Below are 56,201 nucleotides of genomic sequence, written 5' to 3' on the forward strand. Positions count from 1 at the left end.
CTATCGAGCCATTGGCCCATAAAAACCACTCCATCAAATGTTCAATTGCTTCCAGGGGATAAGTGCAACTTTGAATACGCCACTGCCCCCTGTGGGAGCGGGCTTGCCCGCGAATAGGCCCATTCAGTCGATATTGACGTCGCCTGACACTCCGCCTTCGCGGGCAAGCCCGCTCCCACGGGGATTTCTGTTTGCATCAAGTCTGAGTCAATTTCAGGACAGCACAAAATAATCGCGACCTTCGACTTGCCCCCGACGCAGCGGGTTCCGCGTGCAGTAAGGCGCGTAGGCTCCATCGACGAAGCGGTACATCAAGTGTTCATCGCGCCCGTGGGGGATGCCCAGGCGCGTGGTCTGGATGATGTGGGCGGGCGTCTGGCCGACATGCTCCACTAGCAGCACTTCATGGTCGAAGCGTTTGGCGTCCCACACCGGCACTTTCAGGCCTAGTGCCTTGCAGAGCAGGGTTTGCCCGGCGCAGAGCTTTTGCGACGGGCGAGGGTGACCCTGGGCATCGGGATTGTTCAACAGCATCTGTGCCAGGCTGGCCGGCCCGCTCAGTTCATCGACCCACGGATAGGCGGACTTGATCAGCACGGCGTTGCCGGGCCCCTGGGCGCTGAAATTGAGTGAATCGCCGCCCCGGGCGTAATACATATAGATGTGGCCGCCATCCAGAAACAAAGCCTTACGCTTTTCTGTGTAGCCGAGGGATGCGTGGCTGCCTTTTTCCGCGCAGTAATAGGCTTCGGTCTCGATGATCCGGGCGCTGAGCCACAGGTCGCCCACTCGATGGCGAATGACTTTGCCCAGTAGGTCCCGGGCCAGAATTTGCGCGTCACGGTCAAAAAACGCATCCGGGAGGCCCGCGGGCAGGCTCATGGCGGACGCTCGAACAGTCAGGTTGGACATGATGGCCGGCGTTTGTCAGGGCTGAATGAGTCGTGATGATAACAATTTGCAGCTTAATCCCGGCTGAACGTCGGCAAATACCCCTCCATTTCGACCATCCGCCCGTCACCGCTGTTAGTCCCGGGACGCGACAGCTATAATCTGCCGCTTTACTCTTTACCAAGACCTTATCAAAGACCACGCCAGACCATGACTGAGTCCGTTCTTGATTACATGACCCGCCTGGGTTGCGCTGCCCGCGAAGCTTCCCGCGTGATCGGCCGTGCCAGCACCGCGCAGAAAAACCGCGCCCTGCAGGCTGCCGCCAATGCGCTGGACGCTGCCCGTACCGAGCTGACGGCGGCCAATGAGCTGGATTTGGCCGCCGGTCGCGCCAATGGTCTGGAGCCGGCCCTCCTTGAGCGTCTGGCGCTGACCCCGGCGCGTATCGACGGCATGATCGTCGGTCTGCGCCAGGTGGCGGCCCTGCCGGACCCGGTCGGCGCGATCCGCGACATGAGTTTCCGTCCGTCCGGTATTCAGGTCGGCAAGATGCGCGTACCACTGGGCGTGATCGGAATCATCTACGAGTCGCGGCCAAACGTGACCATCGATGCCGCCAGCCTGTGCCTGAAGTCCGGCAACGCGACCATCCTGCGTGGCGGTTCCGAGGCCATTCATTCCAATCGAGCCATTGCCGCCTGCATCCAGCGCGGCCTGGCCGAGGCCGATCTGCCGGCCGCTGTGGTGCAAGTGGTCGAAACCACGGACCGCGCTGCCGTCGGCGCGTTGATCACCATGCCTGAATACGTCGATGTCATCGTGCCCCGTGGCGGTCGAGGCCTGATCGAGCGCGTCAGCCGTGATGCCCGCGTACCGGTGATCAAGCACCTGGACGGCATCTGCCACGTTTACGTGAGTGAACACGCCGACCTGGCCAAGGCCCAGCGCATCGCGTTCAACGCCAAGACTTACCGTTATGGCATCTGCGGTGCCATGGAAACGCTGCTGGTGGATCAATCCGTCGCCAAGGATTTCCTGCCGGCGATGGCCGCCCAGTTCCGCGAAAAAGGCGTCGAGCTGCGCGGTTGCGAGCGTACCCGGGCGATCATCGATGCCGTACCGGCCACCGAGGAAGACTGGAGCACCGAGTACCTGGCGCCGATTCTGTCGATCCGCGTGGTCGACGGCCTGGAGCAGGCCATCGAGCACATCAACCGTTACGGCTCTCACCATACCGATTCGATTGTCAGCGAACACCAGGGCGAAACCCGGCGTTTCGTGGCTGAAGTCGACTCGTCGTCGGTGATGATCAACACCCCGACATGCTTCGCCGATGGCTTCGAATACGGATTGGGTGCCGAGATCGGCATTTCTACTGATAAGCTGCACGCCCGTGGCCCGGTGGGCCTCGAAGGACTGACCTGCGAGAAGTACATCGTGGTCGGCGACGGGCAACTGCGCGGACAGGAGCCGGTCTGACTTGGGCGACTTCGACCCGTCAGCCCCGGTCACCGTCAGCGAGCCAGCGCCTCGCCGCATTGGCGTGCTGGGCGGAACGTTCGACCCGGTGCACATCGGCCATTTGCGCGGTGCACTGGAAGTCGCCGAAACCCTGGCACTCGATGAGCTGCGCCTGACACCCAGTGCCAGGCCGCCCCATCGTGACAAGCCGCAGGTGTCGGCAAAAGACCGTCTGGCGATGGTCGAGTGCGCGGTGGCCGGTGTGGCGCCGTTGGTGGTGGACGCCCGCGAATTGCAGCGGGACAAACCGTCCTACACCATTGATACCCTGGAACTGATGCGCGCCGAACTGGCCGTATCCGACCAGGTTTTTCTGCTTTTGGGCTGGGACGCTTTTTGCGGCCTGCCCACTTGGCACCGCTGGGAAGAGTTGCTCCAGCATTGCCATATCCTGGTGTTGCAACGCCCGGATGCCGACAGCGAACCGCCGGATGCCTTGCGCAACCTGCTGGCAGCGCGCTCGGTGAGCGACCCGCTGGCCCTCAAAGGGCCGAGCGGACAGATTGCATTCGTCTGGCAGACACCGCTCGCGGTATCCGCCACCCAGATCCGTCAACTGCTGGCCAGCGGTAAGTCGGTACGTTTCCTGGTGCCCGACGCGGTCCTGGCCTACATCGATGCGCACGGGCTCTACCGTGCGTCGAACTGAATAGGAGTGCCTCAAGGCACGTGGCAACAACGTGTATTGAAGCGCCCGAACAAACGAGCAAAACGAGTTTTATATGACGAGCAACAACGAAAGCAAAGTAAAACGCAAAGGCACATTCAAGAGCGCCCCGCTGCCGGAAAAGGTCCTCGCCGCCGAGCCGCCTAAAGGTGACGAGCTGGTCAAGATCGCCGTAGCCGCCCTGGAAGACGTCAAGGCCCAGGACGTGCTGGTGATTGATGTTCGCGACAAGCAGAGCATCACTGACTACATGATCATTGCCACCGGTACCTCCAACCGCCAGATCGGCGCGATGCTGGACAAGGTCCGCGAGGCCGTCAAAGCCCTGGGCATCAAGCCGCTGGGTGAAGAAGGCAAGGGCGACAGCGACTGGGTGCTGTTGGACATGGACGACGTGATCGTTCACATGATGACCTCCAACGCCCGTCAGTTCTACGACCTCGAGCGTCTGTGGAAAGGTGCCGAGCAGAGCCGTGCGGCCGATGGCAAGCACCACAGCCCTGAAGTTGGTCACGAGCACTTCAACAAGCTCAATAAAGACCAGGAATAAGGGACCGCTGTGCGACTGCGACTGATCGCCGTCGGTTCACGCATGCCCAAGTGGGTGGAAGAAGGCTGGCATGAATATGCCAAGCGTCTTCCGTCCGAGCTGGCGCTGGAACTGGTGGAAATACCGCTCAATACCCGTGGCAAGAACGCCGACGTGGCCCGTTTCATCCGTCAGGAAGGCGAAGCCATGCTGGCCAAGGTCGGGCCGAACGAGCGCGTTGTCACCCTCGAAGTCCATGGCAAACCCTGGAGCACCGAGCAGCTGGCGGTCGAACTCGATCGTTGGCGGCTGGATTCGCGTACCGTCAACTTCATGGTTGGCGGCCCCGAAGGGCTGGCGCCGGAAGTCTGTGCCCGGGCCGACCAGCGCTGGTCGTTGTCGCCGCTGACCTTGCCGCACCCGCTGGTGCGGATTCTGATCGGCGAACAGTTGTACCGTGCCTGGACCGTGCTGTCCGGTCACCCTTACCACAAGTAGTTCTGCGCTCCCATGACCCAGCCGATCCGCATCAAGGACCACGAAAAAGACGCCCGTCTGGTGCGTGGCCGCGTCGTGTTCGGGGCCATTGCAGTGGTGGCGCTGATTGGCGTGCTGATTGCGCGCCTGTATTTCCTGCAGGTGATCCAGTACGAGTACCACTCGACCCTGTCGGAAAACAACCGCGTCCATGTGCAGCCGATTCCGCCGACCCGTGGCTTGATTTTCGACCGCAATGGCGTGGTGATCGCCGATAACCGGCCCAGCTTCAGCCTGAGCATGACCCGCGAGCGGTCCGGCGACTGGCAGCAGGTGCTCGACGTGATCGTCGAAGTGCTGGAACTGACACCCGAGGACCGGGTGGTCTTCGAGAAACGCATGCGCCAGGGACGTCGGCCGTTCGAGCCGGTGCCGATCCTGTTCGAGCTGACTGAAGAGCAGATCGCGCGGATCGCCGTGAACCAGTTCCGCCTGCCCGGGGTAGAAGTGGTCGCACAATTGGTTCGCCACTATCCCCAGGGCGCGCACTTTGCGCACTCCGTGGGTTACATGGGGCGGATCAACGAGAAAGAGCTCAAGACGCTGGACCCGGTCAGCTACAGCGGCACCCATCAGATCGGTAAAACCGGCATCGAGCGTTTCTACGAGCCGGAGCTGCACGGCCAGGTGGGTTACGAGGAAGTCGAGACCAACGCTCGGGGCCGCGTATTGCGGGTGCTCAAGCGTACCGAACCGGTTTCCGGCAAGGACATCGTCCTGAGCCTGGACATCAAATTGCAGGAAGCCGCCGAAGCCGCGCTCGGCGGTCGTCGTGGTGCGGTGGTGGCCCTGAACCCGAAAACCGGCGAGGTGCTGGCAATGGTCAGCCAGCCGAGCTTCGATCCGAACCTGTTCGTCACCGGCATCAGCTCCAAGGCCTATTCAGAGCTGCGCGATTCCATCGACCGGCCGCTGTTCAACCGCGTACTGCGCGGTCTGTACCCGCCGGGCTCGACCATCAAGCCTGCGGTGGCGATTGCCGGCCTGGACTCTGGCGTGGTGACGGCGTCGACCCGTGTGTTCGACCCCGGTTACTACATGCTGCCCAACTACGACCACAAGTACCGCAACTGGAACCGTACCGGCGACGGCTTTGTCGATCTCGACACGGCGATCATGCGTTCCAACGACACCTACTTCTACGACCTGGCCCACAAGCTGGGAATCGATCGGTTGTCGTCGTACCTGAGCAAGTTCGGCATCGGCCAGAAGGTTTCCCTGGACATGTTCGAGGAATCGCCGGGTCTGATGCCGACCCGCGAATGGAAGCGAGCGACCCGCCGTCAAGCGTGGTTCCCGGGGGAAACGCTGATCCTCGGGATCGGCCAGGGCTACATGCAGTCGACCCCGCTGCAACTGGCCCAGGCCACGGCGCTGGTCGCCAACAAAGGCATCTGGAACCGTCCGCACCTGGCCAAGACCATCGAAGGCGAGAAGCCGGTGGATGAGAACCCGATGCCGGACATCATCCTGCGCGATCCGTCCGACTGGACCAAGGTCAACCACGGCATGCAGCAGGTCATGCACGGTGCCCGCGGTACGGCGCGCAAGGCTTCGATCGGCGCGCAATACCGGATCGCCGGCAAGAGTGGTACGGCCCAGGTGGTCGCGATCAAGCAGGGCGAAAAATACGACCGTTCCAAGGTTCAGGAGCGCCATCGAGACCACGCCCTGTTCGTTGGCTTCGCGCCGGCGGACGACCCGCAAATCGTGGTGTCGGTGATGGTCGAGAACGGTGAGTCTGGCTCCGGCGTCGCAGCTCCCGTGGTGCGTCAGGTGATGGACGCCTGGCTGCTGGACCAGGACGGCCGTCTCAAAGCCGAATACGCCAGCCCTACTAGCGCGGAGGCCACGGCCCGTGATGAATAATTTTGATCGCATGCTCTCCAGTGAGGATGTGATGCGTCGTCGCGCGACGCTGCTGCAACGTATGCACATCGATGGCGTGTTGCTGATTTTGCTGCTGACCCTGGCCGCCGGCAGTCTGTTCGTGCTGTATTCGGCCAGCGGCAAGAGCTGGGACCTGCTGGCCAAACAGGCCACTTCGTTCGGCATCGGCCTGGTGTCGATGATCGTCATCGCTCAGTTCGAGCCGCGCTTCATGGCCCGCTGGGTGCCGGTCGGCTATGTGATCGGCGTGCTCTTGCTGGTCGTGGTGGATGTCATGGGGCACAACGCCATGGGCGCCACGCGCTGGATCAATATTCCCGGCGTGATTCGCTTCCAGCCTTCGGAATTCATGAAGATCCTGATGCCGGCAACCATCGCCTGGTACTTGTCCAAGCGCACTTTGCCGCCGCAGCTCAAGCATGTCGGCATCAGTCTGATGCTGATCGGCATCCCGTTCATTCTCATCGTGCGGCAACCGGACCTCGGCACTTCGCTACTGATCCTGGCCGGCGGCGCTTTCGTGCTGTTCATGGGGGGCTTGCGCTGGCGCTGGATCCTCAGCGTGCTGGCCGCCGCCGTGCCCGTGGCGGTTGCCATGTGGTTCTTCATCATGCACGACTACCAGAAGCAGCGAATCCTGACATTCCTCGACCCGGAGAGCGATCCGCTCGGTACGGGCTGGAACATCATCCAGTCCAAAGCCGCCATCGGCTCAGGTGGTGTGTTCGGCAAGGGCTGGTTGCTGGGCACTCAGTCGCACCTGGACTTCCTGCCGGAAAGCCATACCGACTTCATCATTGCCGTACTGGGTGAAGAGTTCGGCCTGGTAGGGATCTGCGCGCTGCTGCTGATCTACCTGCTGTTGATCGGGCGTGGCCTGGTGATTACCGCCCAGGCGCAGACATTGTTCGGCAAGTTGCTCGCGGGCAGCCTGACCATGACGTTTTTTGTTTATGTTTTCGTCAACATCGGTATGGTCAGTGGCCTGTTGCCGGTGGTGGGGGTGCCGTTGCCGTTCATTAGCTACGGAGGAACTTCGCTGGTGACGCTGCTGTCAGCGTTTGGGGTTTTGATGTCGATCCATACCCATCGCAAGTGGATCGCGCAGGTTTGAATAAGGTGAAATTTTCAATGCAAGTAATGCGTGGCTGGGCGACTCGATTTGCGCCATGGGTCGGCCTGGTAAGCATCCTTGGCAGCGTGCAGGAAGCGTTGGCCGGCGACTACGAAGGCTCACCCCAGGTGGCCGAATTCGTCGGTGAAATGACCCGTGACTACGGTTTCGCCGGCGAACAATTGATGGGCGTGTTCCGCGAAGCCGAGCGCAAGCAGTCGATTCTGGACGCCATCTCGAAACCCGCCGAACGGGTCAAGCAGTGGAGCGAGTATCGCCCGATGTTCATCACCGACGCGCGCATAGCCCGTGGGGTGGACTTCTGGCGTCAGCACGAAGCGGTGCTGGCCCGTGCCGAGCAGGAATACGGCGTGCCGGCCCAGGTGATCGTCTCGATCATCGGCGTTGAAACCTTTTTCGGCCGAAATACCGGAAATTTCCGGGTGATCGATGCCTTGTCGACGCTGGGTTTCGACTATCCTCCCCGTGCCGAGTTTTTCCGCAAGGAATTGCGTGAGTTCCTGCTGCTGGCCCGTGAAGAGCAGGTCGATCCGTTGACGCTCAAAGGCTCCTACGCTGGCGCAATGGGCTTGCCGCAATTCATGCCGAGCAGTTTCCGTGCCTACGCGGTGGATTTCGACGGTGATGGCCATATCAACATCTGGACCAACCCGGACGATGCCATTGGCAGTGTCGCCAGTTACTTCAAGCGTCATGGCTGGGTCGCCGGCGAACCAGTGGTCAGCCGCGCCGATGTCCGTGGCGATCAGGTTGACGAAGGTTTGACCGCAGGCATCGAACCGACGAAAACCGTCGGGGAGTTGCGAGCCCTGGGGTGGTCAAGTCATGATGCGCTGCGCGATGATATGCCGGTTACTGCTTTCCGCCTGGAAGGCGACAATGGCCCCGAGTACTGGATGGGCCTGAAGAATTTTTACGCGATCACGCGTTATAACCGCAGCGTGATGTACGCCATGGCCGTACATCAACTGTCTGAACAGCTGGTCCAAGCACGGGGCGTCAAGTAATGCGGGCATTGCCTATCAATAAACCCCTGAAGCTGATGGCATTCGCCGCGTTGGCAGTGCTGGTCGCCAGTTGTTCGACCAGCCGCGCGCCGGCCCAGAAGTCCAGCACCGCCGTACGCGCGACGCCGGGGCTGGACATCAACCGTGCCCACAAGGATGGCGCGCCATGGTGGGACGTCGATGTGTCGCGCATCCCGGACGCCACGCCGACCCTGCACACCGGCCCGTACAAGGCCAATCCGTACACCGTGCTGGGCAAGACTTACTTCCCGTTGCAGGAATCCAAGACCTACGTGCAGTCGGGTACGGCGTCCTGGTATGGCACCAAGTTCCACGGTCAGAACACTGCCAACGGCGAAGTGTATGACCTGTACGGCATGAGTGCCGCGCACAAGACATTGCCACTGCCGAGTTACGTCCGGGTGACCAACCTCGACAACAACAAGAGCGTGATCCTGCGAGTCAACGACCGCGGGCCGTTCTACTCGGACCGGATCATCGACTTGTCCTACGCTGCCGCGAAGAAACTCGGTTACGCCGAAACCGGCACGGCGCGGGTCAAGGTCGAAGGCATCGATCCACAGGCGTATTGGGCGGCCAAAGGCCGTCCGGCACCATTAATGCTCAACGAACCGAAAGTCGCGCAGAATAGCGCGCCGGTGATCACGGCTTCGGCCGGCACCGTCGAGCAATGGACACCACCGCCGCAGCAACACGCCGCTGCGGTAGTGCCCGTTCAGCTCGATGCAAAAAAAAACGCTTCTGTACCAGCCTCTGGCCAGTATCTGCAGGTGGGCGCGTTCGCCAACCCGGACGCTGCAGAACTCCTGAGATCCAAGCTCAGCGGGATGGTGAGCGCTCCGGTGTTCATCAGCTCGATCGTGCGCAATCAGCAGACCCTGCACCGGGTTCGCCTGGGCCCGATCGGATCGCCGGGTGAAATACAGCAGGTGCAGAACAGCGTGCGCCTGGCCAACCTTGGTTCGCCAAGTGTGGTCACGGAATAAGCAATACGTAGAACTTGATTGACGATTCACCAGCGATTGGGGGGTGAATCAGGTTGTTGGCTCGTTGAAGAACAAAAGCCCGGCAAGGGTTACAGAGTGAGCAACTGAACACGCGATGACTCGTTAGAAAGTCATCTGATTAGTTTTGCCCTAGGGCAGTTTCCATTAGCGATTTCGAGAGACGGATGAACATCACCACCTTTGCCAAACGCCTGTTCCTGTTAGTCCCGCTGCTCCTCTCACCTGCCGCTTTCGCGGCCGAGATGATGCCGTCGCCACCACAATTGGCCGCCAAGGCCTACGTGCTCATGGATGCCAGCAGCGGCAACGTGCTGGTCGAGAACAACGGTGATCAGCGTCTGCCACCGGCCAGCCTGACCAAGCTGATGACCGCGTACATTGCGACCCTGGAAATCCGTCGTGGCCAGATCGGTGAAAACGACCCGGTGACCGTCAGCGAGAACGCCTGGCGCACCGGTGGTTCGCGGATGTTCATCAAAGTGGGCTCGCAAGTCACCGTCAGCGACCTGCTGCACGGCATCATCATCCAGTCGGGCAACGACGCCAGTGTCGCGCTCTCCGAGCACATCGCCGGTAGCGAAGACGCCTTCGCCGACCTGATGAACAAGACCGTCGCCGATCTGGGCATGACCAATACCCACTTCATGAACCCGACCGGCCTGCCGAACCCTGAGCACTATTCGTCGGCTCACGACATGGCTGTGCTGGCCCGTGCGATCATCCACGAAGACCCGGCTCACTACGCGATCTACTCGCAGAAAGAGTTCTTCTGGAATGGCATCAAGCAACCCAACCGTAACCTGCTGCTGTGGCGCGACAAGACTGTCGACGGCCTGAAGACCGGCCACACCGACGAAGCCGGCTACTGCATGGTGTCTTCGGCCGTACGTGATGGCATGCGCCTGATCGCCGTGGTGTTCGGCACCAACAGCGAAGTGGCCCGTGCCGCCGAAACCCAGAAGCTGCTGACCTACGGTTTCCGTTTCTTTGAAACCCAGACTTTCTACCAGAAGGGTACCGAGCTGGCTCAGGCTCCGGTCTGGAAAGGCGCCACCAACCAGGTCAAGGCCGGTCTGGCTGAAGACCTGACCATGACCCTGCCAAAAGGCCAGCTGAAAAAGCTCGCCGCCAGCATGACCATGAACCCGCAACTGGTTGCACCAATCGCCAAGGGTGACGTGATCGGTAAAGTCGAAGTCAAACTGGAAGACAAGGTGGTGCACAGCGCCGACCTGATCGCTCTGGATGGCGTCGAAGAGGGTGGTATCTTCCGTCGCATGTGGGATAGCATCCGTCTATTCTTCTACGGCTTGTTCAACTGATAGTGTGCTCCTGCAGGGCCCCGTGCTGATCCGGCGCGGGGCTTTGCCGTCGCCACGGCTTACGCTTACGAGGCCGTTACGCCATGACCGATACCGAAGTAAAGGCGCCAAAGATCGAATTCCCTGCCAATGATTATCCAGTCAAGGTGATCAGCGACACGGGTGTGGGCAATAAGGACAGAATCATCGACATCGTCAGCAAGCACGCCAAGATCAACGACGAGCGTATTGACGAGCGCCAGAGCAGCAACGGCAAATACACCACCATTCAGTTGCACATCGTCGCGACCGACCAGGACCAGCTGTACAACATCAACAGCGAACTGCGGGCCACCGGTTTCGTGCACATGGTGTTGTGATGTCCGGCACGCTGGGCTTTCGCGAGCTCGGCCAGATGGCTTACGAGCCGGTCTGGCATGCCATGCAACGCTTTACCAACGAACGCGGCACCGATGTTGCCGACGAGGTCTGGCTGGTGGAGCACCCGGCAGTGTTCACCCAGGGCCAGGCCGGCAAGGCCGAACACCTGCTGCTTCCCGGTGACATTCCGGTGGTGCAGGTCGATCGTGGGGGGCAGGTGACCTACCACGGCCCCGGCCAGTTGGTGGCTTATCTGTTGCTGGACGTACGCAGGCTCGGGTTTGGCGTGCGCGATCTGGTTAGCCGGATGGAGCAATGCCTGATCGAGCTGCTGGCCAGTTACGGTGTCACCGCCGCGGCCAAGCCCGATGCACCGGGTGTCTACGTCGACGGGGCGAAAATCGCCTCCCTGGGTCTGCGGATCCGCCACGGCTGTTCCTTTCATGGCCTGGCCTTGAACGTGGACATGAACCTGGAACCGTTTCGACGGATTAATCCCTGCGGCTACGCCGGGCTGGCGATGACCCAGCTGAGCGATCACGCAGGATCGATTGAATTTGCCGAGGTAAGTGCCCGGCTGCGCGCGCAGCTCGTCAAACACCTCGACTATGCTGAGCAGACGACCCTCACGGGCGGAATCGACTGATATGACTACTGATGCAGTGCAAACCATGATCCCGACGCTCGATGTCACCGAGCGCCCGGCCCCGCGTCCCAAGGTTGAAGCCGGCGTCAAGCTGCGCGGCGCCGAAAAGGTTGCACGCATCCCGGTGAAGATCATTCCGACCACCGAACTGCCGAAGAAGCCGGACTGGATTCGTGTGCGCATCCCAGTTTCGCCGGAAGTCGACCGCATCAAGGCCCTGCTGCGCAAGCACAAGCTGCACAGCGTGTGCGAAGAAGCGTCCTGCCCGAACTTGGGCGAGTGCTTCTCGGGCGGCACCGCGACCTTCATGATCATGGGTGACATCTGCACCCGTCGTTGCCCGTTCTGCGACGTCGGCCACGGCCGTCCGAAGCCACTGGACGTCAACGAACCGGAAAGCCTGGCCATCGCCATCGCCGACCTGCGCCTGAAGTACGTGGTGATCACCTCGGTGGACCGCGACGACCTGCGCGACGGTGGCGCCCAGCACTTTGCCGATTGCATCCGCGAAATCCGCAAGCTGTCGCCGAACGTGCAGCTCGAAACCCTGGTTCCGGACTACCGTGGCCGCATGGACATCGCCCTGGAAATCACTGCCGCCGAGCCGCCGGATGTGTTCAACCACAACCTGGAAACCGTGCCGCGCCTGTACAAGGCTGCGCGTCCGGGCTCTGACTACCAGTGGTCGCTGACCCTGCTGCAACGCTTCAAGCAGATGATGCCGCACATTCCGACCAAATCCGGGCTGATGCTGGGCCTGGGCGAGACCGACGAAGAAGTCATCGAAGTCATGAAGCGCATGCGCGAGCACGACATCGACATGCTGACCCTGGGCCAGTACCTGCAACCGTCCCGCAGCCACCTGCCGGTGCAACGCTTCGTGCACCCGGACACCTTCGCCTGGTTCGCCGAGGAAGGCTACAAGATGGGCTTCAAGAACGTTGCCTCGGGTCCGTTGGTACGCTCCTCGTATCACGCCGACGAGCAGGCCAAGCTGGTCAAGGCCGAGCTGATGTCGTCCTGATCTGCGCACGGAAATGAAAAACGCCCGCACGGTGTTCAGCCTTGCGGGCGTTTTTTTGCCCGGCCTACGGCACTGGCCGCTTTTTCCTGCAACCTGCGGGGCAACTGACCCTCTTCAGTTTGTCCCCGTTCCTGACTACTGTGTGCTGACGTGTTAACGCAGGGAGATTCACGAATGACCGCTCGACCGACCCACACCCTTTGCCCCCATGCTCCCGTCCCGGCACTGCCGTCGGAAGGCATGATCGGCGTTATCGCACCCGCCGGTCCCGCGACGCTGGACACCGACAAGGCGGTGCAATGGATGTGTGCCCGAGGTTACTCACTGAAAGTGTTTTCCGGGGTCTACGAGAAAGACGGCTACCTGGCCGGCAGCGACGATGTGCGGCTCAATGACCTGCACGCTGCATTCGCGGATCGTGAGGTCGATGCCATCATCTGCCTGCGCGGAGGTTACGGCACGCCCCGGCTGCTTGATCGCATCGATTTCCAATTGCTACGCGACAACGCCAAGCCGTTCATCGGCTACAGCGACATCACTGCCCTGCATTTGGCGATCAGTCGCTATGCCGGCTTTGTGACATTTCATGGTCCATTGCTCAATGCCGACCTGCTGGGTGGCAAGCAAATACCAACGGAGTCTTCCTTTTTCAACATGCTGCGCGGGCAGGTGAGGGCGGGCTCGGTGCTGGCGCATCCGGTGGCCTACCCGCTGACCACGATCGAGCCGGGCGTCGCTCATGGGCGTTTGCTCGGAGGCAATCTGGCCATGATCGCCGCGACCATGGGCACGCCCTACGAGATTGATGCCGAGGGCGTCATTCTGTTGATCGAGGACATCAACGAGCCGTTGTATCGCATCGACCGGTTGCTGACCCAACTGCGGCTGGCGGGCACGTTGCAGAAGCTGCGCGGCGTGTTGGTCGGGGATGTGGCGGGGGTGGAGGTGGCCGCGCTGGACAGGTTGCTCAAACAGACTTTCGCGCCATTGAAGATTCCGGTGTTGTCCGGGTGGCGAAGCGGGCATTGCGACCCGAATCTGACGCTGCCCATGGGGGCGTTGGTCAGGCTGGATGCGGGGAATAAGGAATTGATGTTGGAGCAGGATGTAGTAATCAGGTAAGCCGCGAGCATATCGAAAAGATCGCAGCCTGCGGCAGCTCCTACAGGGGATTGCGTTCACCTGTAGGAGCTGCCGAAGGCTCGGGCCGCGTTCGGACGATCTTTTGCTTTTAGCGGTTACGCAACCCTTCCAGCAACTTGTGCGTCGGATACCCATCCGCTGGCCAGCCAAACGACTGCTGGGCACTGCGGATCGCCTTGCGGGTGTTCGCGCCAATGATCCCGTCGGCGGTGCCGGCGTCGTAGTTTTGCGCGCTCAGCAGGTTTTGCAGCTCGATCCGCTCGGTGCGGCTCAGCGGCAAGTCATCCTTTGGCCACGTGCCACTGATTAAGCCCCCCCCATTGAAGCGTTCAGACAACAGGCTCACGCCCAGGGCGTAGGACGACGAGTTGTTGTACTTGAGGATCGCCCGGAAGTTATCGAGCACCAGGAACGCCGGGCCACGGTAACCGGCCGGCAGCAGCAGGGCCGCGGACAATTGCTCGGAGCCGGCTGGGACCTGGCCACCGTTGGGCAGGGTAATGCCCAGTTGCCGCCATTCAGCGACGCTCTTGCGAATCGTGCCGTCGGCCAGCAGGTAGTTGAACCCGCTCGGCAGTTGGACTTCAAAGCCCCATGGCTGGCCTCTCTGCCAGCCAGAACTCTGCAGGTAGTGCGCGGTAGACGCCAGGGCATCGGCCGAGCTGCTCCAGATATCGCGACGCCCGTCACCATCGAAGTCCACGGCATGGGTGTTGTAGGTGGTCGGGATGAACTGAGTCTGGCCCATGGCGCCGGCCCAGGATCCCAGCATCTTCTCGGGCTCGATATCGCCTTGTTGCAGGATTTGCAGGGCGGCAATCAATTGCGCGTGGGCGAAACCGGGGCGACGGCCTTCGTAGGCCAGGGTCGCCAGCGAGTTGATCACCGACTTGTTGCCCTGGAACTGGCCAAAGTTGCTTTCCATGCCCCACACGGCCACCAGGGCCTGACGATCAACGCCATAACGCTGCTCGATGCTTTGCAGGGTGTCCGCGTACTGGTTGATCAACGACTGGCCTTTGCGTACCCGCAGCGGCGACAAGGCGCCATCGAGGTATTCCCACACCGGCTTTGCGAATTCCGGTTGGCTGCGGTCGGCACTAATCACACTGGGGTCGAAGCTGACATTGGCGAAAGCGCGATCAAACAGATCGGCGCGGATACCCGCGGCCAGGGCATCCTTGCGGAAACCTGCCTGCCATTCGGCAAAGGTCTGGGTTGGCTGGATGTCGAGGTTCTCACCCGTCGGAACCACAGGCGGAACAACCGCCGGGGCGGTGGCGACAGGAAGCGTCTGAAGCGGCTGAGCGTCGGCTGCGGTCGGTTTCTCCGCACAGGCGACAAGCAAAACAAGGCTGGAGGCAGCGATCAATTGGCGTAGGTGCCAACGACGGGGGAGACAAAAGGGCATGCACGGGTCCAGGGAGTACGAATCAGGTACAGACCTTAACATGTTGAAGGGGTGTTCTGCTTTACGCAGCCAGAAAGTAAGAAGCCTCCCAGTTGTCAGACTGGAAGGCTTCGCGGCGGTAACTGCCTTTGCCCTTGGCGGGACGTTCCTGGCGGCTGCGGAACAATGGCTGGGCGATGATGGATTTGGCCTTGTTGGGGCCATTTTTTGATGGCTTTTTGCTCATGATCGGATCTCACGGGTAGTTGGGTTTTGCGGGGGAAATAATCTGCCGAAGTCGGGGTTCTGTCTATAGGGCAGAGGGAGGTGGGTTTTGTGGGAAGAAAGATCAAAAGATCGCAGCCTGCGGCAGCTCCTACGGGGGATTGCGTTCACCTGTAGGAGCTGCCACAGACTGCGATCTTTGATTTATTCGGCGGGCAACGACAATCTCTGACCGGCCATCAACAACGTCAACCGGCTCAAGCTCATCCACGGCGAGCCCGCCGCCTGGCCCTTGATCTGCGCGTCGATGCGTTGCGCTTCCAGCAGCAGTTGCGCCCAGCGTTGTGCCGAGTAGCGTTGCAGGGCTTTGCTCATCAACGGTTTACGTTTGTCCCAGACCGGAGGTTTGGCCTGGCTGAAGGCCTTGTCCAGCGGCGTCCCCTGGCTGTATTGCAGGGAAATATTGGCCAGCAGGCGCAGCTCCCGGGCCAGGGCCCAGAGAATCACCGGCGGCTCGACGCCTTCGCCGCGCAAGCCTTCGAGCATGCGCAACGCGTGGGCCGCTTCACCATTGAGCACCGCATCGGTCAGGCCAAAGACGTCGAAGCGCGCACTGTCGGCCACTGCCGCCTGCACGGTTTCAACGGTGATCTGACCCCCTTCGGCCATCAGTTTGAGCTTTTCGATTTCCTGGGCGGCGGCCAGCAGGTTGCCCTCGACCCGTGCTGCAATCAGCTCAACAGCGTCCTGGCTGGCGGACAGCCCGGCCTGGGACAGGCGTTGGCGGATCCAGCTGGGCAACTGGGCGACGTCGACTGGCCAGATCTGCACGAACTGGGTCTGTTGTCCTTCGACCAGCGCTTTGCCCCACTTGGTTTTCTGTGCGCTGCCATCGAGTTTCGGCAAGCTGATCAGCAGCACGGTGTCGTCAGCCGGGCGCGAGCAATACTCGATAAGCGCGGCGGCACCTTTGTCGCCGGGCTTGCCGGAAGGCAGGCGCAGCTCCAGCAGGCGCTTTTCGGCGAACAACGACATGCTGGCACCGGCTTGCAGCAAGGTCCCCCAGTCGAAATTGGCGTCGGCGGCAAACACCTGGCGTTCATCGAATCCCTGCTGACGGGCAGCCGTGCGGAGGGCGTCGGCCGCTTCCTGACACAGCAGCGGGTCATCGCCGCTGATGATGTAGACGGGCGCAAGGGCGCCTTGCAGGTGTTTGGCGAGTTGGGCGGGGGCGAGCTTCATAAGAGGGGGCGAACGGGGCGCCTGAGCGCCCCGTAAGTCTTACTGCTGCGGCAGTTCGACAGGCGACTGGCGCGGGGTTTCCGCTTCAGCCTTTTTTGCCGCTTCCAGTGCCGCGGCGTCAGCCTTGGCCTTGGCTTCGGCAGTCTGCTGCAGCGTGTCCAGTTGGCTCGGGCTCAGTTGTTCCAGACGCAGCATCATGCGTTGAACCAGCTCCCGGCGGCCTTCTGCACGGGCTGTTGCGGCTTCCTGGTCGGACCCCACCAGGTTGCTGCCGTCGTGCATAAAGACTTTCTGCACTTCAAGCTTGTCGCTCAACAATGGCAGATCACCGCGACCACGGATGTCGTAGCTCAGCACGGTGGTGATCTGGTACTCGCCGGTACTGCTGGCGCCTGCGTAGCTGAGGATGCGCTGGCTTTCCTGCTCATTGGTCAGCACCAGTTTGTACGGTGCGCCGGTATAGACTTTGACGCCGCTACCTTCCAGTACACGACGCAACTGGGTCACGGTTTCGCCATAAGCGTTACGGGCGCTCAGGTCGAGTTCCTTGATCGCCAGTTGGTTGGTGCCGGTGCCGCGCAGCTGGAAACCGCAGGCGCTCAGCAGAACCGCGAGGCCCATCACCAGCAGATTGCGTTTGATCATCTTGTTGCTCCCCTTGAAACCATGTGGGCCGATCAAGCGGCCCGAAAGGTTTTACTCGGCGCCAGGCTTACCTGGCGCCTGATCCAATTAGCTGGCGACGATATTGACCAGTTTCCCGGGCACTACGATCACTTTACGAATGGTCAGACCGTCGACGAAGCGCAGGACGTTCTCGTTGGCACGGGCGGCGGCTTCGATTTCTTCACGGCTGGCACTGGCCGGCATTTCAATCTGGCCACGCAGTTTACCGTTGACCTGGATGACAAGCGTCAGGCTGTCCTGCACCAGTGCACTGTCGTCCTGCACCGGCCAACCGGCGTCGATCACAGGATCAGCGTGGCCCAGTTGATGCCACAGCTCGTGGCTGATGTGCGGCGTGATCGGTGCGAGCAGCAGAGTCACGGTTTCCAGGCCTTCCTGAACCAGCGCGCGATCCTGTTCGGTACCTTGTGCGGCCTTCTCCAGCACGTTCATCAGCGTCATCACCTGGGCGATGGCGGTGTTGAATTTGTGGTTCTGGCCGACGTCCTGGCTGGCCTGCTTGATGGCCAGGTGGATCGAGCGACGAACGGCTTTCTGCTCGTCATTCAGGTTGGCGACGTCGAGTTTGCCCGGCAGGCCCTGAGTGACGTGTGCTTGAGCCAGACGCCAGACGCGCTTGAGGAATCGGTGCGAACCTTCTACGCCGGAGTCGGACCATTCCGCGCTCATGTCAGGTGGCGAGGCGAACATCATGAACAGGCGGCAGGTGTCTGCACCGAACTGGTCAATCATCGACTGTGGGTCGACGCCGTTGTTCTTCGACTTGGCCATCTTCTCGGTGCCGCCGATTTCCACCGGCAGGCCGTCAGCTTTCAATTTGGCGCTGATGACCTTGGCCTTGCTGTCACGCTCGAGCTCGACGTCCGCCGGGTTGAACCAGGTGTAGGCGCCATTGGCTTCGCGGCGATAGTAAGTCTCGGCGATCACCATGCCCTGGGTCAGCAGGTTCTTGAACGGCTCGTTGGAGCTCACCAGGCCTTCGTCACGCATCAGCTTGTGGAAGAAGCGCGCGTACAGCAGGTGAAGAATCGCGTGTTCGATACCGCCGATGTACTGATCCACCGGCAGCCAGTGGTCGGCCGCCGATTTTTCCACCAGGCCGCCTTCAAAGTGTGGCGAGGCGTAGCGGGCGTAGTACCACGAGGACTCGACGAAGGTGTCCATGGTGTCGGTTTCACGCTTGGCAGGTGCGCCGCATTTAGGGCAGGTGCACTCGTAGAACTCGGGCATGCGCGCCAGTGGCGAACCGGCGCCATCCGGCACCACGTCTTCCGGCAGCACGACCGGCAGTTGATCTTCCGGTACCGGCACGTCACCGCAGGTGGTGCAGTGGATGATCGGGATCGGGCAGCCCCAGTAGCGCTGACGGCTGATGCCCCAGTCGCGCAGGCGGAACTGGGTACGCGAGGCGCCCAGTTCTTTCTTGATCAGCGCGACTTCGATGGCGTCGAAGGCGCCCGCGAAGTCGAGGCCGTCGAACTCGCCGGAATTGATCAGCGTGCCGTGCTCGCCGTAGGCGTCTTGCCATGGCGCGGGGTTGGTGTCACCGGAACTGGTGCGCACGACCGATTTGACCGGCAGGTTGTACTTGTGGGCGAATTCGAAATCGCGCTCGTCGTGGGCCGGAACCGCCATCACCGCGCCATCGCCGTAATGCATCAGTACATAGTTGGCGACCCAGACCGGCAGCTTTTCGCCGGTCAGCGGGTGCTCGACGAACAAGCCGGTCGGCAGGCCTTTTTTCTCTTGGGTGGCGACGTCGGCTTCAGCCACGCTGCCGCCCTTGCATTCAGCGATGAACGCTTGCAGCTCGGGATTGTTCTGTGCCGCGAGGGTGGCCAGGTGGTGTTCGGCGGCCACGGCGACATAAGTCGCTCCCATTAAAGTGTCCGGACGGGTGGTGAAGACTTTCAGTGCACCGGTTTCGCCGATGGAGTCGACGTTGTACGGGAACTGCACTTCCATGCCGCGGGACTTGCCGATCCAGTTGCGCTGCATGGTCTTGACCTGTTCAGGCCAGCCAGTCAGTTCGTCGAGGCTCTCCAGCAGTTCATCCGCGTAGGCGGTGATCTTGAAGTAGTACATCGGGATTTCGCGCTTCTCGATCAGCGCGCCGGAACGCCAGCCGCGACCGTCGATCACCTGTTCGTTGGCCAGGACGGTCTGGTCGACCGGGTCCCAGTTCACGGTGCCGCTTTTCTTGTAGATCACACCTTTTTCGAACAGGCGGGTGAACAGCCATTGTTCCCAGCGGTAGTAATCGGGCTTGCAGGTGGTCACTTCGCGCGACCAGTCCACCGCCAGGCCCAGGCTGCGCAGCTGGTTTTTCATGTAGGCGATGTTTTCGTAGGTCCACTTGGCGGGCGCTACGTTGTTCTTCATCGCGGCGTTTTCCGCCGGCATGCCGAAGGCGTCCCAACCCATCGGTTGCAGAACGTTCTTGCCCTGCATGCGCTGGTAGCGGGAGATCACGTCGCCGATGGTGTAGTTGCGCACGTGCCCCATGTGTAGCTTGCCGCTGGGGTAAGGGAACATCGACAGGCAGTAGTAAGTCTCCTTGCCTGGCTGTTCACTGACTTCAAAGGACTTTTGCTCGTCCCAGAACGACTGGGCGGCGGCTTCGATTTCACGGGGCTGATATTGTTCGTGCATGGCTACTTTTGAACTGAATAGGGGTGGCCTAATCCTCTTCAATGCAACGCTGGACGTTGAAGCCGCCACATTGGCGTTTTCGCTGCCCAGCCGAGCTGGAAGTGGAGTTACAGGAAGCGCCGTAGCATACATGACCGCGCTCTACCGAGGGAAACCCTGATTGCTGCCACACGTCCTGCGAAAACCGCTGCGAGGGCCGTTGGTCGCGGCGTTCAGCCGGTTTGTTCATGGAAGCTAAGCTCTAAATGGGGAGTAGGTCATATCTTCCAATGAGGTGAGGGATGGTTGAGTCACAGCAAAAAGCTACAAAACCGGAGCTGTACGAAAGGCTGATCGATCGGTTGGCCTTGGCCCTGGAAGCGGCAAGGACCGCTGGCCGGTTGCGCGACGAACGCCCTCTGGAGCTGGAACTGCGCGGCCTGAGCGCCGCAGAGTATGCACTGGTCAAGGCGTATCTGGATCGCAGTGAACGTGAGACGCACGGATGCTTGTCAGAAGCGGTAAAGCAACTCGACGCACCACGTTCAGCCAAGATCATCTGGCTCAAGGACAAGGTTCCCGGCAGAGACGCGGTAAAGGTCCGGTCTTTGCAGTTCAAATAGGACACGGTGCCATGCTCCTTGAATTTTTGAAGCATAGTCCTTCCATATTGATTGTCGCATTGCGCCAACCCACTTAGGCTTCGGGCATCTCCAGGAGATGCTCGATGCCGTTCCGTTATTTCGTAAAACAACTTCTATTGCCGCCCGGCATTCTATTGCTGCTGCTTTTGCTTGCCTGGTGGTTGCGCCACTCAAGGCCGAGGCTTGCCGGTGCGTGCTTTGCTCTGGGCCTGGGTGGTTTCTGGCTGATGAGCCTGCCGGTGGTCGTGCAGTGGAGTGCCGGCCTGCTCGAGCGGGAGCCACCGCTGGCCCGCGATGAATGGGCAGTCCTGGGGCAGCGTGCGGACGCGATCGTGGTCCTCGGTTCGGGGCGTGAGCGCGGTGACGTGGCCTGGGGCGCCGACCAGCCCACGGGCGTCGGTCTGGAGCGCCAGCGCTTTGCCGCGCGGCTGGCCAAGGCTTCCGGCTTGCCCGTACTGACCAGCGGCGGCCTGCATTACGGCACGCCGCCCAGCGAGGCACAGATGATGGCTGACTCCATGCGTGACGATTTTGGCTTGAGCGTGCGCTGGCAGGAAGGGCGCAGCCGCACGACCTGGGAAAATGCGCAGTTCAGCGCCGAGGTGTTGCTTCCCCAGGGCATCAAGCGTGTGGTGCTCGTGACTCAGGCCTGGCATATGCCACGGGCGGTCTGGAGTTTCCGCAAGGCCGGTTTTGAGGTGGTGCCGGCGCCGGTAGGGTTTCTGGGCGGCGATAACGCGCGGCCGCTGGGCGGCTGGATGCCGGAGTTCAAGGCGATCTGGCAGAACGGGCAGTTGATGAACGAGGCGGTGGGGCAGGTCGGTTATTCGTTGTTTTATCGATAACCGAATGGTTGCCCACGCCCTGTAGGAGCTGGCTTGCCAGCGAAAGCGATGTCGCGGCGACCATGGCTTTCGCCGGCAAGCCGGCTCCTACAGGTTTGATGCGGTGTCAGTTCAGACGGTTTTAGCCATTCGGCTGGCAATCAGTGCCCAGCCAAACAACAACACGCAGAGAATGAGCAATGGCCATGAACGCCATTCCAGGTACGGCGTCAGGTTGTGCATCGGCACCACTTCGCCATACAGGATGCCGCGTTCGAACTGCGGGATCTGATCGGTGATCTGACCGAACGGGTTGATCAGGCCGGACACGCCGTTGTTGGTGGCGCGGATCATCCAGCGGCCGGCTTCCAGTGCGCGCATCTGTGCCATCTGCAGGTGTTGCAGCGGGCCAATGGAGGTGCCGAACCAGGTGTCGTTGCTGATGGTCAGCAACAGGTCGCTGCGGGCGGCAAGGCTGGCGGCGAACTCCGGATAAACCACTTCATAGCAGATGAACGGCGCGATCTGATAACCCTTGGCTTGCAGCAGCGGCTGGTCAGCCGGGCCGCGAGCGAAGTCCGACATCGGCAGATCGAAGAAGGCGATCAGACCGCGCAGGATGTCCTGCAAGGGAACATATTCACCAAAGGGCACCAGTTTTTGCTTGAGGTAAGTGCCGTCGCCTTCACCGGTCACGGTGATGCCATTGAAGAAACGCTTCTCGTGGCGTACCTCCATGCGGACCGGGACGCCAGTGATCAACGCCGATTTACGTTCGGCCGCGAAGTTGCCCATCATGTTCAGGTAGCCCTCGGCGGACTCCTTGAGCACCGGGATCGCCGTTTCCGGCCAGATGAGCAAATCGACGCGTTTGGAGCTGAAGCTCATGTCGCGGTACAGCGCCAGCTGCGCGTTGAGCTGCGCCGGGTCCCACTTCATGCTTTGTTCGATGTTGCCCTGAATGGCGGCGACGCTCAGTGGCGGGCCCGAAGGGCTGGTCCAGGCGTGGTGCTTGAGTGCCATGCCGACCAGCCATGGGCCGACCAGCAGCAATACACCGGCAGCGATGAAGCCTTTGCGTCCCGTGCGAACCAGGCGCAAGCCGTTGTAGATCAACGCCGCTGTCAGTGCCAGGGTAAAGGAAATCAGCCACATCCCGCCGAGGGGCGCGAGCCCGGCCAGCGGGCCGTCGAGCTGGCTGTAACCGGAATACAGCCACGGGAAACCGGTCAGGAACCAGCCGCGGAAGGCTTCCTGGGCGACCCACAGCGCAGCGAAGGCCAGGGCGTCGGCCAGTGGCGCCTCATTGCGGCGCAGCCAGCGCGCCCAAATCCAGGCGGGCAGGGCAAAGAACCAGGCAATCGCCGCCGTGAAAAGCAGCATCAGGAAACCGGCCAGCAATACCGAAGCGCCACCGAAGTGGTGAATGCTGTAGTAGATCCAGCTGGTGCCGGCACCGAACAGGCCAAAACCGAAACACCAGCCGCGACCCAGGGCTTGACGTGGGCTCAGTTCGCGCAGGCCGGCATAGAACAGACCGACGGCCAGCAGTGCCAGTGGCCAGATATCGAACGGCGCCAGGGCCAGGGTGGTGATTGCACCGGCCGCCACGGCCAGCAGGTTACCGGGCCAGCCGGGGCGGGTTGTCCAGCGCATTTCAATCCTTAGCGAGCAATGGGCGTCAGGCGAAGCAAGTGAATCCGACGGCTGTCGGCGTTCAGGATGCGGAAGCGGTATGGTCCGATTTCAGTGATTTCGTTACGTTTTGGCAGATGCCCGAACGCACTCATCACCAGACCGCCAACGGTGTCGAATTCATCGTCGGAGAACTCGCTGTCGAAAAACTCGTTGAAGTTCTCGATCGGTGTCAGGGCCTTGATCAGGAAGTCACCGCTCGGCAGCGGCTTGATGTAGCTGTCTTCTTCGACATCGTGTTCGTCTTCGATGTCGCCGACGATTTGTTCCAGCACGTCTTCGATGGTGACCAGGCCTGCCACGCCACCGTACTCGTCGATGACGATGGCCATGTGGTTGTGGTTGGCGCGAAATTCGCGCAGCAGCACGTTAAGGCGCTTGGATTCCGGCACGAAGGTGGCTGGACGCAGCAGATCCTTGATGTTGAAGCTGTCGCCGTTCTCCTTGAGGATCAACGGCAGCAGGTCCTTGGCCAGCAACACGCCCATTACGTCATCGTGGCTTTCGCCGATGACCGGGTAGCGCGAGTGGGCGGAGTCGACCACGGCAGGCAGGAACTCGCGGGGTGTCTGGTTCGCCTTGATGCTGACCATTTGCGAGCGTGGGACCATGATGTCCCGCACCTGCAAGTCAGCCACCTGGATGGCGCCTTCGACGATGGCCAGCGCTTCGCTGTCCAGCAGTTTGTTCTGGTGTGCATCGCGCAGCAGCTCCAAAAGCTCCTGGCGGTTTTTCGGCTCGTGGGCAAAAGCCTGGGTGAGCTTACCCAGCCATGACTTCTGCCCGTTGCTCGATCGATCTTCGCTCATAGCGATTACTCTGAATCCTTTGTTGTTTCTGTGGGGGGTAAATCGGTTTCGTCGTCCGCGTACGGATCGGGAAAGCCCAGTTCTGCAAGCAACGTTCGTTCCAGTGCTTCCATCTCTTCGGCTTCGTCGTCATCAATATGGTCGTAACCAAGCAGATGCAAGCAGCCGTGAATCACCAGGTGTGCCCAATGGGCCTTGAGTTCCTTGCCTTGATCCAGGGCCTCACGCTCGACCACCGCCACGCAGATCACCAGATCGCCCAGCAGCGGGATGTCGAGGAACTCATCCGGCACATCGGCCGGGAATGACAAGACGTTAGTTGCGTAATCCTTTTGCCGCCAGGTGTGGTTCAGCTCGCGTCCTTCGGTTTCGTCGACCAGGCGAATGGTCATTTCCGAGTCGGCGCTGCGCTGGCGCAAAGCCAGTTCGCACCACTGGCGGAACTCGGCTTCGCTGGGGGCAGGGGCTTGGGTAGCGATTTGCAGGTCAAGCTCAAGCATCGCGGCGGCTATCCTTGGCGGCTGCATCATCGGCCGCACGGGTTTCGAAGCGCTCGTAGGCTTCAACGATGCGCTGTACCAGCGGATGGCGCACGACGTCCTTGGGCTGGAAATGGGTGAAGCTGATCCCGGGCACTTCCTTGAGCACTTCAATCACATGGTGCAGGCCGGACTTGGTGCCGCGTGGCAGGTCGACCTGGGTGATGTCCCCGGTGATGACGGCCGTGGAGCCGAAGCCGATTCGGGTCAGGAACATCTTCATTTGCTCGACCGTGGTGTTCTGGCTTTCGTCAAGAATGATGAAGCTGTTGTTCAGCGTACGGCCGCGCATGTAAGCCAGCGGCGCGACTTCGATCACCTGGCGCTCGATCAGCTTGGCGACGTATTCGAAGCCGAGCATTTCGTAGAGTGCGTCGTAGAGCGGGCGCAGGTACGGGTCGATTTTCTGCGACAGGTCGCCGGGCAGGAAGCCGAGTTTTTCACCCGCTTCGACCGCTGGGCGCACCAGCAGGATGCGGCGAATCTGCTCGCGCTCCAGCGCATCCACCGCGCAGGCGACGGCCAGATAGGTCTTGCCGGTACCGGCCGGGCCGATGCCGAAGTTGATGTCGTTACCGAGGATTTCCTTCACATAGCGCAGCTGATTCAAGCCGCGGGGGCGAATCATGCCTTTCTTGGTGCGCAGCGCCACGGACGGTTCGGCGGGGGAGTGGTTATCCAGCTGTTCCACGGCAGATTCCTGCAGGAACAGGTGCACCATGTCCGGCGACAGCTCGGTACCCTTGGTTTCCCGGTACAGGCGGCGCAGGAGGTTTTCCGCGGAGGTGGTGTGTTTGGGCTCGCCGATCAGCTCGAACTGATTGCCGCGATTGCGGATCTCGATGGTCAGGCGTTGTTCGATCAAGCGCAAATGCTCGTCGAATTGCCCGCACAGATTGGCGAAGCGGCGAGCTTCAAAAGGCTCGAGGATGAAACGATGTGGTTCTATGGGTGCGTTCAAGGTCGTATTTAGCCGCCCTGGGGCAATTGAGATGAAATCAAGGATAACGCCAGTGGCGCGGGTGCGAAAGCTCTTAAATAATCTGTAGGAGCCGGCTTGCTGGCGATGGCCATACTGCGGTGGACCAGATACACCGCGTTATCGCCCATCGCCAGCAAGCCGGCTCCTACAGGTTGGGTCATTGCAGCAGCGAACCCCGCAGCGAATGCGGCTGCGCGGCATCGATGTGCACGTCAGCGAACTGGCCGATCAGGGTCGGATTGTCGCAACGGAAGTTGACGATACGGTTATTCTCGGTCCGGCCTTGCAGCTCGCCCGGGTCTTTTTTCGAGTAATCGGTCACCAGGATCCGCTGGATCGAACCGACCATTTGTCGGCTGATCTCGAAACCTTGCTGGTTCAGGCGATGCTGCAGGGCGTTCAGACGCTCTTTTTTCAGCTCTTCCGGCGTGTCGTCGGCCAGGTCGGCGGCCGGAGTGCCCGGGCGTTGGCTATAGACGAACGAGTAGGAAAAGTCGAATCCGACGTCGGCAATCAGCTTCATGGTTTGCTCGAAGTCTTTCTCGGTCTCGCCCGGGAAGCCGACGATGAAGTCCGAGCTGATGCAGATGCCCGGTACGGCGGCGCGCAGCTTGCGCAGTTTGGATTTGTATTCCAGCGCGGTGTGGTTGCGCTTCATCGCGGCGAGGATGCGGTCCGAGCCCGACTGCACTGGCAAGTGCAGGTGCTTGACCAGTTCCGGCACATCGGCGTGGGCCTGGATCAGGCTGTCGGAGAACTCCAGCGGATGCGACGTGGTGTAGCGGATGCGGTCGATGCCATCGACGGCGGCAACCACGCGGATCAGCTCGGCCAGATCCGCCAGGCGTCCGTCATGGGTGAGGCCGCGATAGCCGTTGACGTTTTGCCCCAGCAGTGTCACTTCGCGCACGCCGTTTTCGGCCAGGTGAATGATCTCGGCAATCACGTCGTCGAACGGCCGGCTGACTTCTTCGCCGCGGGTGTAGGGCACCACGCAGAACGTGCAGTACTTGCTGCAGCCTTCCATCACCGACACATAAGCGCTCGGGCCGTCGATGCGCGGCTCGGGCAAATGGTCGAATTTTTCGATTTCCGGGAACGAGACGTCGACTTGCGGCAGCTTGGTGACGCGCGCGGCGTCGATCATTTCCGGCAGGCGGTGCAGGGTTTGCGGGCCGAACACCACGTCGACGTACGGCGCGCGATCGCGGATGGCCGCGCCTTCCTGGCTGGCCACGCAACCGCCGACGGCGATCACCATGTCCGGGTTGGCCAGCTTCAGTTCGCGCCAGCGCCCGAGCTGGGAGTAGACCCGGTCCTGCGCACGTTCGCGGATCGAGCACGTGTTGAGCAGGATGACGTCGGCGTCTTCAGCGCGCGCGGTGACTTCCAGGGCCTGATGTTCGCCCAGCAGATCGACCATGCGCGAGCTGTCGTACTCGTTCATCTGGCAACCGTGGGTTTCGATGTAAAGCTTCTTGGCCATGGAAAGAGTCATCACGTGATTCAAAGAACCGCGCATTATAGGGAACATGTTCCAAGGTTCCTACCGCTGAGCGTCCGGCGGCTATGCTATAGTTCGCGCCCTCTTTTTTATCCCTCGATGTGTTACCCGCCCACCATGACCAAACGTGAAGCTCCAATCTACAAGGTGATTTTCCTCAACCAGGGCCAGGTGTTCGAAATGTACGCCAAGCAGATCTATCAAAGCGATCTGTGGGGCTTTCTGGAAGTGGAAGAGTTCGTCTTTGGCGAGCGCACGCAAGTGGTCGTCGATCCGAGCGAAGAAAAGCTCAAGGCTCAGTTCGAAGGCGTGGTGCGCAGTTTTGTGCCGATGCATTCGATCGTGCGTATCGACGAAGTCGAGCGTCTGGGGACCCCGAAAATCAGCGAAGCCCGCGGCGCGGTCGGCAATGTCATGCCGTTTCCGATGCCGATGCCTGAGAAGTAAGCCTCAAGATCGAAGTCGCTCTGATCGCTGGCAAGCCAGCTCCTACAGATTTACGCGGACCTTGTAGGAGCTGGCTTGCCAGCGATGGCGTCAACCGCCACCAAGCAGAATTCAGGGGAGCGGCGCGAAAGGCGTACGCCCATCGGCACTCTGCAGCTCCATAAGATATTTACGGAAAATTTGCCCGAGCACCTGGGTGGCAACCTCCAGTTCTTCGCGGGGCATTTTTTCGGTGACTTCGTCAGCGGTGTCCAGTGCATCTTCGGCGCCGTTGACCGCCGCCATCTTCAGCAGGATATACGCCTGAACGTTATTGGCCGGTACGCCTTCGCCGTGGAAGAACATGGTACCGAGCTTGAATTGCGCCTGGGCGTGGCCTTGCAGCGAGGCCTTTTCGAAATAGCTCAGGGCTTGATTGAGGTCGCGCGGCGCGCTTTTGCCTTCGTAGTAGAACTCACCCAACTCGTATTGTGCTTGCGCATCCCCTTCATCCGACGCTTTCCGGCAGGCGGCGATCGCCTGTTCCAGGTCTTGCGGCTGGGTATTGAGGGTGCAGCGACCCATCGCTGGGATCAACAACGAGTTGCCGCCTGCTTGTGCGTGCGCGAGCAGGGGCTGAAGAAGCAACAGGCAGCCCAGTGCAAGGGTGCGGCCGGTGCGGTTCATGGGAATCGACTTACCTCTGAAGGGCGCGCGGACCCATCGAGGGATCCAATAAGCGCGCATTATGAAATAAGCAGGGCCAACCTTACAAAGTCTTTACTCGTTTTTCTGCTGCGCGGGAAATATATCTCCCGTTTTGCGGAGGATTTTTGCTTAAAGTGTAGGAATGGAGGCGGGCGTGTAGGTGAAAGCTGACGCTGGCAATGGCCAACGTCAGCGCTACAGCGTTATTTCAAGGCAGCGAAGGCACGCTCGGCGGCGTCCAGGGTCAGTTTCAGTTCGGCTTCGCCGTGGGCGATCGAAGTGAAACCGGCTTCGAAGGCACTCGGTGCCAAGTAGACGCCACCTTCGAGCATCAGGTGGAAGAAGCGGCCGAACAGGGCTGCGTCACTGGCCATCACGTCATCAAAAGTGACGATGTCATCGGCGCCACTGAAGTACAGGCCGAACATGCCGCCGGCTTGTGTGGTCACGAACGGAATGCCCGCCGCATCGGCGCGCTGTTGCAGGCCGTCGAGCAGGCGAGTGGTGTAGTCGGTCAGCTCGGCGTGGAAGCCCGGACGGCTGATCAGGCGCAGGGTGGTCAGGCCGGCGGCCATCGCCAGCGGGTTACCGGACAACGTACCGGCCTGGTAGACCGGGCCCAGCGGGGCGATGCGCTGCATGATTTCACGCTTGCCGCCGAAGCAACCGACCGGCATGCCGCCACCGATGATCTTGCCGAAGGTGGTCAGGTCCGGCGTCACGCCGTAGTACGCTTGGGCACCGCCGAGGGCGACGCGGAAACCGGTCATCACTTCGTCGAAAATCAGCACCACGCCGTGCTTGTCGCACAGGGTCCGCAGGCCTTCAAGGAAACCCGGTGCCGGCGGCACGCAGTTCATGTTGCCGGCCACTGGCTCGACGATGATGCAGGCCACGTCCTGGCCAACTTCGGCGAGCATGGCTTCAACGGCGTCGATGTCGTTGAACGGCAGGGTCAGGGTGTGTTTGGCGAACGCTGCCGGTACACCGGCCGAGCTTGGTACGCCTTGGGTCAGTGCGCCGGAACCGGCCTTGACCAGCAGGCTGTCGGAGTGACCGTGGTAGCAGCCTTCGAACTTGATGATGCTGTCTCGGCCGGTGAAGCCTCGGGCCAGGCGAATGGCGCTCATGGTCGCTTCGGTGCCGGAGCTGACCATGCGCACCATTTCCATCGACGGCACGAGGGAGCAGACCAGGTCGGCCATCTGCGTTTCCATCTCGGTCGGCGCGCCGTAGGACAGGCCGTGCTCCAGCTGCTTGCGCACCGCGTCCAGCACGTCCGGGTGGCTGTGGCCGAGGATCATCGGGCCCCAGGAACCAACGTAATCCACATAGCGCTTGTTGTCTTCGTCGGTGACGTAGGCGCCTTCGGCGTGCTTGAAGAACAACGGCGTGCCGCCGACGCTCTTGAACGCGCGAACCGGCGAGTTCACGCCACCGGGAATGTGTTTCTGGGCATTGGCAAACAGCGTTTCGGAACGAGACATGATCGGGCTCTCAGATTTTAAGTAATTCGTTAAAGGCGCGGGCGCGGCGAGTGACTTCAGCCGTGCTCTCGGCGCCGAACAGGCCATGCACCACGGCCAGCAGATCGACCCCATGGGCCACCAGCGGGGCGGCGTTGTCCAGGGTGATGCCGCCGATCGCGCAGATCGGCAAGTGCAGTTGCTGGCGGGCCTGATCGAGCAGTTCGAGGCTGCAGGTCGGTGCGCCAGGCTTGGTATTGGAATTGAAGAAGCGGCCGAAGGCGACATAACTGGCGCCTTCTTTGGCGGCCTGTTCGGCGAGCCCCAGTTGTGCGTGGCAGGTCGAGCCAATGATCGCATCGCGACCCAGCAAGGCACGAGTCGGCGACAACGGACCATCGGTCTGGCCCAGGTGCACGCCGACGTTCAGGCGTGCCGCCAGTTCGGCGTCGTCGTTGATGATCAACTGGGTCTTGTAACGTTCGCACAAATCGCGCAGTGCTTCGGCCTCGCGCAGGCGGCGGGCCTCATCACTGCTCTTGTCGCGGTATTGCAGCAGAGTGACGCCGCCTTCCAGCGCCGCCTCCACGTACGAAAGAAATTTACCGGCCAGCAACTGGCTATCGGTAATGGCGTACAGGCCACGTAGTTTCATCGGACAAGCCTCACCGCATTACAAATGGAAGTTACGAACAGAAATCCAGCGGCAGGCGGCGCGGCACAAACTGGCCTTTGCCCAGCTGCTCGGCGTCACGCAGGGTGCGCCATGTGTAGTTAAGCGCGGTCTGCACGGCGCTGGCGAGGTTTTCACCCTGGGCCAGACGACCGGCCAGCGCGCTCGCCAGGGTGCAACCGGAACCGTGATAACTGCCGGGCAGGCGCTGGCAGGTAAAGGTTTCGCGCAGGCCGTCACGGCTGTACAGGCGATTGTGGATTTCGGTTTCGTCGCCATGGCCGCCGGTGATCAGCAGGTGTTTGACGAACGGCAAGAGTTTTTCAGCGCACTCGTCCGCGGTGCCTTCGGGCAGTTCGGCGAGGATCCGGGCTTCGGGAAGGTTGGGGGTGGCAATGATCGACAAGGGCAGCAGGCGTTCGCGCATGGCGTAGCCGACTTCGTCCTTGCCCAGGCGTCCGCCGCCGCCAGCGCGCAGCACCGGGTCGCAGACTACTGGCAAATGCGGGTGCGCCGAAAGCAGTTCGACCACGGTGTCGACCATTTCCAGGGAACCGAGCATGCCCAGTTTGACCGCCGCGACTTCGGAATCGTTGAGCACGGCATTGGCCTGGGCCAGTACCCACTCACGGTCGAGGACGCGGAAGTCAGTGGCATTGACGGTGTCTTGCACGGTCAGGGCGGTGACGGCCGGAGCCGCATGGCAACCCTGAGCGAGCAGGGCTTCGATATCTGCCTGCAAGCCGGCGCCACCACTTGGGTCGTGGCCGGAGAGACAGAGGACAACGGGGCGAGAGCTGTAGATATTCATGGTGCGCGAGCTTACCACCAAACAACGTTTTTCGGGTGTGCGTGCACTTCGGTGTGAGACGTAGAAAAAGGCAAAAGATCGCAGCCTTCGGCAGCTCCAACAGGTTTGCGTCGATCCGCCCTTCTTGTAGGAGCTGCCGAAGGCTGCGATCTTTTGATCTTTGCCAAAAACAAACAGCTCTACCTCAATAATCTTCGCCGGAACGCCCGTCCTAGAGCCTTTTAAGGAAAAATTTCAATGGTGTTTAAAGGCCATCAACGGCTATGCTAGAGTGGATCCAAACCAATAACAGGTGATACCGGTTTTACGTCTGCTCAAAAGGAATGGGGGGCTTCCTGACAGAACCGGACAGGCCACGCTGGGGCTTCAATGCGCTATTTGCTGATGTTGCTGTTGTGTTTGCCCCTCCTGGCAAACGCCGTCGAGTTCGATGAGTTCACTCAGAGCCTCCCCTTGGGCCGAACCCTGCAGGTCTATGAGGACGCAGGTGGCCAGGCGACGATCGCGGATATCCGCGCGCAAGCGGCGGCCGGCAACTTCAAGGCGCATAACAAAGACACGCTCAACGCCGGGTACTCGCGCTCGGTATTCTGGCTGAAAATCGACCTGCATTACCGCCCGACCGATCCGGCGGCGCAACGGACCTGGCTGCTGGAACTGGCCTATCCACCCCTCGATCATCTCGATCTCTATTTGCCCGATGCGGCCGGCAACTATCAGTTGGTCAGGCAGACCGGCGATGCCTTGCCCTTCGCCAGCCGCGAGATTCGTCAGAACAACTATCTGTTCGACCTGACGTTCAAACCTGAGCAGGCCGAAACCGTCTTCCTGCGCTTGCAAAGCGAAGGCTCCATCCAGGCACCGGTAACCTTGTGGTCGAGCACCGCCTACCTCGAAGAGCAGCCCGTGCGCCTCTACGTACTGGGGCTGATCTACGGCGTGTTGCTGGGGATGCTGGTCTACAACCTGTTCATCTACCTCAGCGTTCGCGACACCAGTTACCTCTACTACATCTTTTATATCGCCTCGTTCGGCTTGTATCAGCTGTCGGTCAATGGCGCGGCGGTGCAGTATTTCTGGCCGGACAACCCTTGGTGGGCCAACGCCGCGACGCCGTTTTTCATTGGCTGCGCGGGCTTGTTCGGCAGTCAGTTCGCCCGCAGTTTCCTGCAAATGGCTACCCACAGTCGCTGGCTCGACCGCTTGTTGCTGGCGCTGGTTGCCTTCGGGGCGCTGGTGGTCGGCCTGTCATTGATGACCAGCTACGCCCTGGCCTTGCGCCTGGCCACGGCCCTGGCGCTGACGTTCACCGTGGTGATTTTTGCCGCCGGGATCTTTGCCTGGCTGCGGGGTCTGCGCGTCGCGCGGTATTTCATCATTGCCTGGTCGGCGTTTTTGCTCGGCGGCATCGTCAATACGTTGATGGTGCTGGGATACCTGCCAAACGTGTTCCTGACCATGTATTCCAGCCAGATCGGCTCGGCCATCGAAGTGGCGTTGTTGTCCCTGGCCCTGGCCGACCGCATTAACGACATGCGCGAGCAGCAGGCGCAGACGCTATTCGACGCCGGCCAGAAGCTTGAAATCCTCAACCAGCAACTGGCGCGCAGTAACAAGCTCAAGGACGAATTCCTGGCCACCCTGACCCACGAACTGCGCACGCCCATGAACGGTGTGATCGGTTCACTGGAACTGATGCAGACGCTCGAAATGGACCCGGAGCTTGAGCAGTATCAGCAGACGGCTTCGGGGTCGGCGCGGGACATGATGCGCATGGTCAACGGTATCCTGACCCTCACCGAACTGCAGGCCGGCAAGCTCCAGGCTTCGGCCGACACCTTCAGCTTGCGCGGCATGATCGAGGCACTGCGCACGCAGTTCGAGGGCAACGCTTCGAGCAAGTCGCTGGACTTCAAGGTCGACGTCGCATCCGGCGTGCCGGATCGCGTGCACGGCGACAACGCCAAGATTGCGCAATGCCTGGAGTGTCTGCTGGACAACGCCATCAAGTTCACCCGGGTCGGTGGCCTGGCCTTGCGGGTGACCGGCAAGGCCGTTGAGCCCGACCGGCTGGCGTTGAACTTTGCGGTGATCGACACGGGCATTGGTTTCACCGATCTGGGTGAGGCCACGATGTATCAACGGTTCTTCCAGCTCGACGGCTCTATGACCCGTGAATACGGTGGCCTGGGTGTTGGCCTGGCGATTTGCCGACAGTTGGTGGAATTGCTTGGTGGACGCCTGACGCATCGCTCCGAGCCAGGACGCGGCAGCCGGTTTCAGCTGGATGTAGAAGTCGGGCTGCCGGTGGCCGAACGCCCGCTGGCGCCATTGATGCCCCGGGATTTTCCGCGCCTGCGCTTGCCTCAGGATTGTGCCGTGATGTTGGTGGATGACAACAGCATCAGCCAGTTGGTGATGCGCGGCATGTTGCTCAAGCTGGGTTTTCGCGTGCGTACGGCCGACGGAGCCGATGTCGCGCTCGATCTCCTGCAGCGCGAAGTGTTTGACGCGGTGCTGGTCGATTGTCAGTTGCCGCGTCAGGGCGGTGAGTCGCTGTGCTGCCAGATCCGTGCATTGCCGGGCTATGCCGAGCTGCCGTTGTTCATGATCGCCCTGGGGGGTGAGCGTGAACGCTGCCCGACCGGCGCGTTGATCGATTACTTGAGCAAACCTGTGAAATTCGAAGACTTGCAGGCCGCGCTCTACCGTCGGGTGCTCTGCTCGCAACAGGGCGAAAGCGCCGACAGTTAGGCGGATATGACACTTTGTTCGGCTGAGGGGCGGTGCTTAACTGAAGTCCCTTGGCCGACCAAAGGAGCCCAGTCATGAACCTGCATCAGTTTGCCGAAACCCACGAAGTCACCAACCAGCCACCGTCACTGGACGGCGCCAACCTGTACCGCATCGACTTGCCGTTGCAGGAATGGTCGCGGCGGTTCGGGGCCGGTTGGGCCGAATCGCGGATCGACGCTTACGGCGCGCTGGCCGGTGGCCCGCTGATGGAAGCCGGGTTCCTCGCCAATCAGAACAAGCCGGTGTTCAACAGTCATGACCGCTTTGGTCATCGCATCGATCTGGTGGAATTTCATCCGGCCTATCACCAACTGATGCGCACGGCAGTCGAGCACGGCTTGACCTCGTTGCCCTGGGCGCACCCGCAGGACGGCGCTCATGTGGCCCGCGCTAGCATGTCGTATCTGCACAGCCAGGCCGAAGCCGGCAGTGGCTGCCCGTTGACCATGACCTTCGCCAGCGTTCCGGCCATGCGTCTGCAACCGGACCTGGCGCAAAAGTGGTTGCCGAAAATCCTCGCCACCGAATACGACCCGCGCAACGTCGGCATGGCCCACAAGGCCGGGGTCACCATCGGCATGGCCATGACCGAGAAGCAGGGCGGCACGGATGTGCGGGCCAATACCACCAAGGCGTATCCGGTCGGAGCCAGCGGTCCGGGCCAGGCCTATGAGTTGGTGGGGCACAAGTGGTTTTGCTCGGCGCCGATGTGTGACGCCTTCCTGACACTGGCGCAGACCGACAAGGGCCTGACCTGTTTCCTGCTGCCGCGCCATCGCCCGGACGACACACGCAATCAGTTCTACATCCAGCGCCTGAAGAACAAGCTCGGCAATTGCTCCAACGCTTCCAGCGAAGTGGAGTTCCGCGGCGCACTGGCGTGGATGATCGGTGAAGAGGGGCGTGGCGTTCCGACGATCATCGAGATGGTCGCCATGACCCGCTTCGATTGCATGGTCGGGTCCAGTTCGCTGATGCGTCAGGCGCTGACCCAGGCCAGCCATCATTGCGCCCATCGTTCGGTCGGCGGCAAAGTGCTCAGCGAACAGCCGTTGATGCAGAACGTGCTGGCGGATCTGGCGCTGGAAAGCGAAGCCGCCTTGGCCTTGAGCCTGCGAATGGGCCAGGCGCTGGATCATCTGGACGACTCGCAGGAAGCCAGGTTCGCCCGGCTGGTAACGGCGGTGGGCAAGTACTGGATCTGCAAGCGGGCGCCGGCGATGATCAATGAAGCCGCCGAATGCATGGGCGGAGCGGGTTATGTCGAAGACAGCATCCTGCCGCGGCTTTACCGCGAGGCGCCGGTGAATTCGACGTGGGAAGGTTCCGGCAACGTGCAGTGCCTGGACGTGCTTCGTGCCCTGTCAAAAGAACCGGGCGTGCTCGATGCACTGTTCAGCGAGTTGGGCGATGGCCATGGCGACCAGCGCCTTGCCGCGCACATCCAGCAATTGCAGGCGGCCTTCAAGGACACCAGCGACATTCAGTACCGCGCCCGGCAACTGACTGAAGACATCGCCTTGGGGTTGCAGGCCAAGTTGCTGCTGGAAGCCGGGAATTCGGTGGTCAGTGATGCCTTCATCGCCAGTCGCCTGGGTAGTGGCGGCCGAGTGTACGGCGCGTTGCCGCGTGGTCTGGATGTGGAAGCCATTGTTGCCCGATCGACCCCGCAGGGTTTCTAAGCGACACCGGCCTCCTGTGGGAGCGAGCCTGCTCGCGAAGGCAGTGTCATATTCAACATTGATGTGTCTGACAGACCGCTTTCGCGAGCAGGCTCGCTCCCACAGTTGTTCTGTGGATACTGCAATGATGCATTGCCAACACACCACTGTTCCCGTGAAGCGACGATGCAGGCAAGATGAAGGTCTGCAAGTCAGAACACAGGATGCTGATCGTGACCGAAGCTTTTATTGTCGTTCAAACCGCCGAGCAAGCCGTGGATCGGCTCGCACTCTTGCACAATCGTGCAACCACCGCGCTGAGTCAGGCGCTCAAGCGTTACCTCAAGGACCGCGTCGAGCCTGATGCCGAGCAGCGGGCGTTGTTCCGTTATCCCGAGCTGCGCCTGACCTACCTTTGCCAGGGCGAAGTCCCGCAGACCACGCGTGCCTATGCCAAGGTCCAGCTGCCGGGCACCTACAGCGTCACCGTCACCCATCCGTCGGCTTTCCGTAAGTACCTGCTGGAACAGCTGGTTCCGTTGATGCACGACTTCACCGTGACGGTGGAAGTCGGTGTCAGCCAGCAGAACATCCCGTATCCGTATGTGGTCGAGCAGGGCGATGAGCTGGGAGGTTCCGGCGTCACCGCCGCCGTGCTGGCGCGGGTATTCCCGAGTACCGACCTGTCGGCCGCGACCGACGGCATTGCCGACGGTTTGTACGACTGGGAAAACACCGATCCGCTGCCGCTGGCCCTTTTCGATGCCGCACGGGTGGATTTCTCCCTGCGCCGACTGGTGCATTACACCGGCAGCGACTGGCGCCATGTGCAGCCGTGGATTCTGCTGACCAACTACCACCGCTATGTCGACCAGTTCATTGTCCACGGCTTGGAACAATTACGCCAAGACCCGCGCTTCGTGCGCATGGTGCTGCCGGGTAACGTGATCATCGAAAAGAGCATGGATCACGGTGAAGCGTCGGCGATTGCCGCTGGCGTGGTCTGGCACCGTTACCAGATGCCGGCCTATCACCTGATCGCCAGTGACGGCCACGGCGTGACCCTGGTCAACATCGGTGTCGGCCCGTCCAACGCCAAGAACATCACCGACCACCTCGCCGTCCTGCGCCCGCATTGCTGGCTGATGATCGGCCACTGCGGCGGCCTGCGTCAGTCGCAGACGATTGGCGACTACGTGCTGGCCCACGCCTACATGCGCCGCGACGGCATTCTCGACCGGGTCGTGCCGCCGAATATTCCGATTCCGGCCCTGGCCGAAGTGCAGATGGCGCTTCAGCAGGCGGCGGCCAACATCACCGGCGAGAAGGGCGACGAACTGAAAAAACGCCTGCGCACCGGCACCGTGCTGACCTACGACGACCGTAACTGGGAGCTGCGTTGGGCCCAGGAACGGCCGCTGATCAACCTGTCCCGCGCCGTGGCGGTGGACATGGAAAGTGGCACCATCGCCGCCCAGGGTTATCGTTTGCGGGTGCCCTACGGCACGTTGCTCTGCGTCTCGGACAAACCGCTGCACAGCGAAATCAAGTTGCCGGGCTCGGCCAACGCCTTCTATGAGCGCGCGGTCAGCCAGCACTTGAAGATCGGTATCGAGGCGGTGGATCTGTTGCGTACCGAACTCAACTCACTGCACTCGCGCAAACTGCGCAGCTTCGACGAGCCGCCGTTCCGCTAACGGTTGTCGTGGTCATTTGACGGTTGGGGCACTAGCATTAGCAGCCCTGACCGTTAGATGTTTCCTTTCTCATGTCTCGTCCTCCTCAACGTCCCGTTTCCCGCCGCCCTGGCACGAAATCGTCGCCTGCAGCCCCGCGCCGTGTCGCCAAGGCACCACCGGCCGAGCCGAAGCTGATCCTGTTCAACAAACCCTTCGATGTGCTGACACAGTTCAGTGACGGCGAAGGGCGCGCGACGCTCAAGGACTACATCGATGTACCGGGGATCTATCCGGCCGGACGGCTGGATCGCGACAGCGAAGGCTTGTTGCTGCTGACCAACGACGGCCAGCTTCAGGCGCGAATCGCCGACCCGAAGCACAAGCTGGCCAAGACCTATTGGGTGCAGGTCGAGGGCGAGCCGGGCGCGGAGCAATTGCAGCGCCTGCGTGACGGCGTCGAATTGAATGACGGCATGACCTTGCCCGCCGAGGCGCGGCAACTGGACGAGCCCGAGCTATGGCCGCGCAATCCGCCGGTGCGCTTTCGCAAAAGCGTGCCGACCAGTTGGCTGGAGTTGGTGATTCGCGAAGGGCGTAACCGACAGGTGCGGCGCATGACTGCTGCGGTCGGTTTGCCGACCTTGCGTCTGGTGCGGGTCAGAATCGGTGACTGGACGATCGAAGGGCTCGATCAGGGCCAGTGGAAAGAAGTACCGGCGCGCTTATAAGGCGCCGGATTCAATCAGGCCGATCACCACGCTCTTGATGATAAACGCGGCCACGCCCAGGCCCAGCACGAAAAACAGGATGAAAGAGCCAAAGCGCCCGGCCTTGGACTTCTTCGCCAGATCCCAGACGATGAAACCCATGAAAATGATCAGGATCGTGACCAGGCCGGTCATCATCCACTCTTCAAAGACTGCAGGATCCATCGAACATCTCCAGCGGGGGCGAGGCTAAAAGGGCGCGAAGATTATACGCCTCGCTGGCTGCGTGCAGTATTGACCTGCGTCGGTGTGTCGCAGTCATTCGTCGCCTGTGCTGGCCCCATCGCTGGCAAGCCAGCTCCTACAAGGTTTTGTGTTGACCTCAATAATGTGACCGACTCAAAACCTGTAGGAGCTGGCTTGCCAGCGATGGCGTCATTAGCTACGCAGATGAGTCAAAGGCAGCTCAGTGCTGTTCAAAACCTGGTTCAACACAAAACTCGAACGCACGCTGGTCACGCCTTCAATCCGGGTCAGATGCCCGAGCAGCAGTTTCTGGTAGTGATCCATATCCGGCACTACGACCTTGAGTTGATAGTCGGCATCCATCCCGGTCACCAGGCTGCATTCGAGCACTTGGGGCAAGGTGCGAATGGCCGCTTCGAAGTTCTCGAAACGTTCCGGCGTATGACGGTCCATACCGATCAGCACGTAGGCCGTCAGGCTCAGGCCGAGCATTTTGCGGTCGAGCAGGGCGACCTGACGGGAAATGTAGCCGTCGTCTTCCAGTTGCTTGACCCGCCGTGAGCACGGCGAAGGCGACAGACCGATGCGTTCGGCCAACTCCTGGTTGGAGATGCGTGCGTCGCGCTGCAATTCCGCCAAAATACTCAGGTCGTAACGGTCGAGCTTGCTCATCAATCAGTCCTTCGTCGTAACTATTGCGGCAGATTATGTATCCGGGGTTAAAAATTGCGCAAGTGATGTTTAATTCAGCAATCTTCGCAATCCTCTGTCGGCGCTCACGGCCTATTCTTATCACCAGAATCACTGCTCGGACAAACAGTCCAGTGCGGCTCGCCCAATCAGGCCCGCCGCGGTCGCCACCCCCACCGGGGATGTGCCGGCCCCCGAGCTACACACTGTCCAGAAGACGGCGTGAGGTGAGCCGGCGCCACAAGCGTTGAGCCAGGACGAAGTTCTCCAAGGGGAGGCCGACGGGTCTCCCCTTTTTCTTGCGTGGATTTTGACTCTCCTGGCCTCAATAAATAAGTTGCGTGACTGATAACCTGTCGCAGAACCGGCCACTGCTTTCCCAGTCTTACGTACAGGCCCTAACCCGCAATGAGGATTAGCATGAAATCGCGCATCTGGCGTTTGGCCGGTGTTGGTTTGCTGTGTGTCAGTGTCACTGCGCAAACGCTGGCCGATGAGCAGCAAAACCGTGGCCATGATGGCGGGCAGCACGGCCAGGATGGGCATCAGGGTGGTAACCAGGGTGGTAGTCAGGGCCATGGTGGCAACAACCAGCCACGCCCGCAGAACAGCCCGCAGCAGAACCAGCCGCGTGCGCAGAACAACGACAACCGCCAGTACGAGCACAACGGCCAGAATCAACATCAGAACAATAGCCAGAGGCAGCCCCCTCCCGCGCCGGATTTCAACAGCCCGGTTCGCTCACCACCGCCACCGCCGCAGGCACCGGCCACTGACATGCCGATCCAGCCGCGCCCGGACACCGTGCGCCAGACCCAGCCACCGCAGCGCCATGACTACCAGGATCAGCCGCATCGCAACGATTACAATCAGCGCTGGAAGGGCTATATCGGTGCGCCGACCAATGACAATCACTGGGATGGACGCCCGAGCGGACACGGTAACGGCTGGGGGCCAGGTCCCAGGTATCGCCCCGGCCAGCTGATCGACCGCTTCCCCGATCGTAACTTCCGCGTGCCTTACCGTGGCATGGATTACTACTATTCCGGTGGCTACTGGTATCGCCCGCTGGGTCCGCGTTATGAGGTGGTAGAGCCGCCACGCGGGATTCGCGTCAGCTACCTTCCTGATTATGCCGAGCAGGTGTGGATCGGCGGGGCGCTGCTGTTCCTCGCGGCCGGTTCGTATTACGCCTATGAGGAGAGCACCCGGGATTACGTTGTGGTCGAGCCGTCGGCTGGCCAGCCGCAGTCGCCACCACCGGCCGCCAGCAATGGATATGACGTGGAGGCGTACCCGGCCAACGGCCAGTCGCCGGAGCAGGTCAGTCGCGATGGCTACGAGTGTTATCAATACGCGGTGCAGCAGAGTGGTTTCGATCCACGCACCGCCACTTACCAGCCAGACCCGTCGGTGGTGCAAGCCTACCGACAGGCCCAGGGCAGTTGCCTGAGCAGTCGTGGTTATCAGGTGAACTACTGAGCCCGAGCGGTTTTCACCACTGCCTGCGGGTCGGCGTGCACCAGCACTTCAGCTCGCGGGTAGGCGGTGTGAATGGCTGCGGCAGCCTGATCGCTGATGCCATGGGCGACTGACAGCGTCAATTCCCCCGGCAGCTCCAGATGCAATTGCACAAACCACTGGTTGCCGGAGATCCGCGTGCGCAGGTCATGGGCACCCAGCACGCCGGGCACGCTGCACGCCAATTCCAGCATGTGCTGGCTGACCTCCGGCGGCAGTTCTTCATCCATCAACACCGCAAAGCTCTCCCGGGCGATCTGCACGGCGCTCCACAGAATGTAGGCGGCGATTCCCAGACCGAACCAGGGGTCGACCTGATGCAGTCCAAACCCGGCCAGCACCAGCGCGATCAGAATGCTGCCGTTGAGCAGCAGGTCCGAGCGGTAGTGCAGGGAATCGGCGCGCACCGCGTTGGAACCGGTGGCCTTGACCACCCGCTGTTGAAACATCAACAACGCCAGGGTCAGTACGAGGGACAACACAATCACGCCGATACTGATCCACGGTGCGCCGACCGGTTCGGGATGTTTGAGCCGATCATAGGCCTGCAACGCAATCAGTACCGCACTGCCGCCAATGAACAACGCCTGGGCCATGCCCGCCAATGACTCGGCCTTGCCGTGCCCGTAGCGATGATCATTGTCGGCGGGGCGCAGGGCGTAATGCACCGCCAGCAGGTTGAGCAATGAGGTGACGCCGTCGAGTGTCGAGTCGGTGAGCCCGGCGAGCATGCTCACCGAGCCGCTCAGCCACCAGGCGATGGCTTTGGCGATGATCAACGTGCACGCCACCGCCACCGAGGCACGGGTCGCCAGCCGCAGCAGGCGGGCGTGTTCGGAGCTGGAAATCATAGTGGCCATCGTTCCTTGAAGAGTCCTTTCGCTTGCAGGGATTACGCGGCCGGTTGCAGGCCGAACATCGCCAGTTGCTGGGTGCTGCCCTTGCTCTGGATCAGGCGTGGATCGTCCAGCGGGAAGCTGCGGCCCAGCTCGCTTTCCAGAATAGTCTGCAACTTGCGGTTATCGACCTGGCCGTCGGGGCCGATGGCGTTCTTGAGTTTTTGCGGATCGACCTGGGCGGTCTTGCCCGGCTCGAAATAAATCGCGCCGGTGGCAAAGTCCACGGCAAACGCGATCAGGCCGGGGATGATGTAGAACAGCAGGCCCACGGCATCGAGCGCGGCGATGGCCGGGTCGATCTTGCCTTCGATCTGGCCACGGCGGTCGGGGTAGAAAATCGACCCGCAGGCGGTCACTTGAGTCAGCAAGGTTGCGACCAGAACACCGCCAATCAGGCGAAAGGGAGCACGCATATGAAATCTCCTGGGTAATCTCGAAACGAAACGTCGTCGGTATGAATTAAGACCCTGACGAACGCCTTGCAGTTCGCCGTTATACTCGGCCCTCTGTTTTGGAGCCAGCATGATTTCTTTGCCAATCGATGAAGTTTTACCCGCCCTGCGTGAAGCCCTCGCTACACGCCACGAAGCCGTGCTCGAAGCACCGCCCGGCGCCGGTAAAACCACCCGCGTGCCTTTGGCCCTGCTCAATGAGCCGTGGCTCGCTGGGCAGACCATCCTGATGCTCGAACCCCGCCGGCTGGCCGCACGCGCAGCGGCGGAACGGCTGGCCAGTGAGCTGGGGGAAAAGGTCGGTGAAACCGTGGGCTATCGCATTCGCCTCGACAGTAAGGTCGGCCCCAATACCCGAATCGAAGTGGTCACCGAAGGCATCCTCACCCGGCGCCTGCAGGATGACCCTGCGCTGGAAGGCGTAGGCCTGCTGATCTTCGACGAATTCCACGAGCGTAGCCTCGATGCTGACCTGGCCTTGGCCCTGAGCCTCAATGGTCGCGAACTGTTCCGTGACGACCAGCCGCTGAAAATCCTCTTGATGTCCGCCACGCTTGAAGGCGAACGCTTGGCCGGGTTGCTCGACGACGCGCCGATCCTGCGCAGCGAAGGGCGCATGTACCCGGTGGCGATGCGCTGGGGCCGGCCGTTCCAGGCCGGTGAATTCATCGAGCCGCGCCTGGTGCAGACCATCCTCGAAGCTTTGAACGACGAGACTGGCAGCGTGCTGGTGTTCCTGCCGGGGCAAGCGGAAATCCGCCGCGTGCATCAGCAATTGGCCGATGCCTTGGGTGACAATCCACAGGTTCTGCTGTGTCCGTTGCACGGTGAACTTGACCTGACGGCGCAACGGGCGGCGATCGATCCGGCGCCGCCGGGCAAGCGCAAAGTGGTGCTGGCCACCAATATCGCCGAAACCAGTTTGACCATCGACGGCGTGCGCGTGGTGATCGATGCCGGGCTGGCGCGGGTGCCGCGTTTCGACCCGGGCAGCGGCATGACGCGTCTCGACACCCAGCGCATTTCCAAGGCCAGTGCGACCCAGCGCGCGGGCCGGGCCGGGCGTCTGGAACCGGGTGTTTGTTATCGCCTGTGGTCCCAGGACCAGCACGAGCAACTGGCGGCTTATGGCAGTGCGGAAATCCTCTCGGCGGATCTTGCCGGGCTGGCCTTGCAGTTGGGGCGTTGGGGTGTGACACCCGGGCAACTGGTGTGGCTTGATGTGCCACCGGCCGCCGCTTATGCACAGGCCCAGGATCTGCTCGAACGCCTGGGCGCACTGGACGGCGAAGCGCTGACCCGTCACGGTCAGGCCATGGCCGAACTGCCGGCCCATCCGCGTATCGCGCATTTGCTGTTGCGCGGCCAGGCACTGGGTCTGGCGGAAATGGCGTGCGACGTCGCCGCACTGCTCGGCGAACGCGATATCTTGCGTGGCGCCGGGGCGGACTTGCACAGCCGACTGGTATTGCTGTCTGGCGAAGAGCGCGCCGCACGTGGCGCGCAGGGGGGCGTGCAACGCGCACGGCAACTGGCGCGACAATACCGTGGTTACTTGCGCGGCAAAGCCTCTGAGCCGGTCAGCGATCCGGATCACCCGCGCTGGCTCGGTGCGTTGCTGGCGCTGGCCTATCCCGACCGCGTCGCCCAGCAACGGCGCGCCGGTGGCGCGGAGTATCGCTTGGCCAACGGCCGTGCCGCGCTGTTCGCCGAGGCCGATAGCCTGATGAAGCAGCCGTGGCTGGTGATCGCCGATCTGGGCAGTCGCCAGGGGCAACGCGAAGAGCGGATTTATCTGGCGACGGATTTCGATCCGGCGCTGTTCGACTCAGTGCTGGCCGAGCAGGTGCGTTGCGTCGATCAACTGGATTGGGATGAGCGCGAAGGTGTGCTGCGGGCCGAGCGTCAGCGCAAGGTTGGCGAATTGATCCTCAGCCGGGAACCGCTCACCGGCCTCGACGAAAGCGCCCGCAGCCAGGCGCTGGTGAATCTGGTGCGGCGCAAAGGCCTGGAGCTGTTGCCATGGACCCCGGAGCTGCGTCAGTGGCAGGCACGAGTGGCGTTGTTGCGGCAACTGGACCTCACCGGCAAAGGCGAGAGCGAATGGCCGGACGTCAGCGATGCAGCGTTGCTCAAAGGCCTGGAACACTGGCTGATGCCGTATCTGGGTAAGGTGTCGCGGCTCAGTCACTTCGCCAATCTGGACCTGTCGAGCATCGTCCACAACCTGCTGCCGTGGCCGCTGCCGCAGCGGCTGGACGAGTTGGCGCCGCATCATTTGAGCGTGCCGTCGGGCTCGTCGATTCGCCTGGACTACAGCGAACAGCCGCCGATTCTGGCGGTGCGACTGCAGGAGTTGTTCGGCCTGGCCGAAACCCCGCGCATCGCCGGAGGGCGGCAAGTGGTCAAGCTGCACTTGCTGTCCCCGGCGCGGCGGCCGGTGCAGGTGACGCAGGACCTGGCGAACTTCTGGCGCAGCACCTATGCCGAAGTGAAGAAGGATTTGAAGGGACGTTATCCGAAGCATTACTGGCCGGATGATCCGCTGGTGGCTGAAGCGACTGCGCGGATCAAGCCGCGTAAATAATTCAAAGGTGCCCGGCGCCGATAGCACACTGCACACATTCCCCTGTAGGAGCTGGCTTGCCAGCGATGGCGGCATCAAGGCCAATACAAGTCTCAAGGGCCCCATCGCTGGCAAGCCAGCTCCTACAGGGGTGGGTGTGATCTTTCGGATTTCGCAGTGAGTTGTTCGCGGCAATAGTCGGCAAACAACTGCGCCGGTTTGGTCAGTTGCCCGCGCTTGAGCCAGGCCGCCACCAGCCCGGAGCCGGTGACGTCTTCGGCGATGTCGACGCACACCACTTTCTGCCCGTCGTAGGTGCACTCCGAATGCGGCTTGGTCACCAGGATCGAGAAACCAAAACCTTGTCCGACCATGCCGCGCACCATCTCGATCGATGGCGAGCTGAAGGCAATGCGCGGGGTCAGGTCCAGCTCTTCGAACAGGCTGACGAAATAGGTCCGGCTCGGCTGCACGTCCAAAAGAATCATCGGCTCCAGGCACAGGTCCCGCAGCGAGACTTGTGCCTGCTGGGCAAAACGGTGATCGGCCGGCAGCAGCGCATAAGGCCGTTGCGCCGGCATCAAGGGTTCGGTTGCGATGGTGCCGTCGAGATCGTGCTCATAGAGGATCGCCAGATCGAAGGCGCCGGAGGTCAGGCCCTGCACCAGTTCTTGCTGCTCGCCGTCGCGGATGCGGATTTCCACCCCCGGGTACAACGCCGAAAACCCGGCGATCAATTGCGGCAGGTACAGCGGCGCGACGGTTTCGAAGCAGCCGATATCGATCTGCCCGGACACTACATCGTTGTCGGCCAGGGCGTTCTGCTCGAACTCCTTGGCCATGCGCAGCAGTTCCTGGGCCTTGCGGTAGAAGCGTGCACCGCTGGGCGTCAATGACACGCCCTGGGCGTGATGGCGAATCAGCAGTTGCACGCCGAAGCTGTCTTCCAGCCCTTTGATGGCCGTGGAGATCGACGGCTGGGCGATGTACAGCTTGCGCGAGGCCTCGGCGACGCTGCCGCACTCGACGGTGGTGATGAAGTATTTCAGTTGACGCAGATTGTAGGCAGCCACAGCAAACCTCGGGGGAGAACGAATCAGGCATCCAGGCAATTTGCGCGCCACCCCTATCCGCTCGGGTAGCGATTTGTTGTGGTTGAACAATAACCACATGCTGCGCCAGAAGGGAGATTGGCTACGTAGTTTTTTCTTGGCCTGCGAACACATTTTTACTGGTTTTCCACCGCTCGGGCCTGAGCGACTATCCAATACACAAGAATGTCCTCTGGAGCATCCGAACGTGTTCGAGCTTGAGTATTGGCAACGCAAAGCCGCTTCCCTGCGGTTTCCCGACCAGGCCGTGATCGATGGTCAGCGCCGAGCGGCGCAATCGGGGCAGACTTTCGCCGCGATCAACCCCGCCACCGGGCAATGCCTGGCCAATGTCACGGCCTGTGGCGAGGAAGATGTGAACGCGGCGGTGCGCAATGCGCGGCAAGTGTTTGAAGCCGGCACCTGGTCGGCACGTTCGCCGACCGAACGTAAACAAGTGCTATTGCGCCTGGCCGAGTTGATCCTCGAAAACCGTGAAGAACTGGCGCTGCTCGATTCGCTGAACATGGGCAAGCCCGTCACGGATGCCTACAACATCGATGTGCCGGGTGCTGCCGGGGTGTTCCGCTGGTACGCCGAGAGCCTCGACAAACTCTACGATCAGGTCGCACCGAGTGCGCAGAACGTGCTGGCGACCATCACCCGCGAAGCCCTCGGCGTGGTGGCTGCCGTGGTGCCGTGGAATTTTCCGCTGGACATGGCCGCGTGGAAACTCGCCCCGGCCCTGGCCGCGGGTAACTCGGTGATTCTCAAACCGGCCGAGCAGTCGCCGTTTTCGGCCTTGCGTCTGGCGGAGCTGGCGCTTGAAGCCGGTGTGCCTGCGGGTGTGTTGAACGTGCTGCCGGGCCTGGGCGAGCAAACCGGCAAGGCCCTCGGCCTGCACCCGGACGTCGATTGCCTGGTGTTCACCGGCTCCACCGAAGTCGGCAAATATTTCATGCAGTACTCGGCCCAGTCGAACCTGAAACAGGTGTGGCTGGAGTGCGGCGGCAAGAGCGCCAACCTGGTGTTTGCCGATTGTCAGGATCTGGACCTGGCTGCCGAAAAAGCCGCGTTCGGCATCTTCTTCAATCAGGGCGAAGTCTGCTCGGCCAACTCGCGGTTACTGGTACAGCGCTCGATTCATGACGCGTTCGTCGAACGCCTCAAGGCCCAGGCTGAACGCTGGTTGCCGGGCGATCCGCTGGACCCGTCGAGCGCTGCCGGGGCTATCGTCGACAGCCGTCAGACCGCGCGCATCATGAAGTTCATCCAGCAGGCCGAGCAGCAAGGTGCGACCAAGGTTTGTGGTGGTCGGCAGTCGATCTTCAATGGCTCCGACAACTTCATCCAGCCGACGATCTTTACCGGCGTGACGCCGGACATGCCGCTGTTTCGCGACGAAGTATTCGGCCCGGTTCTGGCCGTCACCGCGTTCGACGACGAGGCCCATGCATTGCAATTGGCCAACGACAGCGTCTACGGTCTGGCGGCTTCGCTGTGGACCGATGACCTCAACCGTGCCCACCGCGTGGCGCGACAATTGCGAGCGGGCACAGTGTCGGTCAACAGCGTCGATGCACTGGACGTGACCGTACCTTTTGGCGGCGGCAAGCAGTCCGGTTTCGGCCGCGACCTGTCCCTGCATTCATTCGATAAATACACCCAGTTGAAGACCACCTGGTTTCAATTGCGCTGATAACAAAACGGAGAACAGGCGATGACCACACCACGTGAAACCCGCGACTACCAGGCCGCCGACGCTGCGCACCACATCCATGCGTTCGTCGATCAGAAAGCCCTCAACGACGAGGGGCCACGGGTGATGGTCCGTGGCGAGCGCCTGCACCTGTGGGACAACGATGGCCGCCGTTACCTCGACGGCATGTCCGGGCTGTGGTGCACCAACCTCGGTTATGGACGCAAGGACCTGGCGGCTGCGGCGAGCCAGCAACTGGAGCAGCTGCCGTACTACAACATGTTTTTCCACACCACCCACCCGCAAGTGATCGAGTTGTCCGAGCTGTTGTTCAGCCTGCTGCCGGGGCATTACAGCCACGCGATCTACACCAACTCCGGTTCCGAGGCCAACGAGGTGTTGATCCGCACGGTACGGCGTTACTGGCAGGTGCTCGGCAAGCCCGAGAAGAAAATCATGATCGGCCGCTGGAACGGCTACCACGGTTCGACCCTGGCCGCGACGGCGCTGGGCGGCATGAAATTCATGCACGAAATGGGCGGCATGATTCCGGACATCGAACACATCGACGAGCCGTACTTCTTCGCTCACGAAGGCAACCTGACGCCGGCCGAATTCGGTCTGCGCGCGGCACAGCAACTGGAAGCGAAGATTCTCGAACTGGGTGCGGACAAGGTCGCAGGCTTCATCGCCGAACCCTTCCAGGGGGCCGGCGGGATGATCTTCCCGCCGGAAAGCTACTGGCCGGAAATCCAGCGCATCTGCCGCAAGTACGATGTGCTGCTGTGCGCCGATGAAGTGATCGGCGGCTTCGGTCGTACCGGCGAATGGTTCGCCCACGAGTACTTCGGTTTCGAGCCGGACACTCTGTCCATCGCCAAGGGCCTGACCTCGGGCTACATCCCCATGGGCGGCTTGATCCTGTCGAAGAAAATGGCCTCGGTGCTGGTGGAGCAGGGCGGTGTGTTTGCCCACGGCCTGACCTATTCCGGGCACCCAGTGGCGGCGGCGGTGGCGATTGCCAACCTCAAGGCCCTACGCGATGAAGGCGTGGTGACGCGGGTCAAGGACGACATCGGCCCGTACCTGCAACAGTGCCTGCGCGAAGTGTTCGGCAAGCACCCGTTGGTGGGCGATATCCAGGGCACCGGCATGGTTGCGGCGCTGCAACTGGCCGAAGACAAATCCACGCGCAAGCGCTTCGCCAATGAGAACGACATCGCCTGGCGCTGCCGTACGATTGGCTTCGAGGAAGGGGTGATCATTCGTTCGACATTGGGCCGGATGATCATGGCGCCGGCGTTGATTGCCAGCCGAGAAGAGATTGACGAACTGATCGCCAAGACCTTGAAAGCGGTGGATCGAACGGCGCAGGAATACGGCCGGCTCTGACATCACCTGAAGGTCCTGCGGACCTTATTCGCGAGCAGGCTCGCTCCCACATTGGATTTGTGTCGATCTCAGTAATAGGGTCGGCATAGACCCCCTGTGGGAGCGAGCCTGCTCGCGAATGCTATTGACCATTCGACACATTTTTCATGCCTTGCACTGACCTTGTGCATCCTCGCCATTGGCGCCTTTTGGCGGTGCGCGCTAACGAGTTTTTTCATCGTTCGCATCCACATATTTCCTCATTTTCCTAATCCCGCCCTTGAGCCAACATCGATCTCGCCAGCCCGCCGAATGCTGCCCGCCGAAGGGTCCCTCAGAGACCACAGGTTGCAGCCGATTCAGGGCTCGCCGTACTGCCCATGACAAAACTAAATCAACAGCTTTGGGAGTGCTCCATGATCAAGTCCTTGCTTACGTGCGTTGTCCATCCACTGGCGGTCACCGCCATCGCCGCGACGGTCGCCACCAGCGCCCAGGCCGGCACCCTGTCCATCGGCCATACCACCTGGGTCGGCTACGGCACCCTGTACCTGGCCCAGGACCTGGGCTACTTCAAGGAAAACGGTTTGACCGTCGAATTGCCGGTGGTCGAAGAAGCGGCGATGTACATGGCCGCACAAGCTTCCGGCGAATTGTCCGGCTCGGCGTCGACCATCGACGAGGTGCTCAAGTACCGTCCGCAATTCTGCTTCAAGGCCGTGGCCGCGCTGGACGACAGCCATGGTGGCGACGGCGTGCTGGTAGGCAAGGACGTCAAGAGCTTGCAAGAGCTCAAAGGCAAGGCCGTGGCGGTCAACGAAGGGTCGACCTCGCAGTTCTGGTTGTCGTATCTGCTGAAAAAGAACGGCATGAAAATGAGCGACATTACCGTTCAGAACATGACGGCCGACGATGCCGCCACCGCGTTCATTGCCGGTCGGGTACCCGCTGCCGTGACCTGGGAGCCGCACCTGTCGATGGTGCGCGACAAGCAGCAGGGCAAGGTGCTGGTCGACAGCAGCAGTACACCGGGGGTGATCGTCGACGTGGTGGCGCTGAACTGCACCGTCATCGAAAAACAGCCGGAAGACGTCAAGGCACTGGTGGCCGGTTTGTACAAAGCCGTGCAGTACACCAAGGATCATCCACAGGAAGCCTACAAAATCATGGCCAAGGGTGTCGGTGGTTACCTGGCCGATCCGAAGGAGCTCGAAGCGGCCGCCCAGGGCGTGCGTTTCTACGATCAGGCCATGAGCGAAAAACTGCTGGGTTCGCCGGGCAATCCGGGTGACAGCGCACCGCTGATCAAACTGGCCAACGAGACCGCCAGCGAGCTGCAAGGCAAGCCCTACAACGTCAGCAATGACGACCTGATCGACAACCGTTTCGTCACCCCGCTCTAGGAGGCTGCATGTTCAAGCGCAATTCGTGGCTGAGCCGCTGCATCACGCCCAAGACCGGTTTGCCGGTCTCGGTGATCTGGAGCGCGAGCGGCCTGGCCTGGGTGCTGTTGGTCGGCCTGTGGGCCGGGTTGTCCTACGGCGGTGTAGTGCCGGGCATGTTCCTGCCGACGCCGGGCGCGGTGGTCGAGGCCGCTGTGCGCCTGGGTCGCGACGGCACCCTCGGCCAGCATGTGTGGGCCAGCGTCGAAGTGGTGATGGTCGGTTTCATCGTGTCGTCCCTGGTGGCCGTGCCGCTGGGACTGTTGATGGGCAGTTTCCGTATCGTCCAGGCGTTCCTGGAGCCGATGGTCAATTTCATTCGCTACCTGCCGGTGACTTCGTTCGTACCGCTGTTCATCCTGTGGATCGGCATCGGTCTGGAGCAGCGGGTCTCGGTGATCATTTTCGGTGTGTTCTTCCAGCAATTGGTGATGATCGCGGACGTGTCCAAAGGCATCTCCAAGGACCTGATCAACGCCTCCTATACCCTCGGCTCGAACCGTCGTGACGCGGTGCTGCATGTGATCGCCCCGGCTTCCCTGCCAGGTGTGCTCGACACCCTGCGGGTGACCATGGGCTGGGCCTGGACTTACCTGGTGGTGGCTGAACTGGTCGCCGCTTCCAGTGGCCTGGGTTACCTGAGCCTCAAGGCCATGCGTGGCTTCCAGGTGGATGTGATTTTCCTCGCCATCGCGATCATCGGCCTGCTGGGCCTGGTCACCGATCAACTGTTCCGTTTCCTACGTCTGAGGATTACCGCATGGGCTCAGTAACCGCCGCCACTCATCGTTTTGTCGCCCCTCAGGCTGCCCCGGTGAACGCGCCTCGGCTGCAGGTGGACAAGGTCAGCCTGCGTTACAAGAAGCCGGATGGCGGAACCTTTACCGCGTTGGAAGAAGTGTCGTTTGAGGTGCCGGACCAGCAATTTGCCGTACTGGTGGGGCCGTCGGGTTGCGGCAAATCGAGCCTGCTGTACCTCACCGCCGGCCTGGCCGACCCGACGTCGGGGGAGATCTACGTCGGCGGTCAACAGGTGGAAGGCCCCGGCGCGGATCGCGGCATGGTGTTCCAGAGCTACACGCTGTTCCCGTGGCTGACCGTGCGACAGAACGTCGAGTTCGGCCTCAAGCGGCGCGGCATGCCGGCGGCGCAGCGCAAGGATATTGTCGACTACTACGTCAATGAAGTGGGCCTGAGCGGCTTTGCCGACAACTACGCCAAGCAGTTGTCCGGCGGGATGATGCAGCGCGTCGCCATCGCCCGCGCGCTGGCCAACGACCCGCAGATCCTGCTAATGGACGAACCCTTCGGCGCCCTCGATAGCCAGACGCGCCTGCAAATGCAGCAGTTGTTGCTGCGGGTGTGGGGCAACAGCAAGAAGACCGTGTTGTTCGTGACCCACGACATCGACGAGGCGATTCTGCTCGGCGACCGGGTCTACGTCATGGGCGCCAGGCCGGGGCGGATCAAACAGATCCTCGACGTGCCGATCGAACGTCCGCGCAACCTGGACATGGTCATGGAACGCTCATTCATCGAGATGAAGCGCGAGATCTTCGGGCTGCTGCATGATGATCTGGAGGAGGTGCATTAAGTCGCAAATGCACACCCCCTGTAGGAGCCGGCTTGCCGGCGATCCAGGCGACGCGGTGTGTCAGGCAGGCCGCCATCGCTGGCAAGCCAGCTCCTACAGGGGGGGGATTCGGAATCAGGGCGCAACCGGCAACAGGAAGCGGGCAATCACCGGCAAGTGATCGGAGATGCGCAACGTATCGTCCTGCCGAACCATGGCCTCCACCCGTTTGATCCGCGGACTGTAGAACAGGTAGTCGACGGTCCGGTCCGGGCCGTTCAGCCCGGGATCGTTCGGGTAGTGGGTCAGCCAGCGCTCGCGGTCGATCCCGCTGGCTTCGTTGTTGGTCGGGATCATCGGGTACTTGTCCCACAGCAGGTGCAACGGGCTGTCGGCGGAGTAGGGCGCGCGTTGCGCATCGGACAGGCGTCGATACTGACCCAGCGGCAACTGGTTGAAATCCCCTCCGATCAACCACGGCGTGCCACGGCTTTCGAGCTTATCGAGGGTCCTGGCCACGGCGTTCATCTGGTTTTGCAAGGTGTTGTCGGCTTGGGCCGCACGCTCCAGATGGGTATTGAGCACCGCCATCTGCCCACCGTCACTCAACGGCAAGTAACTCACCAGCAAGGCGTTTCTGGGTTTGAATTGGCGACTGAGCGGATTGCCCGAGACGACGGGCAGTTGCAGGCGTTGGGCATGTTCGATCTGGTAACGGCTCAGGGTTGCCAGTTGCCGGCCGACGCTGCCGAAAATATGCGGGTCCGGGACGAAATCGGCCTTCCAGTCGAAGGCGCTGACGTTGCATGGGTACAAATCGGCGAGCCGTTCTTGCAGCAATTTGAGCTGGTGCTGGTAATCGCTGGCCTTGGCGCCGTCGTCCAGCTCCTGCAACAGCACGATGTCCGGTTGTTCGTCGCGAATCACCCGCGCCACTTCGTCAAGGCTGAAGGCCATGTCTTCCGCTGTGGGGCGTTCGTCGGTACCGGCGGCCAGGTCATTCCAGAACACGTAACGCTTGCCGGCCAGGTATTGGACGTTCCAGGTCATCACTTTCAGTGCCTGCCCGGGGACTAGGGTAGGGGCCTGGGCACTGCAACTGACGGGCAACTCTTCTTTGGCGTCGGGGCGCCAGGTCAGGCTGTAGGCCATCACGGCGATCAGGCCGATCACGATCAGCAGGCCCAGCAGGGTGTGGCGCAGTAGACGGGTCATGGCTCGGCTTATTGGCGTTGCAAAATTGTTCCCGAGCATACCCGAGAGCGATGGGCGCGCCCAACGTCAGAGCGAGCTGCCATTTCTCTCAGGCAACGGGTTGATCAGCATGAACAAACGGAACAGCACCACGCTGGTAAACAGCTGCAGGAAACTGTGGGCGCTGTCGATCAGCAGCGAGATCACCGGGTTCTGCGGTTCGGGGTACACCGCCAGGGTCGCCCCCTTGAGCAGCCACAGCGGCCCCATCACACACAGAATGCACAGCAGGATGCGCAGGAAGTGACCTTGGGTCATGCGCAGGCTTTCCTTCATGGCCGCCAGCGGCGCCATGCCGCGCAGCACCAGCAGGTATTCGCCAAACGCCAGGGTCACCATCAGATAGATACCCGGCAGGAAATACAGCGACAGGCCCAGCAGAATCAGCACGGTATTGAGCGCCGTCAGCAGGGCGAAACGCGGCCACAGGCTCGCCGCCATCGCCAGCAGGTCGCGGTTGCGCGGCGACTCGCCCCGGCTGCGAGCATCGAGAAACAGAATCAGCGCGGCGGTGTACAACGGGTACACCAGCAAGCCGACAATCACGCTGATGCCGGGGAAACTGTCCGGCTCGGTGGAGTGGTCGACCACTTGTTGCAGCAACGCCTCCAGGATCACCAGCGGCAGGCACAGCTGCGCGATCTGGCCCAGATTGCGCTTGAAGAAATACAGGGAGTCACGCAGCACATCTAACGGATTCATCGATTGGTATCGCAGGTTGAAAGCAGTGGCCCACTTTAACCGATCAAGTGCCGGGAGACGCAAACGTAAACGTTCAGTAAAGGTCAATTGAAACAGTTTGTTTCAGCCTCCATTAAGGTCGGGCACCTTATCCTCATTGGATAAAGGCAACGATTTTTCCGGCAATCTACGAGGTCGCCATGAACAGCGAAGAACAAACCCTGATCGATGGACTGTTTTCCCGACTGCAGCAGGCCGAAACGGACTCAGCCCCGCGCGACGCCCAGGCCGAGGCGCGGATCAAGGAACACCTGACGCGCCAGCCTGCGGCAGGATATTTCATGACCCAGGCGATTCTGGTGCAAGAGGCAGCGATCAAGAGCCTCGATGAGCAGAACCAGCAACTGACCCGGCAAGCCCAGCAATTGCAGGCCGAACTGCAACAGGCCAAGGCCCAGGCGACCCCGGCTCCAGCGTCGAGCGGCGGTGGCTTTTTGTCGAGTATCTTTGGCGGCGCTTCCCGTGATCCACAACCGGCACCGACCCAGAGTTCGGCGCCATCGAGCGGTGGCTGGCGTGAACCGGGGCGCTCGTCGTTCGGATCGCAAGCGCCACAGCAGAACTTCGGTGCCCCGCCACAGAGTTTTCCACAACAGGGCTATGCCCCGCAGCAGCAAGCACCGGCAGCGGCCGGCAGCAGTTTCCTCGGTGGTGCGCTGAAAACCGCCGCTGGCGTGGCGGGTGGCGTGATGCTGGCTCAAGGCATCAGCAGCCTGTTCCATCACAATCAGCAACCGGAAGTCGTCGAAGTCATCAAGGAAGAGCCGGCCCAGGTCAACGACCAGGGCACCAATGGCTGGGGCGATGACCAGCGCATGGCCGGCAATGATTCCTGGAGCAACGATCAGGGCGGCTTCAGCGACGCTGACTACAGCGATGACTCGCTCTTTGGCGGCGACGACGATTCTTTCGTCTGACACCCAGTGGCGAGGGAGCTTGTCGGATCGCCGCACCGTCCCGCTGGGGTGCGAAGCAGCCCCCTTACTTTAGAACCCGAGGGGCCTGCTACGCAGTCCAACGGGAGCAAGCTCCCTCGCCACATAGCCGATTATTCGCGGAACAATCCTCTGGGCTGGCATACTGGGCGACCTTTCGGGCCTGGTGCCTGATTCAGCCTTGAGGAAAGCCGGTGAAAAAAATCGCAGTGTTCGCCGATGTCCAGAACCTCTACTACACCGTGCGTCAGGCTTATGGTTGCCACTTCAACTATGCCGCGCTGTGGGCTGACATCAGCCAGCAGGGCGAGATCGTCGAAGCCTATGCCTACGCCATCGACCGTGGCGACAGCAAACAGCAGCAGTTCCAGCAGATCCTGCGCAACCTCGGTTTCACCGTGAAACTCAAGCCGTACATCCAGCGCAGCGATGGTTCGGCCAAGGGTGACTGGGACGTGGGCATCACCCTCGACATCATGGATGCCGCCGACCATGTCGATGAAATTGTCCTGGCCTCTGGCGATGGCGATTTCGACATGCTGCTCGAACGCATCATCAGCAAGCATGGCGTGCAAGCCGTGGCCTACGGCGTGCCGGGCCTGACGGCCAACTCGCTGATCCGCGCCGCCAGCCGCTACGTGCCGATCGAAGGCGCGTTGTTGCTCAAGAATTGATTTTTACGGAGTTGAACCAGGTTTGGAACGCATCGCAGTCATCGACTTTGAAACCACCGGGATCTCCCCGAGCAGCAGCTGCCGGGCCACGGAAATTGCCGTGGTGATCCTTGAACAGGGGCGCATCGTCGAGCGTTACCAAAGCCTGATGAACGCCGGCGTGCGCGTCCCGGCCTTCATCGAGCAGCTCACCGGCATCAGCAACGCCATGCTGCGCACCGCGCCGTCGGCGGAGCAGGTGATGAACGAAGTGAATGAGTTCGTCGGCACCACACCGTTGCTCGCGCACAACGCCGCGTTCGACCAGAAGTTCTGGGACTTCGAACTCGGGCGAATCAAGCGCACCCGCTTGCAGAACTTTGCCTGTTCGCTGCTCTTGGCCCGCCGCCTGATGCCCACCGCGCCGAACCACAAACTCGGCACCCTCACCACGTTTGCCAACCTGCCGCACACCGGCAAGGCTCACCGGGCCATGGCCGATGCCGAGATGGCGGCCAACCTGACGGCGCACCTGGAGGACGAGTTGCTCCAGAAGCATGGCCTGCGCGAGCTGTCCCATGACTTGCTGTGCAAGTTGCAGAAGGTACCGGCGGGGAAGGTGGGCGAGCATCTCAAGCGCTATCGCTGATCCCGAACTCACCACAAATCCCCTGTAGGAGCGAGCCTGCTCGCGACGGGGTGTCAGGTTTCCCGCGTTATCGTTGGCGACCACCGCGAGCAGGCTCGCTCCTACAGGTTCCGCGTTCGATCAAAGCTTGCCATTCCCTTCGATATGCCCCAACGGAACCCGCTTCTCTATCGCACTGGACAACACGATCGACGTCTTGCTGAACCCGAACGTGGCGATCCGGTTGATCAGATCTTCCAGCTCCGGCATCGAGCCCACCGCGGCTTGCATGATCACGCACGGATCGCCGGTCACCCGATGGCATTCGGTCAATTGCGGGATTTTGATCAGGTCGTCGTAGGCCTTCTGGTTGCCGTGCTGGTTCAGGCGCAATTCGATCACGCACTGGATCGGCAGGCCGAGCTTGGCCATGTCGACCTTCGCCTGATAGCCGGTGATCACGCCGTTGGCTTCGAGCTTGGCCACGCGCTCGGCCACCGCCGGGGCGGACAGGTTGACCTTGCGCGCCAGGTCGGCGTACGACGCGCGACCGTTTTCCAGCAGGGCGCTGAGCAGCATGCGGTCGTATTTGTCCATGGGGCGACTCCTGAAAATGCTCGACTTTCGAAAACACGGTT

The 56,201-nt window shown here is 61.4% G+C and carries 54 protein-coding genes (1 of these 54 only partly in view); 30 read left to right on the plus strand and 24 right to left on the minus strand.

The window, feature by feature from the left end; all coding sequences use genetic code 11:
- Together CD175_RS28620 and CD175_RS28630 are read right to left on the minus strand one after the other, a co-directional pair.
- A protein-coding gene (locus CD175_RS28620; protein ID WP_104451325.1) for a bifunctional DedA family/phosphatase PAP2 family protein crosses the window boundary here: on the minus strand, window positions 1-20 show its start. Its footprint begins 1,297 nt before the window's first position; 20 of the gene's 1,317 nt are visible here — the first part of the coding sequence; it begins with the start codon at window positions 18-20; its stop codon lies off the left edge, out of view.
- Window positions 21-213: 193 nt separating this feature from the next.
- Window positions 214-912, minus strand: coding sequence for a DNA-3-methyladenine glycosylase (locus tag CD175_RS28630; RefSeq protein ID WP_104451326.1), 699 nt, complete (start codon window positions 910-912; stop codon window positions 214-216).
- Window positions 913-1,101: 189 nt separating this feature from the next.
- Here CD175_RS28630 and CD175_RS28635 point away from each other — a divergent pair, with 189 nt between their 5' ends.
- The 13 genes from CD175_RS28635 (at window position 1,102) to CD175_RS28695 (ending at window position 13,682) form a co-directional block, all read left to right on the plus strand.
- On the plus strand, window positions 1,102-2,373 hold the full coding sequence (locus CD175_RS28635) for a glutamate-5-semialdehyde dehydrogenase (RefSeq protein WP_104451327.1): 1,272 nt from the start codon (window positions 1,102-1,104) through the stop codon (window positions 2,371-2,373).
- A 1-nt stretch (window position 2,374) separates the two neighbouring features.
- A complete protein-coding gene (gene nadD / locus CD175_RS28640) occupies window positions 2,375-3,064 on the plus strand; it encodes a nicotinate-nucleotide adenylyltransferase (protein ID WP_007975898.1) in 690 nt (229 codons plus the stop codon).
- Between the two features lie 73 nt (window positions 3,065-3,137).
- Complete coding sequence (gene rsfS, locus CD175_RS28645) at window positions 3,138-3,632, plus strand: ribosome silencing factor (protein WP_007975896.1); 495 nt, start codon at window positions 3,138-3,140, stop codon at window positions 3,630-3,632.
- 9 nt (window positions 3,633-3,641) lie between these two features.
- Complete coding sequence (gene rlmH, locus CD175_RS28650) at window positions 3,642-4,109, plus strand: 23S rRNA (pseudouridine(1915)-N(3))-methyltransferase RlmH (RefSeq protein ID WP_007937439.1); 468 nt, start codon at window positions 3,642-3,644, stop codon at window positions 4,107-4,109.
- 12 nt (window positions 4,110-4,121) lie between these two features.
- The gene (gene mrdA, locus CD175_RS28655) at window positions 4,122-6,017 is read left to right on the plus strand and encodes a penicillin-binding protein 2 (RefSeq protein WP_007975894.1); all 1,896 of its coding nucleotides are present in this window, start codon (window positions 4,122-4,124) and stop codon (window positions 6,015-6,017) included.
- 31 nt (window positions 6,018-6,048) lie between these two features.
- Complete coding sequence (gene rodA / locus CD175_RS28660) at window positions 6,049-7,152, plus strand: rod shape-determining protein RodA (protein WP_050549215.1); 1,104 nt, start codon at window positions 6,049-6,051, stop codon at window positions 7,150-7,152.
- Between the two features lie 17 nt (window positions 7,153-7,169).
- Window positions 7,170-8,180: a lytic murein transglycosylase B gene (mltB, locus tag CD175_RS28665; protein WP_104451328.1), complete on the plus strand. Its 1,011-nt coding sequence runs from the start codon at window positions 7,170-7,172 to the stop codon at window positions 8,178-8,180.
- Window positions 8,180-9,187 (plus strand): septal ring lytic transglycosylase RlpA family protein, encoded by a 1,008-nt coding sequence (locus CD175_RS28670; RefSeq protein WP_104451329.1) that lies wholly within the window; start codon window positions 8,180-8,182, stop codon window positions 9,185-9,187. The genes mltB and CD175_RS28670 overlap by 1 nt, the downstream gene beginning before the upstream one ends.
- A gap of 185 nt (window positions 9,188-9,372) precedes the next feature.
- The gene (locus CD175_RS28675) at window positions 9,373-10,530 is read left to right on the plus strand and encodes a D-alanyl-D-alanine carboxypeptidase family protein (protein ID WP_007975884.1); all 1,158 of its coding nucleotides are present in this window, start codon (window positions 9,373-9,375) and stop codon (window positions 10,528-10,530) included.
- A gap of 83 nt (window positions 10,531-10,613) precedes the next feature.
- The gene (locus CD175_RS28680; protein ID WP_104451330.1) at window positions 10,614-10,889 is read left to right on the plus strand and encodes a DUF493 domain-containing protein; all 276 of its coding nucleotides are present in this window, start codon (window positions 10,614-10,616) and stop codon (window positions 10,887-10,889) included.
- Window positions 10,889-11,536, plus strand: a complete 648-nt coding sequence (lipB, locus tag CD175_RS28685) for a lipoyl(octanoyl) transferase LipB (RefSeq protein ID WP_007975880.1) — start codon at window positions 10,889-10,891, stop codon at window positions 11,534-11,536. Before CD175_RS28680 ends, lipB begins: the two co-directional genes overlap by 1 nt.
- Before the next feature lie 25 nt (window positions 11,537-11,561).
- A complete protein-coding gene (gene lipA / locus CD175_RS28690; RefSeq protein WP_162130289.1) occupies window positions 11,562-12,560 on the plus strand; it encodes a lipoyl synthase in 999 nt (332 codons plus the stop codon).
- Window positions 12,561-12,734: 174 nt separating this feature from the next.
- Window positions 12,735-13,682: a S66 peptidase family protein gene (locus CD175_RS28695; RefSeq protein ID WP_104451331.1), complete on the plus strand. Its 948-nt coding sequence runs from the start codon at window positions 12,735-12,737 to the stop codon at window positions 13,680-13,682.
- A 109-nt stretch (window positions 13,683-13,791) separates the two neighbouring features.
- Here the strand turns inward: CD175_RS28695 and CD175_RS28700 are convergent, their stop codons facing one another.
- The 5 genes from CD175_RS28700 to leuS form a co-directional block, all read right to left on the minus strand.
- Window positions 13,792-15,114, minus strand: coding sequence for a lytic murein transglycosylase (locus CD175_RS28700; protein WP_104451332.1), 1,323 nt, complete (start codon window positions 15,112-15,114; stop codon window positions 13,792-13,794).
- Window positions 15,115-15,175: 61 nt separating this feature from the next.
- Window positions 15,176-15,340 (minus strand): alternative ribosome rescue factor ArfA, encoded by a 165-nt coding sequence (arfA, locus tag CD175_RS28705; RefSeq protein WP_104451333.1) that lies wholly within the window; start codon window positions 15,338-15,340, stop codon window positions 15,176-15,178.
- A 182-nt stretch (window positions 15,341-15,522) separates the two neighbouring features.
- The gene (gene holA / locus CD175_RS28710; protein WP_104451334.1) at window positions 15,523-16,560 is read right to left on the minus strand and encodes a DNA polymerase III subunit delta; all 1,038 of its coding nucleotides are present in this window, start codon (window positions 16,558-16,560) and stop codon (window positions 15,523-15,525) included.
- A 39-nt stretch (window positions 16,561-16,599) separates the two neighbouring features.
- The gene (locus CD175_RS28715; RefSeq protein ID WP_104451335.1) at window positions 16,600-17,205 is read right to left on the minus strand and encodes an LPS-assembly lipoprotein LptE; all 606 of its coding nucleotides are present in this window, start codon (window positions 17,203-17,205) and stop codon (window positions 16,600-16,602) included.
- Between the two features lie 87 nt (window positions 17,206-17,292).
- Entirely contained in the window at window positions 17,293-19,899 is a 2,607-nt protein-coding gene (gene leuS / locus CD175_RS28720; protein ID WP_104451336.1) for a leucine--tRNA ligase, read from the minus strand.
- A gap of 281 nt (window positions 19,900-20,180) precedes the next feature.
- Here leuS and CD175_RS28725 point away from each other — a divergent pair, with 281 nt between their 5' ends.
- Together CD175_RS28725 and CD175_RS28730 are read left to right on the plus strand one after the other, a co-directional pair.
- Window positions 20,181-20,501, plus strand: a complete 321-nt coding sequence (locus tag CD175_RS28725) for a hypothetical protein (RefSeq protein WP_104451337.1) — start codon at window positions 20,181-20,183, stop codon at window positions 20,499-20,501.
- A gap of 104 nt (window positions 20,502-20,605) precedes the next feature.
- Window positions 20,606-21,367, plus strand: a complete 762-nt coding sequence (locus CD175_RS28730) for a YdcF family protein (RefSeq protein WP_104451338.1) — start codon at window positions 20,606-20,608, stop codon at window positions 21,365-21,367.
- A 111-nt stretch (window positions 21,368-21,478) separates the two neighbouring features.
- On the opposite strand, the gene lnt is transcribed toward CD175_RS28730, so the two are convergent.
- The 5 genes from lnt to miaB all read right to left on the minus strand — a co-directional run bounded on the left by lnt (window position 21,479) and on the right by miaB (window position 26,857).
- Window positions 21,479-23,002, minus strand: a complete 1,524-nt coding sequence (lnt, locus tag CD175_RS28735) for an apolipoprotein N-acyltransferase (protein WP_104451339.1) — start codon at window positions 23,000-23,002, stop codon at window positions 21,479-21,481.
- An 8-nt stretch (window positions 23,003-23,010) separates the two neighbouring features.
- Window positions 23,011-23,850 (minus strand): CorC family transporter, encoded by an 840-nt coding sequence (locus tag CD175_RS28740; protein WP_007975860.1) that lies wholly within the window; start codon window positions 23,848-23,850, stop codon window positions 23,011-23,013.
- 5 nt (window positions 23,851-23,855) lie between these two features.
- Window positions 23,856-24,350, minus strand: a complete 495-nt coding sequence (gene ybeY / locus CD175_RS28745) for an rRNA maturation RNase YbeY (RefSeq protein ID WP_104451340.1) — start codon at window positions 24,348-24,350, stop codon at window positions 23,856-23,858.
- Entirely contained in the window at window positions 24,343-25,350 is a 1,008-nt protein-coding gene (locus tag CD175_RS28750) for a PhoH family protein (protein ID WP_015096962.1), read from the minus strand. The genes ybeY and CD175_RS28750 overlap by 8 nt, the downstream gene beginning before the upstream one ends.
- A 178-nt stretch (window positions 25,351-25,528) precedes the next feature.
- Window positions 25,529-26,857, minus strand: coding sequence for a tRNA (N6-isopentenyl adenosine(37)-C2)-methylthiotransferase MiaB (gene miaB / locus CD175_RS28755; RefSeq protein WP_167399558.1), 1,329 nt, complete (start codon window positions 26,855-26,857; stop codon window positions 25,529-25,531).
- Window positions 26,858-26,992: 135 nt separating this feature from the next.
- Between miaB and CD175_RS28760 the strand changes: the two genes are divergently transcribed.
- Window positions 26,993-27,322 carry a DUF1820 family protein gene (locus tag CD175_RS28760; RefSeq protein ID WP_003185742.1) on the plus strand — a complete coding sequence of 110 codons (330 nt, stop codon included), beginning with the start codon at window positions 26,993-26,995 and terminating at the stop codon, window positions 27,320-27,322.
- 111 nt (window positions 27,323-27,433) lie between these two features.
- Here CD175_RS28760 and CD175_RS28765 read toward each other — a convergent pair whose 3' ends face one another.
- The 4 genes from CD175_RS28765 to CD175_RS28780 all read right to left on the minus strand — a co-directional run bounded on the left by CD175_RS28765 (window position 27,434) and on the right by CD175_RS28780 (window position 30,959).
- On the minus strand, window positions 27,434-27,988 hold the full coding sequence (locus CD175_RS28765) for a tetratricopeptide repeat protein (protein ID WP_104451342.1): 555 nt from the start codon (window positions 27,986-27,988) through the stop codon (window positions 27,434-27,436).
- 224 nt (window positions 27,989-28,212) lie between these two features.
- Entirely contained in the window at window positions 28,213-29,496 is a 1,284-nt protein-coding gene (gene hemL, locus CD175_RS28770; protein ID WP_007975850.1) for a glutamate-1-semialdehyde 2,1-aminomutase, read from the minus strand.
- Between the two features lie 10 nt (window positions 29,497-29,506).
- Window positions 29,507-30,130 carry a thiamine phosphate synthase gene (thiE, locus tag CD175_RS28775; RefSeq protein ID WP_007990651.1) on the minus strand — a complete coding sequence of 208 codons (624 nt, stop codon included), beginning with the start codon at window positions 30,128-30,130 and terminating at the stop codon, window positions 29,507-29,509.
- Window positions 30,131-30,161: 31 nt separating this feature from the next.
- Window positions 30,162-30,959: a hydroxymethylpyrimidine/phosphomethylpyrimidine kinase gene (locus CD175_RS28780; protein ID WP_104451343.1), complete on the minus strand. Its 798-nt coding sequence runs from the start codon at window positions 30,957-30,959 to the stop codon at window positions 30,162-30,164.
- A 369-nt stretch (window positions 30,960-31,328) separates the two neighbouring features.
- Between CD175_RS28780 and CD175_RS28785 the strand changes: the two genes are divergently transcribed.
- The 4 genes from CD175_RS28785 (at window position 31,329) to CD175_RS28800 (ending at window position 37,823) form a co-directional block, all read left to right on the plus strand.
- The gene (locus CD175_RS28785) at window positions 31,329-33,713 is read left to right on the plus strand and encodes a hybrid sensor histidine kinase/response regulator (RefSeq protein WP_104451344.1); all 2,385 of its coding nucleotides are present in this window, start codon (window positions 31,329-31,331) and stop codon (window positions 33,711-33,713) included.
- A gap of 74 nt (window positions 33,714-33,787) precedes the next feature.
- Window positions 33,788-35,437, plus strand: a complete 1,650-nt coding sequence (locus tag CD175_RS28790) for an acyl-CoA dehydrogenase family protein (RefSeq protein ID WP_104451345.1) — start codon at window positions 33,788-33,790, stop codon at window positions 35,435-35,437.
- 176 nt (window positions 35,438-35,613) lie between these two features.
- Window positions 35,614-37,113, plus strand: a complete 1,500-nt coding sequence (gene amn / locus CD175_RS28795; protein ID WP_177325105.1) for an AMP nucleosidase — start codon at window positions 35,614-35,616, stop codon at window positions 37,111-37,113.
- 71 nt (window positions 37,114-37,184) lie between these two features.
- On the plus strand, window positions 37,185-37,823 hold the full coding sequence (locus tag CD175_RS28800; RefSeq protein ID WP_104451346.1) for a pseudouridine synthase: 639 nt from the start codon (window positions 37,185-37,187) through the stop codon (window positions 37,821-37,823).
- On the opposite strand, the gene CD175_RS28805 is transcribed toward CD175_RS28800, so the two are convergent.
- Together CD175_RS28805 and CD175_RS28810 are read right to left on the minus strand one after the other, a co-directional pair.
- Window positions 37,818-38,027, minus strand: coding sequence for a DUF2788 domain-containing protein (locus CD175_RS28805; RefSeq protein WP_007975837.1), 210 nt, complete (start codon window positions 38,025-38,027; stop codon window positions 37,818-37,820). The genes CD175_RS28800 and CD175_RS28805 overlap by 6 nt on opposite strands.
- A gap of 213 nt (window positions 38,028-38,240) precedes the next feature.
- Window positions 38,241-38,720: an Lrp/AsnC family transcriptional regulator gene (locus tag CD175_RS28810; protein WP_007937367.1), complete on the minus strand. Its 480-nt coding sequence runs from the start codon at window positions 38,718-38,720 to the stop codon at window positions 38,241-38,243.
- 438 nt (window positions 38,721-39,158) lie between these two features.
- Here CD175_RS28810 and CD175_RS28815 point away from each other — a divergent pair, with 438 nt between their 5' ends.
- The gene (locus tag CD175_RS28815; protein ID WP_104451347.1) at window positions 39,159-40,220 is read left to right on the plus strand and encodes a DUF6515 family protein; all 1,062 of its coding nucleotides are present in this window, start codon (window positions 39,159-39,161) and stop codon (window positions 40,218-40,220) included.
- On the opposite strand, the gene CD175_RS28820 is transcribed toward CD175_RS28815, so the two are convergent.
- On the minus strand, window positions 40,214-41,110 hold the full coding sequence (locus CD175_RS28820) for a cation diffusion facilitator family transporter (protein ID WP_104451348.1): 897 nt from the start codon (window positions 41,108-41,110) through the stop codon (window positions 40,214-40,216). The genes CD175_RS28815 and CD175_RS28820 overlap by 7 nt on opposite strands.
- Window positions 41,111-41,151: 41 nt before the next feature.
- Window positions 41,152-41,571, minus strand: a complete 420-nt coding sequence (locus CD175_RS28825) for a periplasmic Zn2+ metallochaperone PmcY (RefSeq protein ID WP_104451349.1) — start codon at window positions 41,569-41,571, stop codon at window positions 41,152-41,154.
- A 109-nt stretch (window positions 41,572-41,680) separates the two neighbouring features.
- Here CD175_RS28825 and hrpB point away from each other — a divergent pair, with 109 nt between their 5' ends.
- On the plus strand, window positions 41,681-44,197 hold the full coding sequence (hrpB, locus tag CD175_RS28830; protein WP_104451350.1) for an ATP-dependent helicase HrpB: 2,517 nt from the start codon (window positions 41,681-41,683) through the stop codon (window positions 44,195-44,197).
- A 122-nt stretch (window positions 44,198-44,319) separates the two neighbouring features.
- On the opposite strand, the gene CD175_RS28835 is transcribed toward hrpB, so the two are convergent.
- Window positions 44,320-45,249, minus strand: a complete 930-nt coding sequence (locus CD175_RS28835; protein WP_104451351.1) for a LysR substrate-binding domain-containing protein — start codon at window positions 45,247-45,249, stop codon at window positions 44,320-44,322.
- A 226-nt stretch (window positions 45,250-45,475) separates the two neighbouring features.
- Here CD175_RS28835 and CD175_RS28840 point away from each other — a divergent pair, with 226 nt between their 5' ends.
- From CD175_RS28840 to CD175_RS28860, 5 genes are all read left to right on the plus strand, one after another.
- A complete protein-coding gene (locus tag CD175_RS28840; RefSeq protein WP_104451352.1) occupies window positions 45,476-46,966 on the plus strand; it encodes an aldehyde dehydrogenase in 1,491 nt (496 codons plus the stop codon).
- A gap of 21 nt (window positions 46,967-46,987) precedes the next feature.
- Window positions 46,988-48,358: an aspartate aminotransferase family protein gene (locus tag CD175_RS28845; RefSeq protein ID WP_007975821.1), complete on the plus strand. Its 1,371-nt coding sequence runs from the start codon at window positions 46,988-46,990 to the stop codon at window positions 48,356-48,358.
- A 395-nt stretch (window positions 48,359-48,753) separates the two neighbouring features.
- A complete protein-coding gene (locus CD175_RS28850; protein WP_104451353.1) occupies window positions 48,754-49,740 on the plus strand; it encodes an ABC transporter substrate-binding protein in 987 nt (328 codons plus the stop codon).
- 8 nt (window positions 49,741-49,748) lie between these two features.
- Entirely contained in the window at window positions 49,749-50,552 is an 804-nt protein-coding gene (locus CD175_RS28855) for an ABC transporter permease (RefSeq protein ID WP_007975817.1), read from the plus strand.
- Window positions 50,540-51,373 (plus strand): ABC transporter ATP-binding protein, encoded by an 834-nt coding sequence (locus tag CD175_RS28860; RefSeq protein ID WP_104451354.1) that lies wholly within the window; start codon window positions 50,540-50,542, stop codon window positions 51,371-51,373. Before CD175_RS28855 ends, CD175_RS28860 begins: the two co-directional genes overlap by 13 nt.
- A gap of 114 nt (window positions 51,374-51,487) precedes the next feature.
- On the opposite strand, the gene CD175_RS28865 is transcribed toward CD175_RS28860, so the two are convergent.
- Entirely contained in the window at window positions 51,488-52,567 is a 1,080-nt protein-coding gene (locus tag CD175_RS28865) for an endonuclease/exonuclease/phosphatase family protein (RefSeq protein WP_104451355.1), read from the minus strand.
- A 66-nt stretch (window positions 52,568-52,633) separates the two neighbouring features.
- On the minus strand, window positions 52,634-53,308 hold the full coding sequence (locus CD175_RS28870) for a YciC family protein (RefSeq protein WP_104451356.1): 675 nt from the start codon (window positions 53,306-53,308) through the stop codon (window positions 52,634-52,636).
- Between the two features lie 179 nt (window positions 53,309-53,487).
- Here CD175_RS28870 and CD175_RS28875 point away from each other — a divergent pair, with 179 nt between their 5' ends.
- From CD175_RS28875 to CD175_RS28885, 3 genes are all read left to right on the plus strand, one after another.
- The gene (locus CD175_RS28875; RefSeq protein ID WP_104451357.1) at window positions 53,488-54,264 is read left to right on the plus strand and encodes a DUF2076 domain-containing protein; all 777 of its coding nucleotides are present in this window, start codon (window positions 53,488-53,490) and stop codon (window positions 54,262-54,264) included.
- 212 nt (window positions 54,265-54,476) lie between these two features.
- On the plus strand, window positions 54,477-54,956 hold the full coding sequence (locus CD175_RS28880) for a LabA-like NYN domain-containing protein (RefSeq protein WP_015096943.1): 480 nt from the start codon (window positions 54,477-54,479) through the stop codon (window positions 54,954-54,956).
- 22 nt (window positions 54,957-54,978) lie between these two features.
- The gene (locus CD175_RS28885; RefSeq protein WP_104451358.1) at window positions 54,979-55,584 is read left to right on the plus strand and encodes a 3'-5' exonuclease; all 606 of its coding nucleotides are present in this window, start codon (window positions 54,979-54,981) and stop codon (window positions 55,582-55,584) included.
- 120 nt (window positions 55,585-55,704) lie between these two features.
- Here the strand turns inward: CD175_RS28885 and CD175_RS28890 are convergent, their stop codons facing one another.
- Window positions 55,705-56,160 (minus strand): Lrp/AsnC family transcriptional regulator, encoded by a 456-nt coding sequence (locus CD175_RS28890; protein ID WP_104451359.1) that lies wholly within the window; start codon window positions 56,158-56,160, stop codon window positions 55,705-55,707.
- Window positions 56,161-56,201 lie beyond the last annotated feature (41 nt).

The organism is Pseudomonas laurylsulfatiphila, assembly GCF_002934665.1.
Taxonomy (GTDB): Bacteria; Pseudomonadota; Gammaproteobacteria; order Pseudomonadales; family Pseudomonadaceae; genus Aquipseudomonas; species Aquipseudomonas laurylsulfatiphila.

Excerpts from the sequence above, each read along its gene's own strand:
- CD175_RS28890 (WP_104451359.1), bottom strand. The coding sequence starts at position 56,160 with ATGGACAAATACGACCGCATGCTGCTCAGCGCCCTGCTGGAAAACGGT.
- CD175_RS28820 (WP_104451348.1), bottom strand. The coding sequence starts at position 41,110 with ATGATTTCCAGCTCCGAACACGCCCGCCTGCTGCGGCTGGCGACCCGT.
- CD175_RS28800 (WP_104451346.1), top strand. The coding sequence starts at position 37,185 with ATGTCTCGTCCTCCTCAACGTCCCGTTTCCCGCCGCCCTGGCACGAAA.
- CD175_RS28695 (WP_104451331.1), top strand. The coding sequence starts at position 12,735 with ATGACCGCTCGACCGACCCACACCCTTTGCCCCCATGCTCCCGTCCCG.
- CD175_RS28725 (WP_104451337.1), top strand. The coding sequence starts at position 20,181 with ATGGTTGAGTCACAGCAAAAAGCTACAAAACCGGAGCTGTACGAAAGG.
- CD175_RS28855 (WP_007975817.1), top strand. The coding sequence starts at position 49,749 with ATGTTCAAGCGCAATTCGTGGCTGAGCCGCTGCATCACGCCCAAGACC.
- lnt (WP_104451339.1), bottom strand. The coding sequence starts at position 23,002 with ATGCGCTGGACAACCCGCCCCGGCTGGCCCGGTAACCTGCTGGCCGTG.
- CD175_RS28635 (WP_104451327.1), top strand. The coding sequence starts at position 1,102 with ATGACTGAGTCCGTTCTTGATTACATGACCCGCCTGGGTTGCGCTGCC.
- CD175_RS28860 (WP_104451354.1), top strand. The coding sequence starts at position 50,540 with ATGGGCTCAGTAACCGCCGCCACTCATCGTTTTGTCGCCCCTCAGGCT.
- CD175_RS28715 (WP_104451335.1), bottom strand. The coding sequence starts at position 17,205 with ATGATCAAACGCAATCTGCTGGTGATGGGCCTCGCGGTTCTGCTGAGC.
- CD175_RS28780 (WP_104451343.1), bottom strand. The coding sequence starts at position 30,959 with ATGAATATCTACAGCTCTCGCCCCGTTGTCCTCTGTCTCTCCGGCCAC.
- CD175_RS28845 (WP_007975821.1), top strand. The coding sequence starts at position 46,988 with ATGACCACACCACGTGAAACCCGCGACTACCAGGCCGCCGACGCTGCG.
- CD175_RS28630 (WP_104451326.1), bottom strand. The coding sequence starts at position 912 with ATGTCCAACCTGACTGTTCGAGCGTCCGCCATGAGCCTGCCCGCGGGC.
- lipA (WP_162130289.1), top strand. The coding sequence starts at position 11,562 with ATGATCCCGACGCTCGATGTCACCGAGCGCCCGGCCCCGCGTCCCAAG.
- leuS (WP_104451336.1), bottom strand. The coding sequence starts at position 19,899 with ATGCACGAACAATATCAGCCCCGTGAAATCGAAGCCGCCGCCCAGTCG.
- CD175_RS28680 (WP_104451330.1), top strand. The coding sequence starts at position 10,614 with ATGACCGATACCGAAGTAAAGGCGCCAAAGATCGAATTCCCTGCCAAT.
- ybeY (WP_104451340.1), bottom strand. The coding sequence starts at position 24,350 with ATGCTTGAGCTTGACCTGCAAATCGCTACCCAAGCCCCTGCCCCCAGC.
- CD175_RS28865 (WP_104451355.1), bottom strand. The coding sequence starts at position 52,567 with ATGACCCGTCTACTGCGCCACACCCTGCTGGGCCTGCTGATCGTGATC.
- CD175_RS28815 (WP_104451347.1), top strand. The coding sequence starts at position 39,159 with ATGAAATCGCGCATCTGGCGTTTGGCCGGTGTTGGTTTGCTGTGTGTC.
- CD175_RS28730 (WP_104451338.1), top strand. The coding sequence starts at position 20,606 with ATGCCGTTCCGTTATTTCGTAAAACAACTTCTATTGCCGCCCGGCATT.
- CD175_RS28875 (WP_104451357.1), top strand. The coding sequence starts at position 53,488 with ATGAACAGCGAAGAACAAACCCTGATCGATGGACTGTTTTCCCGACTG.
- CD175_RS28760 (WP_003185742.1), top strand. The coding sequence starts at position 26,993 with ATGACCAAACGTGAAGCTCCAATCTACAAGGTGATTTTCCTCAACCAG.
- CD175_RS28825 (WP_104451349.1), bottom strand. The coding sequence starts at position 41,571 with ATGCGTGCTCCCTTTCGCCTGATTGGCGGTGTTCTGGTCGCAACCTTG.
- CD175_RS28700 (WP_104451332.1), bottom strand. The coding sequence starts at position 15,114 with ATGCCCTTTTGTCTCCCCCGTCGTTGGCACCTACGCCAATTGATCGCT.
- holA (WP_104451334.1), bottom strand. The coding sequence starts at position 16,560 with ATGAAGCTCGCCCCCGCCCAACTCGCCAAACACCTGCAAGGCGCCCTT.
- CD175_RS28765 (WP_104451342.1), bottom strand. The coding sequence starts at position 27,988 with ATGAACCGCACCGGCCGCACCCTTGCACTGGGCTGCCTGTTGCTTCTT.
- CD175_RS28810 (WP_007937367.1), bottom strand. The coding sequence starts at position 38,720 with ATGAGCAAGCTCGACCGTTACGACCTGAGTATTTTGGCGGAATTGCAG.
- rodA (WP_050549215.1), top strand. The coding sequence starts at position 6,049 with ATGCGTCGTCGCGCGACGCTGCTGCAACGTATGCACATCGATGGCGTG.
- rsfS (WP_007975896.1), top strand. The coding sequence starts at position 3,138 with ATGACGAGCAACAACGAAAGCAAAGTAAAACGCAAAGGCACATTCAAG.
- hrpB (WP_104451350.1), top strand. The coding sequence starts at position 41,681 with ATGATTTCTTTGCCAATCGATGAAGTTTTACCCGCCCTGCGTGAAGCC.
- miaB (WP_167399558.1), bottom strand. The coding sequence starts at position 26,857 with ATGGCCAAGAAGCTTTACATCGAAACCCACGGTTGCCAGATGAACGAG.
- hemL (WP_007975850.1), bottom strand. The coding sequence starts at position 29,496 with ATGTCTCGTTCCGAAACGCTGTTTGCCAATGCCCAGAAACACATTCCC.
- CD175_RS28675 (WP_007975884.1), top strand. The coding sequence starts at position 9,373 with ATGAACATCACCACCTTTGCCAAACGCCTGTTCCTGTTAGTCCCGCTG.
- mrdA (WP_007975894.1), top strand. The coding sequence starts at position 4,122 with ATGACCCAGCCGATCCGCATCAAGGACCACGAAAAAGACGCCCGTCTG.
- lipB (WP_007975880.1), top strand. The coding sequence starts at position 10,889 with ATGTCCGGCACGCTGGGCTTTCGCGAGCTCGGCCAGATGGCTTACGAG.
- thiE (WP_007990651.1), bottom strand. The coding sequence starts at position 30,130 with ATGAAACTACGTGGCCTGTACGCCATTACCGATAGCCAGTTGCTGGCC.
- arfA (WP_104451333.1), bottom strand. The coding sequence starts at position 15,340 with ATGAGCAAAAAGCCATCAAAAAATGGCCCCAACAAGGCCAAATCCATC.
- CD175_RS28805 (WP_007975837.1), bottom strand. The coding sequence starts at position 38,027 with ATGGATCCTGCAGTCTTTGAAGAGTGGATGATGACCGGCCTGGTCACG.
- amn (WP_177325105.1), top strand. The coding sequence starts at position 35,614 with ATGAAGGTCTGCAAGTCAGAACACAGGATGCTGATCGTGACCGAAGCT.
- CD175_RS28790 (WP_104451345.1), top strand. The coding sequence starts at position 33,788 with ATGAACCTGCATCAGTTTGCCGAAACCCACGAAGTCACCAACCAGCCA.
- CD175_RS28740 (WP_007975860.1), bottom strand. The coding sequence starts at position 23,850 with ATGAGCGAAGATCGATCGAGCAACGGGCAGAAGTCATGGCTGGGTAAG.
- CD175_RS28870 (WP_104451356.1), bottom strand. The coding sequence starts at position 53,308 with ATGAATCCGTTAGATGTGCTGCGTGACTCCCTGTATTTCTTCAAGCGC.
- CD175_RS28670 (WP_104451329.1), top strand. The coding sequence starts at position 8,180 with ATGCGGGCATTGCCTATCAATAAACCCCTGAAGCTGATGGCATTCGCC.
- mltB (WP_104451328.1), top strand. The coding sequence starts at position 7,170 with ATGCAAGTAATGCGTGGCTGGGCGACTCGATTTGCGCCATGGGTCGGC.
- CD175_RS28785 (WP_104451344.1), top strand. The coding sequence starts at position 31,329 with ATGCGCTATTTGCTGATGTTGCTGTTGTGTTTGCCCCTCCTGGCAAAC.
- CD175_RS28850 (WP_104451353.1), top strand. The coding sequence starts at position 48,754 with ATGATCAAGTCCTTGCTTACGTGCGTTGTCCATCCACTGGCGGTCACC.